This is a genomic window from bacterium (assembly GCA_013360215.1).
Taxonomy (GTDB): Bacteria; CLD3; CLD3; order SB21; family SB21; genus JABWCP01.
The window spans coordinates 115,344-168,710 of record JABWCP010000006.1 but is presented as its reverse complement, the minus strand read 5'-3'; the positions used below and the strand labels follow the sequence as shown (position 1 = coordinate 168,710).

The 53,367-nt window shown below is 44.7% G+C and carries 50 protein-coding genes and 1 tRNA gene (1 of these 51 cut by a window edge); 12 read left to right on the top strand and 39 right to left on the bottom strand.

Annotated elements, in window-relative coordinates; genetic code table 11:
• Positions 1-102 precede the first annotated feature (102 nt).
• The 10 genes from HUU58_06290 to HUU58_06245 form a co-directional block, all read right to left on the bottom strand.
• Positions 103-177 (bottom strand) — tRNA-Pro (locus HUU58_06290).
• A gap of 72 nt (positions 178-249) precedes the next feature.
• A complete protein-coding gene (locus HUU58_06285; protein ID NUN45274.1) occupies positions 250-1,602 on the bottom strand; it encodes an L-lysine 6-transaminase in 1,353 nt (450 codons plus the stop codon).
• A gap of 176 nt (positions 1,603-1,778) precedes the next feature.
• On the bottom strand, positions 1,779-3,266 hold the full coding sequence (locus tag HUU58_06280) for an aldehyde dehydrogenase family protein (GenBank protein ID NUN45273.1): 1,488 nt from the start codon (positions 3,264-3,266) through the stop codon (positions 1,779-1,781).
• A 24-nt stretch (positions 3,267-3,290) separates the two neighbouring features.
• On the bottom strand, positions 3,291-3,494 hold the full coding sequence (locus HUU58_06275; GenBank protein ID NUN45272.1) for a hypothetical protein: 204 nt from the start codon (positions 3,492-3,494) through the stop codon (positions 3,291-3,293).
• A 9-nt stretch (positions 3,495-3,503) separates the two neighbouring features.
• Positions 3,504-4,178, bottom strand: coding sequence for a hypothetical protein (locus tag HUU58_06270; GenBank protein NUN45271.1), 675 nt, complete (start codon positions 4,176-4,178; stop codon positions 3,504-3,506).
• Positions 4,179-4,187: 9 nt separating this feature from the next.
• Positions 4,188-5,162, bottom strand: coding sequence for an alpha-ketoacid dehydrogenase subunit beta (locus tag HUU58_06265; GenBank protein NUN45270.1), 975 nt, complete (start codon positions 5,160-5,162; stop codon positions 4,188-4,190).
• A gap of 58 nt (positions 5,163-5,220) precedes the next feature.
• Positions 5,221-5,586 carry a VOC family protein gene (locus HUU58_06260; GenBank protein NUN45269.1) on the bottom strand — a complete coding sequence of 122 codons (366 nt, stop codon included), beginning with the start codon at positions 5,584-5,586 and terminating at the stop codon, positions 5,221-5,223.
• 29 nt (positions 5,587-5,615) lie between these two features.
• Positions 5,616-7,319: an alkaline phosphatase family protein gene (locus HUU58_06255; protein ID NUN45268.1), complete on the bottom strand. Its 1,704-nt coding sequence runs from the start codon at positions 7,317-7,319 to the stop codon at positions 5,616-5,618.
• Between the two features lie 149 nt (positions 7,320-7,468).
• A complete protein-coding gene (locus tag HUU58_06250; protein NUN45267.1) occupies positions 7,469-8,461 on the bottom strand; it encodes an inorganic phosphate transporter in 993 nt (330 codons plus the stop codon).
• An 18-nt stretch (positions 8,462-8,479) separates the two neighbouring features.
• The gene (locus tag HUU58_06245; protein NUN45266.1) at positions 8,480-9,124 is read right to left on the bottom strand and encodes a DUF47 family protein; all 645 of its coding nucleotides are present in this window, start codon (positions 9,122-9,124) and stop codon (positions 8,480-8,482) included.
• A gap of 162 nt (positions 9,125-9,286) precedes the next feature.
• Between HUU58_06245 and HUU58_06240 the strand changes: the two genes are divergently transcribed.
• The 5 genes from HUU58_06240 (at position 9,287) to HUU58_06220 (ending at position 14,256) form a co-directional block, all read left to right on the top strand.
• A complete protein-coding gene (locus HUU58_06240) occupies positions 9,287-10,453 on the top strand; it encodes a DNA/RNA non-specific endonuclease (protein ID NUN45265.1) in 1,167 nt (388 codons plus the stop codon).
• A 99-nt stretch (positions 10,454-10,552) separates the two neighbouring features.
• On the top strand, positions 10,553-10,885 hold the full coding sequence (locus tag HUU58_06235; protein NUN45264.1) for a carboxymuconolactone decarboxylase family protein: 333 nt from the start codon (positions 10,553-10,555) through the stop codon (positions 10,883-10,885).
• Positions 10,886-10,890: 5 nt separating this feature from the next.
• A complete protein-coding gene (gene arsS, locus HUU58_06230; GenBank protein NUN45263.1) occupies positions 10,891-11,907 on the top strand; it encodes an arsenosugar biosynthesis radical SAM protein ArsS in 1,017 nt (338 codons plus the stop codon).
• 38 nt (positions 11,908-11,945) lie between these two features.
• Entirely contained in the window at positions 11,946-13,061 is a 1,116-nt protein-coding gene (locus tag HUU58_06225; protein ID NUN45262.1) for an inorganic phosphate transporter, read from the top strand.
• 19 nt (positions 13,062-13,080) lie between these two features.
• Positions 13,081-14,256, top strand: coding sequence for a methyltransferase domain-containing protein (locus HUU58_06220; GenBank protein NUN45261.1), 1,176 nt, complete (start codon positions 13,081-13,083; stop codon positions 14,254-14,256).
• 21 nt (positions 14,257-14,277) lie between these two features.
• On the opposite strand, the gene HUU58_06215 is transcribed toward HUU58_06220, so the two are convergent.
• Genes HUU58_06215 through HUU58_06190 form a run of 6 tightly spaced genes read right to left on the bottom strand, consistent with a single transcriptional unit; the run spans position 14,278 to position 21,252 of the window.
• Positions 14,278-15,603: a hypothetical protein gene (locus HUU58_06215; protein NUN45260.1), complete on the bottom strand. Its 1,326-nt coding sequence runs from the start codon at positions 15,601-15,603 to the stop codon at positions 14,278-14,280.
• Positions 15,604-15,615: 12 nt separating this feature from the next.
• Positions 15,616-16,644: a thiamine pyrophosphate-dependent dehydrogenase E1 component subunit alpha gene (locus tag HUU58_06210; GenBank protein ID NUN45259.1), complete on the bottom strand. Its 1,029-nt coding sequence runs from the start codon at positions 16,642-16,644 to the stop codon at positions 15,616-15,618.
• A gap of 39 nt (positions 16,645-16,683) precedes the next feature.
• Positions 16,684-17,751, bottom strand: a complete 1,068-nt coding sequence (locus HUU58_06205; protein NUN45258.1) for a thiamine pyrophosphate-dependent dehydrogenase E1 component subunit alpha — start codon at positions 17,749-17,751, stop codon at positions 16,684-16,686.
• A gap of 57 nt (positions 17,752-17,808) precedes the next feature.
• Entirely contained in the window at positions 17,809-19,344 is a 1,536-nt protein-coding gene (locus HUU58_06200; GenBank protein ID NUN45257.1) for a GNAT family N-acetyltransferase, read from the bottom strand.
• A 6-nt stretch (positions 19,345-19,350) separates the two neighbouring features.
• Complete coding sequence (locus HUU58_06195) at positions 19,351-19,875, bottom strand: 6-carboxytetrahydropterin synthase (protein ID NUN45256.1); 525 nt, start codon at positions 19,873-19,875, stop codon at positions 19,351-19,353.
• Positions 19,876-19,902: 27 nt separating this feature from the next.
• Entirely contained in the window at positions 19,903-21,252 is a 1,350-nt protein-coding gene (locus tag HUU58_06190) for a cation:proton antiporter (protein NUN45255.1), read from the bottom strand.
• 132 nt (positions 21,253-21,384) lie between these two features.
• On the opposite strand from HUU58_06190, the gene HUU58_06185 reads away from it, so the two are divergent.
• The 4 genes from HUU58_06185 to HUU58_06170 are packed head-to-tail and all read left to right on the top strand — an operon-like array spanning position 21,385 to position 23,980.
• Positions 21,385-22,029, top strand: coding sequence for a hypothetical protein (locus tag HUU58_06185; GenBank protein NUN45254.1), 645 nt, complete (start codon positions 21,385-21,387; stop codon positions 22,027-22,029).
• A gap of 7 nt (positions 22,030-22,036) precedes the next feature.
• Positions 22,037-22,870: an AAA family ATPase gene (locus HUU58_06180; GenBank protein ID NUN45253.1), complete on the top strand. Its 834-nt coding sequence runs from the start codon at positions 22,037-22,039 to the stop codon at positions 22,868-22,870.
• A gap of 22 nt (positions 22,871-22,892) precedes the next feature.
• On the top strand, positions 22,893-23,546 hold the full coding sequence (locus HUU58_06175) for a hypothetical protein (GenBank protein NUN45252.1): 654 nt from the start codon (positions 22,893-22,895) through the stop codon (positions 23,544-23,546).
• A gap of 5 nt (positions 23,547-23,551) precedes the next feature.
• Complete coding sequence (locus HUU58_06170; protein ID NUN45251.1) at positions 23,552-23,980, top strand: hypothetical protein; 429 nt, start codon at positions 23,552-23,554, stop codon at positions 23,978-23,980.
• Between the two features lie 74 nt (positions 23,981-24,054).
• Here HUU58_06170 and tpx read toward each other — a convergent pair whose 3' ends face one another.
• From tpx to HUU58_06150, 4 genes are all read right to left on the bottom strand, one after another.
• Entirely contained in the window at positions 24,055-24,579 is a 525-nt protein-coding gene (gene tpx / locus HUU58_06165) for a thiol peroxidase (GenBank protein NUN45250.1), read from the bottom strand.
• Positions 24,580-24,618: 39 nt separating this feature from the next.
• Positions 24,619-25,281, bottom strand: coding sequence for a bifunctional (p)ppGpp synthetase/guanosine-3',5'-bis(diphosphate) 3'-pyrophosphohydrolase (locus HUU58_06160; GenBank protein NUN45249.1), 663 nt, complete (start codon positions 25,279-25,281; stop codon positions 24,619-24,621).
• A gap of 69 nt (positions 25,282-25,350) precedes the next feature.
• A complete protein-coding gene (locus HUU58_06155; GenBank protein ID NUN45248.1) occupies positions 25,351-25,749 on the bottom strand; it encodes a DUF2203 domain-containing protein in 399 nt (132 codons plus the stop codon).
• Position 25,750: 1 nt separating this feature from the next.
• On the bottom strand, positions 25,751-25,981 hold the full coding sequence (locus HUU58_06150; GenBank protein ID NUN45247.1) for a hypothetical protein: 231 nt from the start codon (positions 25,979-25,981) through the stop codon (positions 25,751-25,753).
• Between the two features lie 92 nt (positions 25,982-26,073).
• On the opposite strand from HUU58_06150, the gene HUU58_06145 reads away from it, so the two are divergent.
• From HUU58_06145 to ruvC, 3 genes are read left to right on the top strand one after another with little or no spacing between them, the layout of a single operon-like run.
• Entirely contained in the window at positions 26,074-26,940 is an 867-nt protein-coding gene (locus HUU58_06145) for a DUF2520 domain-containing protein (protein NUN45246.1), read from the top strand.
• Entirely contained in the window at positions 26,933-27,340 is a 408-nt protein-coding gene (locus HUU58_06140; protein ID NUN45245.1) for a hypothetical protein, read from the top strand. Before HUU58_06145 ends, HUU58_06140 begins: the two co-directional genes overlap by 8 nt.
• Positions 27,337-27,873, top strand: a complete 537-nt coding sequence (gene ruvC / locus HUU58_06135) for a crossover junction endodeoxyribonuclease RuvC (GenBank protein NUN45244.1) — start codon at positions 27,337-27,339, stop codon at positions 27,871-27,873. The genes HUU58_06140 and ruvC overlap by 4 nt, the downstream gene beginning before the upstream one ends.
• A 42-nt stretch (positions 27,874-27,915) precedes the next feature.
• Here ruvC and HUU58_06130 read toward each other — a convergent pair whose 3' ends face one another.
• The 19 genes from HUU58_06130 to HUU58_06040 all read right to left on the bottom strand — a co-directional run.
• The gene (locus HUU58_06130) at positions 27,916-32,697 is read right to left on the bottom strand and encodes a T9SS type A sorting domain-containing protein (protein NUN45243.1); all 4,782 of its coding nucleotides are present in this window, start codon (positions 32,695-32,697) and stop codon (positions 27,916-27,918) included.
• 121 nt (positions 32,698-32,818) lie between these two features.
• The gene (locus HUU58_06125; GenBank protein ID NUN45242.1) at positions 32,819-33,490 is read right to left on the bottom strand and encodes a response regulator transcription factor; all 672 of its coding nucleotides are present in this window, start codon (positions 33,488-33,490) and stop codon (positions 32,819-32,821) included.
• A 9-nt stretch (positions 33,491-33,499) separates the two neighbouring features.
• Positions 33,500-35,911, bottom strand: coding sequence for a PAS domain S-box protein (locus HUU58_06120; GenBank protein NUN45241.1), 2,412 nt, complete (start codon positions 35,909-35,911; stop codon positions 33,500-33,502).
• A 10-nt stretch (positions 35,912-35,921) separates the two neighbouring features.
• Positions 35,922-37,214, bottom strand: coding sequence for a T9SS type A sorting domain-containing protein (locus HUU58_06115; GenBank protein NUN45240.1), 1,293 nt, complete (start codon positions 37,212-37,214; stop codon positions 35,922-35,924).
• 69 nt (positions 37,215-37,283) lie between these two features.
• Positions 37,284-37,694 (bottom strand): cytochrome c maturation protein CcmE, encoded by a 411-nt coding sequence (locus tag HUU58_06110; protein ID NUN45239.1) that lies wholly within the window; start codon positions 37,692-37,694, stop codon positions 37,284-37,286.
• Between the two features lie 66 nt (positions 37,695-37,760).
• Positions 37,761-39,047, bottom strand: coding sequence for a dicarboxylate/amino acid:cation symporter (locus tag HUU58_06105; protein ID NUN45238.1), 1,287 nt, complete (start codon positions 39,045-39,047; stop codon positions 37,761-37,763).
• A 15-nt stretch (positions 39,048-39,062) separates the two neighbouring features.
• Positions 39,063-39,530: a DUF2752 domain-containing protein gene (locus HUU58_06100; GenBank protein ID NUN45237.1), complete on the bottom strand. Its 468-nt coding sequence runs from the start codon at positions 39,528-39,530 to the stop codon at positions 39,063-39,065.
• Positions 39,527-40,285, bottom strand: a complete 759-nt coding sequence (locus tag HUU58_06095; GenBank protein NUN45236.1) for a hypothetical protein — start codon at positions 40,283-40,285, stop codon at positions 39,527-39,529. The genes HUU58_06100 and HUU58_06095 overlap by 4 nt, the downstream gene beginning before the upstream one ends.
• Before the next feature lie 3 nt (positions 40,286-40,288).
• Positions 40,289-41,977, bottom strand: a complete 1,689-nt coding sequence (locus HUU58_06090) for a response regulator (GenBank protein NUN45235.1) — start codon at positions 41,975-41,977, stop codon at positions 40,289-40,291.
• 9 nt (positions 41,978-41,986) lie between these two features.
• The gene (gene cheB, locus HUU58_06085; GenBank protein NUN45234.1) at positions 41,987-43,159 is read right to left on the bottom strand and encodes a chemotaxis-specific protein-glutamate methyltransferase CheB; all 1,173 of its coding nucleotides are present in this window, start codon (positions 43,157-43,159) and stop codon (positions 41,987-41,989) included.
• 6 nt (positions 43,160-43,165) lie between these two features.
• Positions 43,166-45,622, bottom strand: coding sequence for a hybrid sensor histidine kinase/response regulator (locus HUU58_06080; GenBank protein ID NUN45233.1), 2,457 nt, complete (start codon positions 45,620-45,622; stop codon positions 43,166-43,168).
• 39 nt (positions 45,623-45,661) lie between these two features.
• Positions 45,662-46,888: a hypothetical protein gene (locus HUU58_06075; GenBank protein ID NUN45232.1), complete on the bottom strand. Its 1,227-nt coding sequence runs from the start codon at positions 46,886-46,888 to the stop codon at positions 45,662-45,664.
• 18 nt (positions 46,889-46,906) lie between these two features.
• Complete coding sequence (locus tag HUU58_06070; GenBank protein NUN45231.1) at positions 46,907-47,509, bottom strand: chemotaxis protein CheW; 603 nt, start codon at positions 47,507-47,509, stop codon at positions 46,907-46,909.
• Positions 47,510-47,519: 10 nt separating this feature from the next.
• Positions 47,520-49,223 carry a hypothetical protein gene (locus HUU58_06065; GenBank protein NUN45230.1) on the bottom strand — a complete coding sequence of 568 codons (1,704 nt, stop codon included), beginning with the start codon at positions 49,221-49,223 and terminating at the stop codon, positions 47,520-47,522.
• Positions 49,216-49,689: a chemotaxis protein CheW gene (locus HUU58_06060; GenBank protein NUN45229.1), complete on the bottom strand. Its 474-nt coding sequence runs from the start codon at positions 49,687-49,689 to the stop codon at positions 49,216-49,218. The genes HUU58_06065 and HUU58_06060 overlap by 8 nt, the downstream gene beginning before the upstream one ends.
• Positions 49,679-50,404 (bottom strand): TIGR04282 family arsenosugar biosynthesis glycosyltransferase, encoded by a 726-nt coding sequence (locus HUU58_06055; GenBank protein NUN45228.1) that lies wholly within the window; start codon positions 50,402-50,404, stop codon positions 49,679-49,681. The genes HUU58_06060 and HUU58_06055 overlap by 11 nt, the downstream gene beginning before the upstream one ends.
• Entirely contained in the window at positions 50,401-51,210 is an 810-nt protein-coding gene (locus tag HUU58_06050; protein NUN45227.1) for a geranylgeranylglyceryl/heptaprenylglyceryl phosphate synthase, read from the bottom strand. Before HUU58_06050 ends, HUU58_06055 begins: the two co-directional genes overlap by 4 nt.
• Entirely contained in the window at positions 51,179-52,783 is a 1,605-nt protein-coding gene (locus HUU58_06045) for a methyl-accepting chemotaxis protein (GenBank protein NUN45226.1), read from the bottom strand. Before HUU58_06045 ends, HUU58_06050 begins: the two co-directional genes overlap by 32 nt.
• 38 nt (positions 52,784-52,821) lie before the next feature.
• Positions 52,822-53,367: the 3' portion of a helix-turn-helix domain-containing protein gene (locus HUU58_06040; protein ID NUN45225.1), read on the bottom strand. Its footprint extends 237 nt past the window's final position; the window shows 546 of its 783 coding nt (coding positions 238-783); its start codon lies off the right edge, out of view; its stop codon occupies positions 52,822-52,824.

Below are 53,367 nucleotides of genomic sequence, written 5' to 3'. Positions count from 1 at the left end.
CATAATAGCGCTGGCGACTTTTACTGTACAATATATAAACTGTAAATTTCATCCTAACAAAAACAGCCACGTTCTAACGTGGCTGTTACTCATTTCTCTTTGTCGGGGTGAGGGGATTCGAACTCCTGACATCCTGCTCCCAAAGCAGGCGCGCTAACCGGGCTGCGCTACACCCCGAACCTATGTATCAAACAACCCGTGCTTAAGATCACTCTTAGCACGGGCGCCTGATATACGGTAAATTATTTATTATTTCAAGATTTCTTTTAAAGATTTCGCAATTCGTTCGACACCCATATCGGCTTCCGCCATCGTCAGGTTCAGTGCCGGTCGAAGCCGAATTGTTTTTTCGCCGCATTTCAAAACCAACAAACCGAATTCCGGCGTTTTTTTATGGACGGCATCACGAAGTTGTTCGGTCGGTAAATCAAATGCGATCATCAGACCGGCTCCGCGTACATTGGTCACTTGTTTAAAATCTTTGGTCAGATCTTGCAGTTTGCCAAGCAAATGAGCTCCGACTTTATCTGCATTTTCAACCAATTTTTCTGATTCTATAATACGAAGATACCACGTCGCACGGTACATATCCGCCAAATTCCCGCCCCAGGTCGAATTGATTCGTCCCGATTTTTGAAATACGTTATCTTTTACTTCATCAATACGTTTACCGGCAAGAATACCGCATACCTGCATTTTTTTTCCGAACGCAAGAATATCGGGCTTAACGCCGATTTTTTCATGCGCCCAAAAGCTACCGGTTAGACCGACGCCGGTCTGCACTTCATCGTAGATCATGATGATTTCGTTTTCATCACAGATTTTTCGCAGCTCTTTGTGAAATTCAACGCGGAAATGATTATCCCCGCCTTCGGCCTGAATCGGCTCTAAAATCAACGCGGCGATTTGATTTTTATAACGCTTAACTTGTTCGCGAATAAATGTTAAAGATTCTTCTTCCCGTTTTTTGATGTCGGCAAGATTGGTATCATTTAAAGGAAATACCATCTTGGGGTTTGGTGCTTTGATCCAGTTGAATTTCGGGAAATACTGCACTTTATACCGATAATGCGTATTGGTCATCGTCATCGTATAGCCGCTACGACCGTGAAATGCTTCCTTGAAATAAATCACTTTCATGGAATTGACGTAGTCTTCTTCTTGCTCGATCGAACTGAACCCGTTGGGGTGTTGTTTACGAACCTTCCAGTCAAACGCCGTTTTAAGCGCATTTTCGATGGCCAAAGCGCCGCCGGAAATCATAAACATGTGAGGAAGATATTCGGGAATACCGGTTTTTTCGAATGTCGCAACGAATTCGGCCATCGCTACCGTATATACATCGGCATTCGCAGGGTTATTGGTCGCGGCATCAATGAGCCCTTCACGAAATTCTGGCGTCATCATGGCCGGGTGATTCATACCGATCGGAGACGATCCAAAAAACGAATAAAAATCCAGATATTCTTTACCGGTTTTAGAATCTACTACCCATGAACCGTGGCTCTTTTTTGTATCGAGTACAAAATCGTAACCATCGGCGAGAATGTGTTTTTTGAGTGTTTCGTGAACTTCTTGCGGTTTGATTTGAATTTTTTCCATGTCGGTATCCTTTTTTAATAATTAAAAATTATTTACAAAAAGAACCGATCTCACACGCGCCATTCCGGTTTGAGCAAGCAATGACGCACTTCACCGACAGCTTCTTGTTGCAGAAGCCATCCCCGACGTTGCGCTGTGCCGTTGGATGTATTTTGGAAAAATTCACTCATGGTTTTTTAGTAATTATCAATCTGTGCACGTTGCAGTTTATCGCTATAGTCCACGTATACTGTTTTGGTTTCACTGTAAAAATCAAATACCGGCCAACCGCCTTCACGGTGTCCGTTACCCGTAGCTTTGACACCGCCAAAAGGCAAATGCGCTTCGGCACCGATCGTCGGTGCATTGATATACGTGATACCGGTTTTGATGTCGCGCATGGCTTTGAAGCTGTTATTGACATCTTTGGTATAGACCGATGAAGATAAGCCGTATTTGGTACCGTTAAGCACCGTGATCGCTTCATCAATATTTTTTACTTTGATCACTGAAAGCACGGGACCGAAAATTTCTTCTTGTTCGATACGCATGCCTGCTTTGACATCGGTAAAAATCGTGGGTTTAAAGAACCATCCTTTGGCACAATCGCCGTCGGTATGGCGTTCACCGCCGAGCACCAGTTTTGCGCCCTCGCTCTTACCGATCTCGACATAACGCTGAACTTTTTTGAGTGATTCTTCGTGAATCAACGGCCCGACTTGATTTCCGGGCTTAAGACCGTCACCGATGACAAGTTTCTGAGCCGCCTTGATCAGCATATCTACAAATTTATCATGAATCGCTTCGTGCAAAATCAATCGGCTCGTTGCAGTACAACGTTGTCCTGTCGTACCGAATGCACCCCATAAAACGCCGTCAAGAGCCAATTCGAGATTGGCATCGTCCATAACGACTTGCGCATTTTTTCCGCCCATCTCAAGGGAAACATGCTTAAGGTCTTTACCGCATTGTGATGCGATCATACTGCCGGTTTGGGACGAACCGGTAAAGCTGATCAGATCAATTTTCGGATGACTTACGATCGTCGCGCCGACATCTTCACCGAAACCGTGCACAAGGTTAACTACGCCTGCCGGAATTCCCGCTTCGATCAAAACTTCGAGCAACATACTTCCGGTTTTCGGCGTGTCTTCAGCCGGTTTGAAAACGACAGTATTCCCGCAAAGCAGCGCCGGGAACATCTTCCACGTCGGTATGGCTAACGGAAAATTAAACGGACAAATCAACCCCGCAACACCGATCGGCATACGAACCGACATGGCAAATTTATTGGCCAATTCCGAAGGAACAGTATGACCGAAAAGACGGCGCCCTTCGGTCGCTGCGTAATAGGCTGTATCAATACCTTCTTGTACATCGCCTTTTGTTTCCGCTACGACTTTGCCCATTTCCCGTGTCATTTCACGGGCAAACTCGTCTTTACGCGCAACGAGAATATCGCCTACTTTGCGCAATATGTCGCCGCGTTTGGGAGCCGGCATCAAACGCCATTTATCCCATGCGGCCGCGGCCGCTTCCACGGCTTCCTGCACATCTTCTTTTCCTGATTTGGGAAATAAACCGATCACTTCATCCCAATTGGCGGGATTACGATTTTCAAAGGTGGCACCGGACTTGGCATCTTGCCATTTTCCGTTGATATAATTCTGAAATTTCTGAGCCATGAATAAATTCCTATAAATAAAATGTTACGAATTCAAATTGCGATCAATGCGCTGGCGAAGCGTATCGCTTTGCATCGCACGTCGAAAAACCAATCCGACAACTACTACCGCAAAGCCAAAGAATGCATTGAACATGTCCAGTCCCGGAGGGATAACAGCCGGAATTAAAATAATCAGGCCGAGAACTATCCATATCCAATATAACTTTACAAGCCACAACATTTTCATATTACACCTCTATTGTCCCCGTACAAATTTTCCGTTTTCATATACATAATAATACGTTTGTTGCTGGATATCTCCGTCTTCCGATTCCGGATACCGGATTTCGTCCACCCGCACACAGCGCATCCCGCTTTTTTCGATGAGCAGAATGTTTTGTGAAATGCTCATTCCATCTTCTGCATTCCAACAAAACATCGGTGACAATTCGCTGCTCAGGTCTTTACAAAATCCGTCGATACGGCAGTGTTGTTTTTGTTTTTCGTCTTTGATGACCGAATATATTTCCTCTGTGCCGTCCTGATTCACATCCAACAACTGTAAGTCGGCAATGCCTCCGCCGAGACCGCTATTGAGCACAGTACAGAGCCATTTTTCGTTCTTCCACAGATACACCATGACGTAATTGATATCCAGGCCCGTAATCGTGCCGGCCACGATATATTCGGATTCGCCGTCTTTATTGATATCCGCAAGAAAACCGCGATATACTTCAAACTTCACGACAGCCGATGCGGGAATGGTGCGACCTGCATAATTATGACGGGCGTCCTCCAAAGCATCCGCAAGAAAACGGTTTGCATGAAGTTCCTGTCCCTCGCCTTTATCCGAGGCCTTCAAAATAAAATCACCGGCACCAAAGAGTACCAGTGAAATTATTGAAAGTATATTAAACCAACGTTTCTGCATGATGTTCGATCAGTAAGCCGCGAGCTCGCGCATCATCGCCAGCATTTTGTCCTTGTTGGGAAGGAAATATGCTTCGAGTGGCGGGCTGTACGGCACGGGTGTATCAATCGCCGCAAGTCGTTTCACCGGCGCATCGAGCGATTCAAAAGCGTGTTCGGTGATGAACGCTGCAATATCGCCACCGACCCCGCCGGTTAGCGTAGCTTCGTGAGCGACGATGACTCGATTGGTTTTGCGAACCGATTGGAGAATCAGTTCCTTATCGTACGGTAAAATGCTGCGCAGATCGAGCACTTCGACGCTGACGCCCTCTTTTTCGATGATCTCTGCCGCTTCGAGCGCCCAATGCACAGCCGAACTGTACGCCACGACCGTCATGTCTTTACCTTCGCGCTTGATGTCCCCTTTGCCGATCGGCACGATGTAGTCGTCTTCCGGAACTTCCCCTTTGATACGACGATACAAAAACTTGTGCTCAAAATATAATACAGGATTATTGTCACGAATCGCCGCTTTGATCAACCCTTTGGCATCGTAGGGCGTTGACGGGGAAACCACTTTTAATCCCGGTACGTGAAAAAACCATGCTTCGGGATTTTGTGAGTGAAAAGGACCGCCGTGCACGCCACCGCCCGAGGGACAACGAACGACCATCGGTACCGCCTCGCCCCATCGGTAGTGAATTTTAGCGGCCTGATTGACAAGCTGATTGAATCCGCAGGAAATAAAATCGGCAAACTGCATTTCCGCCACGGGACGCATCCCCATAAGCGCGGAGCCTACACACACACCGATAATACCGGCTTCGGAAATCGGCGTATCCATAACACGCTCGGCGCCAAACTCGTCGATAAATCCTTTGGTTACTTTGAACGCGCCGCCATAGACACCGATGTCTTCACCGATCAGAAATACATTGCCGTCGCGCTGCATCTCTTCGCGCAAACCCATCGAAATGGCTTCGAGATATGTAATATTAGCCATGAGAACCTCTGTGAAATTTTACATTCGCACCCAAAAAAAATGAATCCGAGCAATTCGTTTACTGCTCCAGCAACATGATCTGATTGCCGTCCGGATCAACAATGATCGCCGTACGACCGAATTCTTTATCTGTAATCGTTTGGGTGAATTTCACATTTTTGGCTTTAAGTGCGGTAACCGCTTTTTCGATATCTTCCACTTCAAATTGGATTAAGAAACCCACTTTGCGGTAGTCTTTGGGCTCATCGGAACGAAACCCGTCTTTTTCGAGCGTGAGTATCGTACCTTCGGTATTAAACTGTGCAAAACCGTCTTCTTTGTATGTTACCTGGAGGCCGAGGCCGTCACGATAAAATGCCAATGAACGGTCAAAATCCGATGCGTATATGCACACATATTTGATTGTTGTGAGAAAACCCGGCATTGAACTGAACTCCTGTTTAGATGTATGAACTATTTTGAAAATTTCAATAACTGATCGGGCACTTGTCCATCTCTACCGCCCGGATCTTCGCAACCGGTGATCACCGACAAAACGGGAACTATGTCGGTCGGTGCGACTTCGTCTTTGTACAATCCGCTTTTGATCCAACGTTTTCCTTTGAATATCAAAGGCACCTGCGCATCATACGCATACGGAAGACTATGTTCGGTTCCTAGGCCATTGGAATCCCATACGTGAAAAGGTTTTAGCACTATCACGGCATCCCCGCTCAGGCGAGAATGGAAGCTTTTACGTACAGCTTCGGATATAGGATCGGACGGCACTAGACCGCGCTTTAACCGCGTGCCCGAATACGCTCTATAGATGATCGGCAGCGATTGTTCAAAAACCGCGCTAATATAATCGGACGCTTCTTCTTTATCAATCTTTTTTTCCGCCAAAACACGGCCGTCAAAATACAAATCCGGGTACGCTATCCGATCAACGTATTGTTTTCCCTGAGGCAATTTTCCGTACTTCAAAGCCATGATCGAATCGGCCACAGCGGCCAATTTTCGGGGATGAACCCGTGCGGCTGTCACACCCCGGTCGGTCATTTCTTCCGGGAAAAAAGGAACACCATGATCGGACGTCAACACATACAGGACATCTTCTTCTCTGACGGCATTATTGATATACTTAAAAAACTGCGCCAGCAAACGGTCGGTCCGTACAGTGATATCCATCACCTCCGGACTCGATGGTCCGAAACTGTGCCCTATTTCGTCATTGGCCGATAAACTGATGCAAAGAAGATCCGTAACCTCGTCCGAACCTAAAGCTTCATTTTGAATAATCGCCTTTGCAAAATCCAAAATCATTTCACTGGCAAACGGCGTATGGATCAGTTCTTTGTAGTACATCGTATCAGGTCTGTCCGACGTCAATCCTTTGAGTGGATGCGGGAAACTATGCCCAAAACCCGAACTCGGCAAATCCAGTAAGCGAAGTATCTCCGGTTTCATGACCGGATATTTTTCTTTATCCAGCAGCATGTCCCACGACATGCCAAAATATTTGTCCGCCGGTTTTTGAGCATTGTAATCCTTTACCCACACCGGATAGTCCTTCATATAATACGTGCTGGTATAAAACCCTCCGCGGTTTTTTACCATCCAATATGCGCCATTGGGATTTTTCCCGCCCATCAATACGGCGGAGCGGTCTTTATTGGACACGGAAAATACTTTAGCCCGGCCGTTCGTTTTTTCACGTAAGGCATCGGCAAAATTGATTCCGCTAAAATTGCGCGGCGAACGCCCGTCTGTTGCTTTTTGCTTTTCAATTCCCAGTATCGGCGCCAAAGTGTCTTCCGGTGCGTAAATATAGCGATGCAATTCGCGGCTCCACCAATAGTTGGCAATGATACCATGCCGATACGGCAACGTACCGCTCATCATCGTCGCGTGCCCCACCGATGTGTGCGTCGTGGCTTGTTCATATAAGCAGTTGGCAAAACTTGCTCCGCCATTGAGGAGGTAATTAAATCCGTCCGGTCCAAAATGCGTACTAAACCGCGTCAGATAGTCATAGCGAAACTGATCTAGTGCGATAAAAACAATAAGACGCGGCGGCTTGGGCGGAGTTGTTCGTGGAGATTTGGATGAACAACCGTAAAAGGAAATGATGATACCTATCAAAGCCAGATATGAAATATTTCTTCTATTTTTCATACATACCTCAAATTCATGTAATCCCCAATCCATTCATTACCCATGATACACATCGCGTTTAAAAAAGAAAAGCACAAAGAAATCCAAAAAAAAAGGCTGCTCATTTCCGAGCAGCCTTTTATCGAATATAAAAATTGTAATCCGAAGTTTTATGAAACAAAAAACGAAGCAATCCAATAACAAATCGCGCCAAACAATCCTGAAATCGGAATGGTTAAAACCCATGCCCACAGCAGATTGCGAGTTACGCCCCAGCGAACGGCGGATACGCGTTTGATCACGCCTACGCCGATGATCGAGCCGGTAATCGTGTGCGTCGTACTGACAGGAATACCTGTCATGCCTGTTCCAAAAAGTGTCATTGCTCCGGCCGTTTCAGCTGCAAAGCCCTCAAACGGAGAGAGTTTAGTAACTTTTTGTCCCATCGTTTTCACAATACGCCATCCGCCTGCCATGGTCCCAAACGCAATTGCTGCATGACATGATAAAGGAACCCAATCCGGTATGTGATCAAGGCTAGGAATGACTTTTTGTGAATACATTGCCACGGCTATAATACCCATAACCTTTTGGGCATCGTTGGCACCATGACCGAGGCTAAATGCGGCAGAAGAAAACAACTGCAATTGACGAAATACTTTGTCCACTTTATGGGGACTCATACGCTTGCAGATATGAATCGTAATCACTGAAATCGTATATGAAACCAACATACCGAGAATCGGCGCCAGCAAGATAAAATATACGACCGGAGTTACTTTATCCAAGCGTACTACAGAAAAATCACCGCCGGCATATGCCACAGCCGCACCGGCGAAACCGCCCATCAACGTGTGTGAGGAGCTCGACGGAATTCCCCACCACCATGTTAACAAATTCCATATGATCGCACCGATCAATCCGGCTGTAACAACGACCAAAGTAAAACCCTCCGGCTTTACTGTTTTGGCGACCGTATCAGCGACATGCAATTCAAAAAACCAGTACGCAATAAAGTTAAATGCCGCCGCCCAAATCACCGCTTTGAACGGCGACAATACGCGCGTGGAAACGACGGTTGCGATCGAATTGGCCGCATCGTGAAAGCCATTGATAAAATCAAAGATTAATGCCAAGGCTATCGTAATTATAAGTAGCTCCATCATGAGCAATATCTCCCTTTACGCGTGCTTGATGAGGATCGCTTCGAGCACGTTGGCGACATCTTCGCACTTATCCGTGGAGCGTTCGAGACTGGTATAGATATCTTTGAGCTTGACCAAATTAATCGGGTCTTTTTCATTATCAAAAAGGTCCGCTATTCCCATTTCAAAAACCATATCCGCTTTGTTTTCACAGGCATGGATACGTTCCAGTGTTTTACGAATACCATCCGTCTTATGGATATTCCGAATATGGCTCACGCCGTGATGTGTCTCGGTGATAGATTCTTTGAGCACGTCGGCCAATTGTTTCATATTTGCCGGAATAGAAGTGATTTTATATAGTATAATGCGTCGCGCGCTTTCGTCCAAAAAATCCATGACGTCGTCCAGTGCCGATGCCAGCATCATAATATCTTCGCGATCAAACGGCGTTACAAATGTGGCGTTCAGCTCGGAAAAAAGCCGATGCGCTGTGTCGTCGCACAAGTGCTCCAATTTATGAATTTCCTGACTCACGGCTAAACGCTCCTCCGCCGGACAATTCATCAGTTTGACCATCAGATCCGATGCCGTGATCAGGTGCTGGGCTGTTTCTTCAAAAAGTTTAAAAAATTTGTCTTCACGTGGTAAAAACGCCTCGATGATACGATCTACCCTCATAGTATTTCCTCGTTATTAAATTTGAATTATCGAAGTGTAAATTTTGTTATGTAAATATTAGCGGATTATTAAGGCGGGCTATCATAATAATTTTGAAACTAAGAAACAAGAAAAGCTTTGAAAAATTCTTTGGACGAATCATAAGTTTTTTTATCTTTTTATATGAAATCCTTCCAAATCTTGTTACCGGTTGTATTGATTGCTGCATTTTTAGCGGGGTGTGCGGATTTAATCGAGCCGTTGGATTCCATTGATGGCAATGATACACCTGAAACGGCGATTTTATTTCCGAGACTTCCCCAAGTTCATCAAGGCACCGTATCCGTTAGCGACGATGTAGATTATTTTCGTTTTGTATTAAGTTCGCCGCGTCATGTCGCAGTTACTTTAGCCGTTCCGGATGATAAAGACTATAATCTTTATCTCATGGATAGCCACGATTCCATTGTAGGTTTATCCCGCGGCGCCAATGGCGTCACAGAATCCATTGATATTCCCCACTTAAACGTAGGCACCTATTTCATAAAAATCCTGAGTGAAAACGGCGCCTACAGCGAAACACAACTATACCGACTATCCGCAGCTGATGCCGATACCGGCCAAACGCCGAATTTGCATCTTTCCCTCGGCAATCCGAGTCAAAGCGAAACAAATATCGCTTCGCCGCGTAACTATCTGATCGCCCGCTCCCAATACGCTGTGTCTTATGACAATGTTCGCCGTATCCCCAACTGGTGCGCATGGCACTTGAATAAAAATTGGCTCGGTACGATAGCACGTCAAGATAACTTTAAAACAGATATTTTGCCGGCGGGTTGGTATGCTGTGAAAGATGGTGACTATACCGGCAGCGGTTATGATCGAGGACACATGTGCCCCTCCGGCGATCGCAATGCAGTTCCTTCCGATAATGTTTCTACATTTTACATGACCAATATACTTCCTCAGGCTTCGGATAATAACCAAGGACCTTGGGTCGAACTCGAAAGTTATTGCCGTGATTTGGCCGGTGAAGGTAACGAACTTTTTATCATGTCAGGGCATTATGATTCGCTCAAAACCATAGCTTCCGGTAAAGTCACCGTCCCCGTACGCGTATGGAAAATCATTGTTGTACTTCCTCATGAGGAAACCACACCCGATCAGGTCACCACGCTGACACGCGTGATCGCCGTGGATATGCCCAATACCGATGGTATTCGCAGCACATCATGGAAATCGTACAGAACATCCGTGGACCAAATCGAAACCTCCACCGGATATGATTTCCTCAATCGCGTACCTGCAGAAATCCAATCCGTCATCGAATCGCAGGTGGATAACAAATAAACATGGGAATATTTGTTTTACCTCCGAGTTACATCATTCAGTCTTCAGAAAATTAATCCTTTTTCCTCATCAGTATTCTTACAACATGGGAGCCCCAAGATGAATTACTACGAAAGTGAAGACCTTAAAAAATTTGGCGACGTAGGGAGATTTCGCAAAGAACTGATGGATAAATTTTTTGCGTATTACAATGAGGTTACCGGCAAAGACGGCGCATTGACCAAACGGGAAAAAGCCCTGATCGCTTTGGCTGTAGCCCATGCTAAAAACTGTCCTTATTGTATTGACGCCTATACGACGCAGAGCCTCGAATGCGGTGCAAGCCCCGACCAAATGACCGAAGCGGTACACGTCGCCTCCGCCATGATGGCCGGCATCACGCTCGTACACGGTGTACAAATGCTGAATAATTTAGACAACCTCAACGTATAAAAATTATGCAACTGCCACAAATATTGCCGATATCTCCGGCCGATATGAAATATTCTTTTCATGAAAAACTGCGTGAGCATGAGTTGACATTACCGCCGCTCGGCATTCATACGTTGCAAGTCAATATAACCAAACTGTGCAATCAGGCCTGCCGTCATTGCCACGTGGATGCTTCACCCAAGCGCACCGAGCAAATGGATCGCCCTACCGTAGATCGCTGTTTGGCGATACTTGCGGCGCATGACGAAATAAAAAACCTCGATATTACCGGCGGCGCCCCGGAACTTAATCCGCATTTTGAGTTTTTGGTTACCGAAGCGCGACGAATGGGAAAACACGTCATGGTTCGGCATAACCTCACCGTATCGCAGGACCCTCATCCTCTGACCAAACAACCGATGACGCACCTGCCGCAGTTTTTCGCCGATCACGGGATTGAAGTGATTTCATCGCTACCTTTTTATGAGGAATATTTTACGGATAAGCAACGCGGGCGGGGCGTTTTTAATAAAAGCATCGCGGCGTTAAAAAATCTCAATGCGCTGGGTTTTGGAAAAGACGGTTCAGGCCTTGTGCTCAACTTAGTGTACAACCCCGTCGGTACATACCTTCCCGCTGCTCAAGGAGCGTTGGAGGCGGACTATAAACGCAGTTTGCATGACAAATTCGGAATTCACTTCAATAATCTATTTACGATCACCAATATGCCGATCCATCGCTTTCGGGAAGATCTTGAGCGTACGGGCAAATACGACGAATACATGATGAAGTTAATAAATGCATTTAATCCCGGCGCGGCGCAAGGTATCATGTGCCGAACTCTGATCAGTGTGAGTTATGACGGAAAAATCTACGATTGCGATTTCAACCAAATGCTCGGCATGCAATCCCATGATCACGAACCGCTTAGCGTTTTCAATTTTGATGCGACGAGAATACGAAATCGCACTATCCTTTTTGCATCGCATTGTTTCGGATGTACGGCGGGGGCGGGCAGCAGTTGCGGCGGGACAACGGCATAATTCAAAATAAATAACTTGAAATTAATTAGGGCATAAAAATGGCGATGATCGTACTGCTTTTTGCCGGAGCGCTTTTTGTCGCGTACAGCAACGGTGCAAATGATAATTTTAAAGGTGTTGCAACGCTCTACGGCAGTAAAGCACTAGGATATAAAGCCTCGATTGGGCTCGCGACCGTCACTACCTTTGCGGGTTCGGTATGTTCGATTTTTATTGCTCAATCACTCGTGAGTAATTTTTCAGGTAAAGGGCTTGTGCCGGATACATTGACAGTTACTCCCGAATTTTTAACCGCAGTAGCTCTTGGCGCCGGTTTAACGGTTCTCATCGCTTCATTTTTCGGATTTCCCATTTCGACGACACACGGCCTAACCGGTGCGCTTACCGGCGCAGGTTTCCTCGCTGTAGGTTCCCAATTAAATACAGAAAAATTAGGTTCAACCTTTTTTATACCTCTGTTAATTAGTCCGTTGGTTTCCGTAGTCGTTGCCGCGATTGTCTATGTAATATTTCGTCAAATTCGGATTTGGGCTGGTATTCGAGAAGAACACTGCATTTGCGTTGGAACCTGCCAAACCGTCATACCTACCCCTCGACCCGCGCATGCTCTTTCGTTTCAGACCGTGACCCTGCCTGAAATTACTGTTGGCGATGAAGTTTCCTGCCAAAGACGATACGGCGGCGCCGTGATGGGCATTTCAGCGCAGCGCCTGGTGGACGTACTTCATTATCTAAGCGCGGCTATGGTTAGCTTTGCACGCGGTCTCAACGATACACCTAAAATCGTCGGGCTTGTTTTTGCTGCGCAGATTATGCGCATCGAGTGGTCCATGGTAGCCATCGCAATAGCTATGGCCATCGGCGGTTTACTCAATGCCCGCAAAGTAGCGCGTACTATGAGTAAAAAAATCACATCTATGAACCACGGCCAGGGACTGACGGCCAATCTTGTCACGGGATTTCTTGTTATTTTTGCAAGTCGGTGGGGTTTGCCTGTATCCACTACCCATGTGTCCGTAGGCGCTATTTCCGGAATAGGCATTATTACCGGTCAAGCCGATTTCAAAGTGATAGGGCAAGTCGTTCTTTCATGGGCGTTAACACTACCCATAGCTGCTGTTATCGCAGCTTGCATTTATTATTTGATTCAATAATTTTTTGGGAGAGCTAAGCATGTCTGCTAACGACGAACTCGCACTCAATGTGGAAAAAGCGGTAACCGAACGATATACCGAAGGCGCACGCACGACCGTTGCCTCTTTATGTTGTCCTGTTTCATACGATTCAAAATATCTTCAAATTTTACCTCAGGAAATCCTTGATCGTGACTACGGTTGCGGCGACCCCTCGCGTTATGTGCGCCCCGGAGAAACGGTATTGGACTTGGGCAGCGGCGGTGGAAAAATCTGTTATATCGCCGCGCAAATCGTAGGTTCCGAAGGGCGTGTACTCGGCGTCGATATGAACTCCGAAATGTTAGCTTTAGCCCGCAAGTACAAAGATCCTATCGGACAAAAACTGGGTTATACCAATGTTACATTTCATCGAGGAAAAATACAGGATTTGAAATTGGATTGGGATGCGCTCGATGCTTATGTGCGTCAAAACCCTATCCAACACGGTGATGATTTGCAACGTTTGGAATTATTTACAGAAGAACTTCGCAACCAACGGCCGATGATTCACGACAATTCCGTGGATGTCGTTTTGTCCAATTGTGTACTCAATCTTGTCCGGGAAGAAGACCGTCAAAATCTCATCGCCGAAATATATCGCGTTTTGAAACCAGGCGGCCGCTTTGCTATATCGGATATAGTCTCTGATGAAGACATACCGCTTCATCAGAAAAATAACCCAGAACTCTGGAGCGGCTGTATCTCCGGTGCATTTCGTGAGGATGAATTTTTGAAAGCTTTTGAAAAAGCGGGGTTCTACGGTATTAGTTTAGACAAATGGGAAACCTCACCATGGCAAGTGGTGGAAGGTATCGAATACCGTTCGGTCACCGTGATCGGTTACAAAGGAAAAGAAGGTCCTTGCCTTGAACGCCAACAAGCCGTGATCTATAAAGGTCCTTGGAAAGCCGTTATAGATGATGACGGACATACACTTTTTCGTGGGGAGCGTATGGCCGTGTGTGATAAAACATTTGGCATTTATACGCGGGAAAAAGGGCCGTACGCCAATGATATTTTTGCGGTAAGTCCTAAAGAGATTATTTCTTTAGAATCGGCAAAATTCTTTAATTGCAATAAGAATGCTCGCCGTCACGCGCGCGAAACTAAAGGTATGGATTACAATGAAACTATTCTGAGCGAAGCCTGTTGTGGGCCGGATGGCTGCTGCTGATCTTGTATTAAATAAGGAGTTTTATTTAATATTCCAGATTTTGATATTGTCCACGGATACGTGACTTCCCTGCCCGGACCAAATTCCAAAACCGCCTTTTTCTATTGCCTCATGCTCAAATGCAGCTAAAAACTGATCATTGAAATAAAGATCAAATTTTGAGCCTTTGGCTACGACGCGCAATATATTTTTTGACGTGCCACGTTTCAATGTAGGGGTTGAAGTAAATTTGATAATCGGGAACAAAAACCCGTTACGCATATAATCCATTTGGTAAGAACCGTCATTAGTAAAGTATAACGAATAACCGTTTCCTTCGCCGTACGCACCGACATTTCTAAATATAAAAGTTACCCTATTATACTTTTCAGTGTTTTTTTCAAACGTAATTTCTGCTTCGCATACAAAATCTCCCACGGCGTCAAAAGGTGCCGGATAATAGCAGTACCCATGACCGGAATTCAAATGTGTCGTATTGATAAAAAGCCGTCCATCTTTGTAGGTTTCGCCCATAGCGCTCGTTACAGATAGATACTGCTTTTTACTCATATCATCATCTAAAAGCAGCTCGCCTTTTGAATAACCAGTCCAAAAAGGCTTATCCGAAACAAGTGCCGGTCGCTCCGGTATCGGATCCGGAGAAATCATATCGTCTTTTTGAATGATAACATTGCTTTCAACCAAACTGCGTAGCTTGCATTGCGAACGCGCTTTGTCGGCTAATGTCACCTCTAAAATACCGACGCGCTTATACTCTTCCATCAAAATTTCACCGTCATCACCTTTGAGGACATTATTTCTAGCCACAAAAATGCGCGTTCCGTTTTTGATATTCTGATTGAGTCCGATGTTGATGATATAGACATCTCCGGATTTACCAAGCACTTTACCGACCAGCGGATACTTATCAATTAACTGCGATACCAAAAAACTGCTTAGGTTAGAAAACGTATAATTGTTATATGTGATTTCTTTGGAAAACTCAACCTGACTGGTTGAAACATCAATCACGGAAAATGTAATTGCCGGTTGTGTCGACGAATATCTGAACATTTTACCGGTTATAATTTTTTCAGCCCCGGCAATTTTTCCGAATTCGATAACTTTTTTCTGTTCCGTTAAGTCACTCAGTTGAAAATTTTGTTCTTTCAATACTTGTTCGATCAGGTTGCGATCGACGATACGGTAACGCCCGCTATTCGTCATCCCTTGATAAAGCCCGCTAACAAAAGCTTCGCGATCATTAACACCTACATCGGCGGTTCCCGTGAAAGGGATAATGGCAAATGATGTTTGAGCAAATGTCGAATGAACGAACAAAACAAATAATAGAATTAATTTTTTCATCGTCTCTCCTCCTTAATCAGCGTATACTCCGGTCACCGCTTCTTCCATGGCTGGAAACGGCGCATTAAGTGCAAATTCTTCCGCTTCTTCCATATCTTTCGCCACACGTTGTTTTAAGGCCTCATTTTCAGTTGCGGTCATGTATTTTTTATCCAAAAGATACGTTTCTGCACGCGCGATCGGGTCTTTTTTCTGCCATTCTGTAAATTGTTCTTTGGGAACATAAAACGCATCATCGTGCTCCGCATGACCTTTCATGCGCATGGTTTTCGCTTCGATCAAAATAGGCCCCATACCTTTTCGACAGCGTTCGGCCGCGTACCGTGTCGTACGAAACACCTCGAAAACATCATTGCCGTCCACGACGATGGCCTCCATGCCGTAAGCTTTGCCTTTGATAGCAAAATCTTTGATCATCGCTTGAGTTCGCGTCGGTGTCGAATACGCCCAATTATTATTTTCGATAATACAAATAAAAGGTAATTTCATCACGGCGGCCATATTCATACCTTCGTGAAACTCGGCTGTGGACGTACCTCCGTCCCCGATATAGGTCAGCGCCACACGCGGTTCGTTTTTCATTTTGAATGCCAGTGCACAACCGGCGATATTGCTGATCAGACTCCCCAAATGTGAAATCGGAGCGAAGACGCCCATATTCAAATCACCTAAGTGCGAATTGCCATCGCGACCGCGCGTCGGAGTGGTCGAACGACCGACAAAATTAGATAAGAAATTTTTAACCGGTAGCCCGCGCACGATGATGGAGCCCGCATTTCGAATAATCGGCCCGACGATATCATCCGGACCCAACGCATACGTCGAACCCACGCTGGTGGCTTCCTGCCCGCGGCTGCCGTAAGCGGCTCCGATGATTTTACCTTGGCGGTAAAGTTTGGCGATGCGATCATCGAACGCGCGATTGAGCATGATAAAATAGTACATTTCTTTCATCTGCTCTTTGGTCGGCTCGTATTTTTTCAGATCCAGTTCCGTCGAATGAGCGTATGGTTTTGTCGTTGTTTTACTTTGACCGGTCATGCGTAAGTATTTTTTACCAATGTTAATATTAGGATTTAATTATTCCGCGTACACCCACGTCGCCGCCTGCGAAGGTTCTGGCCACGGCGCTTTGTCGGCATATTCGATCGCTTCATCAATTTCTTGTTTGGTTGACGTATCAATGTCTTCGATCATTTTATCGGTGAGTAATTTCTCCGATTTAAGAAATTTCTCAAACTGCATGATCGGGTCTTTCTTCTCCCATTTTTCCAAGATCCCCGGAGGATAATATTCATGGCCGTCGTGTTCGGCATGTCCGCGCATACGCATCGTAACCGATTCGATCAACGTCGGCCCTTCACCGCGACGCGCCCGTTCAAACGCTTCTTTACAAACACGGTACACTTCCAAAATATCCGTACCATCCACTTTGACGCCGGGTATGCCATACCCTAATGCACGATCCACTGGACTTTCGCAAGCAAACTGTAACGTATTGGGTGTGGAATACGCGTACTGATTGTTTTCGATGATCAGGATAAAGGGTAATTTCCATACCGCGGCCATATTGAGGCCTTCGTGAAATTCACCGACGTTCATACCGCCGTCACCGACATAATTGATCACGACCGCATTTTCTTTTTTCTTTACGGACGCCAATGCCGTACCCACGGCTTGAGGTATCATTGCTGCCAAATGGCTGATATTACCGACGATTCGAAGATTTTTATCATAATAATGTCCCGTACCGTCCACACCGCGTGTCGGGCCTTCCGCACGGGCAAGATGGTTGAGCATCAAAACTTTGGCTGACTGACCTTTGGTAAAATGCGCACCGATATCGCGATGCATCGGATACAAATAATCGTGCGGCAAAAGCGGATACGCACTACCTACGGCCGTCGCTTCATTACCCCATCCGCTATAAGCACCGCCGATCATTTTATTCTGACGGTACAGACGTATGATGCCCTGATCAAACTGGCGTGTCAGTTTCATCAACCGGTACATGCGCAGCAAATCGTCGGGCGTCAAGCCCAGCGCGCGATAGGATAGAGAGCTCTTTGATTCGTTCATCTTTGGCTGTGATTTTACACTATTCCTTTTTACCGTGGGTTTGTTTTTCTTGACCGACTTGGATTTCATGAATTCCTCTATGTTACTGCATAGTTAATTTAAATATAAGTATAATTTTTTAAAATTCTAAGCCCCTTGATAACTCACATTGAACAAGTCCGTGCGACGATCATTCCAATTCAAAACGCTTCCCGATTGTCTGTTTTTCTGCAACGTGGCTAAATTTATCTCATCAATTATGACTGTCTCAATATTTGGGGTAGCTTCGGCTTGTATCGCGTCGCGCGTAAATGGAATGTCCGACGGAGTAAAAATAGCCGACTGGGCATAGTGGATATCCAGATTTTCTACATGCGGCAGATTACCCACGCTACCTGCAATAACGGCATATATCTGATTTTCGACACATCTTGCTTGGGCGCAATAACGCACACGTAAATATGCATATCTTTCATCGGTACAAAACGGTACTAAAACAATCTGAGCTCCTTTTTCAACAGCTATTCGTGTTAATTCAGGAAACTCAATATCATAACATATTTGTATAGAAATTTTGCCGCAATCGGTATCGAAAACTTCAAGTACATTCCCTGGTTTGACACCCCACCATTTTCGCTCATTAGGCGTAATATGGAGCTTATATTGCTTACCGATGGTACCGTCACGTCGGAATAAATAAGCGATATTAAACAAATCTTCATTTTCGACGGTGAAGTGAGAACCTGCAATAATATTTATGTTATATTTGACGGATAGATGATTAAATAACTCAAGGTACTTAGGAGTATACTCAGCCAACTTTCTAACGGCTAGCCCAGGACGAAGATTGGGCAAAAATGTAAGTAATTGCATTGTGAACATTTCAGGAAACAAAATGAAGTCGGACCGGTAATCCGATGCAACATCAACAAAATATTCGCATTGTTTGGCAAAATCATCAAAATCGTTAATATTTCGCATTTGATATTGCACTGCCGATATACGAACAATTTCCTTTTTCGCATCAAATGTAAAATCGGGTTTATAGTCAAGATTGACCCATTCTAGAAACGTAGCATAACCTCTGGATTCGGTGTCCGCCATTAAGTAGTTAGGAATGATGCGTTTTATAACAAATCCGTTTGCAATTTGGGTGGTCAAAACCGGATCTACAAGTACCTTATTCGTGACTTTTTCTACATACGTCTTGGCATCCATCTGGTCAGCATATTTATCATAACCGGGAATTCTACCTCCGAGAATAATGCTTCTTAAGTTGTACTTTCGTGCGATCGCTTTTCGCGCCTCATACAACCGACGCGCAAGGCGAAGTCCGCGATATTCCGGATCGACCATAATCTCGATGCCATACAGAGTGTTGCCGGTCATCATATGATTTCGAATATAACCGTTGTCTGAAATTTCTTTCCAGCTGTGCCAGTTCTTGTATGGATCAAAATCAAGTATGAGGCTCGATGAAGAGGCCACCAATACGCCACGATATTCTACGCATATCTGACCATCTGAAAAAATACGAATTTGACTTTCAAATTGATCCAAGGACCAAGGTTTCATTCCCGGAAAACAGCGCAACTGTAATTCGGTAACTTTATCGAAATCCTCAAGCGTAAGCGTTCGAACGGATATGGTCTTTTCAAATTCTCTAAGATCCAATTTTCCCATTAACAATCAATACTCCCAAATGTATTTGACGGCTTGGCCTCGTGTTTCTTCGACACCGACATGTATTGCGATTAATGTCTCAGGGATTTCACGACCGGGTTTAAGTTGATGCCATGTTTGCATTAGTTTTTCACAAAACGATTCACACAATTGTTTTGCAAGCATTTCAGAGCTGATATTATTCACCGGCAGAATTTCTACATCTTCGCACGGAAATTGATACTCTTTTCTAAATCCTTCACCGTGAAAAACAACATAAAAATTGTCAGTTCTTTTTTCAATCTTTAGATACGGCGATTCCGATGGCAATAGAACCTTTTCATCTAATTCGTCACATAAGGCTTCCATGATTTTCTTAAGATGTTTAAAATCTATTGTGATTCCGTTAGCGCTGTCCCGAAATTCAACATCCAGGCTTACATAGTAATTATGCCCGTGAAGCATCTCCAACGCATGGTCACTGAAAATAGTAAAATGTGCAGCGCTGAATTTCAAATATTCTTTAGCGATATGAACGACAAATTTAGCCATAATAATTTATAACGATCTTTACTTCTATTAATTTAAAATAGAGCTTTGAGGAATTGGTTTACTTATTTCTCCGGCTTTATCAAGCGCTCTTTGTAGTAAGATCGGGCCTACCAGTTGATTTATTCCAATAACCGACAACAGAATTGTCTGCAAATAACCTCCCCACTCCGGAAATTTGTTATTAACTATTGTCGCTAATCCTAAGGCCACACCTGCCTGTGAAACAAAACCCATCCATGCGTATTTTTGAACCGATTCGGGAGCTGATGCCAGGCGTGCACCTTTTCGTACGCCAACATAAATTCCCAAAACTCGGATCACGGTCAAAAACAATGCAAGATACCACAATTCAAGCATTAACGGCAAATTAATCTTCGCTCCTGCGATGGCAAAAAAAATCGGATAAACGATTGGGAGGCTTTCCTCCACATGCTCGACTAATGCTTCCCCTTGTTTGGTAAAATTTTGAACCGCAAAACCTGCACTCACACCGACCAAAAGTACTTCTAAATGAAATTGGCGCGCTATTTCGTAAGACATAAATGCCGCGCCGATTACAAATAAAACGGGTTGTTCTCCGATAAATCGTATGTACAAATACACAAGAAATCCAACACCCAATCCGGCCACGATTGACATCCCGATTTCATAACCTATCGTCTTTATGAAAACCATCATGCTCCACTCCGCGGTCGAATCGAGCGAAATCATTACAAAGGTTGTAACGGTTGCAAACAAGACAATAACAATAATATCTTTAAAAATAACCGAACCTAATATGGTCTCCGTCAAAACTCCATTGCTTTTATATTCGCCGATGATTCCTATCGTTACAGCCGGGGAATTGGCCACAAGTAATGCGGCCATGATCAATGCAATGAGGCTATTCAAAAAAAAAGTCTGAGATTGGGTAAAAGGCAATAATGGGGTAATTGTGATAAAACCAACTGCACAAAATATAAAGACCACCAACGTTTCCATTAACGAAATACTGACAAGCACTTTTTTTAATCTCAATAACTCTTTAACACGGAGTTCTCCCCCAGCGATAAAAGCAATCAATCCAAGCGCTAGTGTATCTATAAACTTCAGGTTATCAATAGTAGCAGAACTCAAGAATCCAAGCACAAACGGACCGCACAAGATCCCGGTTATCAGGTAAATGGTTAATGTCGGAAGGTTAAGTCTGGAAAGTAATTTGCCGATATTAAATGAAAGTACGAGCATTAGACCCAACAATGTCACCGAAAAAACGGCCGGATCCGATTCTGTTATCAATGTAGAATAGCGCAAAGCTATCATGATAACGACGGTTACCACAACACTGGCCACACGCTTCACCATTTGAACAGTTTTTTCGTTTGACAGGTCTTGCATGTATTGATTTCTTTTTTCTAAAATATTAATTTTACTCAAAAATACAAAAGATTTTCGCGTTGCTTTCCATCGAAAAATCAATTAGTTTGCCGCATTAACGCGTTTTACATTATCGGGTAATAAATCGAACTCATGCCTACGAATCCCATTGAAGCGGCCATACGAAATCACATGCAGATAGATCATGCTACCGGCTCCATTGCTCTTTCGGACTTTTTTACGCCGACGGCACGACGGATCGGTATCGCCGATCATGATTTTTTTGAAGCTCTATTTTCCGTTTTTTCTGAAAATTCAACGCCTGATCAAACACGTGAACGCTTTTATCAGTTTGGCGCTGATTGGGGCAATTCTTTTTTGGAACGGTTGAAAACTCAATTGGCACAGGCCGGCGGTGAGCATGCATCAGAGCCTCAAGCGCTGCTAAAAGACGAATTTGTCGAGCATCTCAATTCTAATTTCAGTTATTTGGGCGTTGGCCAGTTTCGTATACTGGAAGGGAATAAATTTTACATCATTGATCTGAAAAACCCATGGCGCCCGTCGGACGAACACAAACAAATATATGCCTCGACGAGTTTTGCCGGTTTTTTTTCAACCCTTTTTTCAGGTATCGCCGGTCGCGCGCTCAGCAGCACATTTTTATCCAATACACCTGAACACTGGCGGTTTGCCCTCAGTACAACCGAAGTGATCGAAGATATTCGCACGCAGATCAATGCCGGTCTTACTGAAGCCGATATATTAACGCAGTATCACAATCAACATCTCCTCTGATCTATACATGGGCCAGATTTTCAGCATAGCCAGTCAAAAAGGTGGTGTCGGCAAAACCACGACAGCCTTGAGCCTCGGCATAGCTTTTTCACGGTTAAACAAAAAAACACTGATCATTGATGCGGATCCGCAAGGCGGTATCTCGTTTTGTCTGGATCGCTACTACGATATGCGTCGCGATCAGGATCAGGGGCGAAACGGATTGTATCAGGTCTTCTGCGGCGCTATGGATATCGCCGAAGCAGCTCAACCTTCTATGATCGAAAATCTTTCTGTCATTGATTGCGGCATTTCTGCACGCAGCTCCGACATCGAACTTTACGAGGATGCTACGCGGGCTACCGGTTTATTCCGCGAAGCGGTCATACAAGCCGCTCAGCACTACGATACGGTGCTTATTGATTGCCCTCCGGGTATCGGCCTTGTCTCCGCAGGCGCACTCGCCGCTTCGGACTATGTCATCATACCGGTCCAGAGCGAACCCCTCAGCCTGCGTACCTTACCCCAGCTACTGCGTCAGCTCATCGCGATCAAAAAGGAACATAATCCCGATCTTGCTATGGCGGGTATCCTGCTGACTATGTATGATCATCAAAGTCCGGCTTCCGAAATGGTCGCACAACAAATACGAGATTTTTTTGAAGAGGATATCGTTTTTAAACAGGCCATACCGCGCGACCCTGTCATCAATTTGCTTTTTGCAGGTCACGAAAATATTACTTCGGTATTGACGGAAATCGAAGCGCAATCCGCCGCTTTTCAGGCCTATCAAGGCTTAGCATCGGAAATCGCCATTCAATTTTCTGAAACCCCATTGCGGTTAAACTCGGTATCCAATTAACTGCTGTAACCAAACGGAAATTATGGAAACTACATCGTACGAATTTGCATTACCGGAAAATTATACGGCTTTTTCCCCCGTGAGCGCTGAAATTTTCGTTCAAAACACAAATCGGAGTTTTGCCGTTGATACCGTTTTCCTCAAGGCATTACAACAGTCTTTCGCGCGCCTGTATGCAGCGCACGATCAGGATGCCCTCTACCGTACCGGCGTACAATGGGGCAACTCGGTTTACGCCAAAATTGAAACGCTGGCGTTGACCATGCACCCTGATGCGAAATCCATTCGTGAAATCCCCATGCCGGATTTTCATCGCCTTTTTACCAATCACCTTGCAGCGTTGGGCTGGGGCAATTTTGAACTTAAACGTCGCGATGATTTTCTATTTGTTGATTTATACCATTCGTTATGGGTGGAAATGTTGCAATCGCAAACACATGATTCAAAGCCTCACACGTCGTGCGCATTATACGCCGGTTTTTTTGCCGGTATTTTTTCCCGCATATCCAATATGCCCCTGGCTTGCATTGAGATTACCTGTAAAAACGAAGGTTACGAACATTGCTCCTTTTTGCTCGATAATGAGGAAACCATCGCGATGGTCAAAGCGCGCATTTCAGGTAAAACGACACCGTTGGACGCGTTTGAAAAAGTCAAAAAAGAATTCGAAGGTTGAACGGAATGAATACTAAACCAAAACCGTTTGAAGAGACCGGCATAGCAGCCCATCTCCTCAGTCAATTTACATCCATGCGACGTACGACTAAAAAGTCAGTACAAACCGCACCGGCTTTGGCGAATGACTTTTTCAGTAAAGATATTCTTACTATGCTGGATTTTTTGCAGCCTTTAGGTACGGATATCGTCGCTACGACGGCAACACCACCGAGCCATACCATCGAATCGTTTTTCAATTCATCGCTCAGTACACGTCGTGCATTTCGCAGTACTCCTGTGAAAACAGAACCGGAGTGGATTCCCGACGAGGTTATTTCTATTGATATGGTAGAAACAAAAGCAAACCCCACATCTTCCCCTTTGATCCAAGAAGAAGCGCCCGCCCGTCCACGGACTATCGAAGAGTTTATTAACGGTTTATTTAAAAATTAATTATTTGAAGCGTGATTAGGGCTATAAAAAAACCTCCGTTGTAGCGGAGGTTTTTTTATGATGTTAACAGATGATTACAATCCTTTTAACGCTGATAACGCCGCATCAAAGTTGGGCAACTCTTCGATTTTTGGACAATACTCCACATACGCGACGGTATCGTTTTTATCTATGATGACGATACCACGCCCTAACGTTTGCCATTCTTTGATCAAAAAACCATACGCCTGACCGAACGAACGTTCCGCATAGTCCGAAAAAGTTTTGATCTTCACGTTGCCGTTTAATTTGGTATTACAAAAGCGAGTCATGGCCGGCGGCAAATCAACCGTGATCTGATGCACTTCGATATCGGCGCCTAATTTTTCCACTTCTTGGTTAAACCGAATGGCTTGCATTTCACATACACCGGTATCCAGTGAAGGCGCGACCGAGATAATTCGGATTTTACCTTTGGAATCAGCTAACGTAACGGTTGCTTCGGGGCCAAACCCCGTACGCACTCTATAATCGGGTGCCTTTTGCCCGGCTTTGATTTCTTCGCCTAACCATGTAAGAGGTTTTCCTTTGATGCTGAGATGTCCTGCGCGTTCTTTCATTGCAACTCCATATTTAGTGAAATTCGTTTATATGAGTATTTATCGGTAACGTGTTCGTTGATATTGTATTTCAAATCGTAATTCACGAAAAAGATACGGGCTGATCTCCGCCGCTATGGGCAGATATTGCCCTTCGGTTTCTTTAATGTAGCGGGTTGTTTTGGCTTTATTGCGTATTAACCGTAGTGAACGAAGGTTATCTAAGCGGTCACAAAGCTTTACGAGGCGTATGTGATCTTCAGCCTGCATGATCGCTTCAAAATATACGCGCTTAGCATTACTGAGATTCGGATTTTTGGTAAGTGTGCGTACCATCGAGGCTACCGACTCATTAAAATTATTTTTTATCTCATTTTCTGTGATGCCACAATCTTCGATCACATCGTGCAAAAGCGCAGAGCAAATCATGTCCGCCGAAGTAACTGACAATTCATGCAAAAGGATGGACGCCACACGAATCGGATGGATGATATAGGGCGCCCCGTCGTTGCGCAATTGTCCTTTGTGAGCCAGTGATGAAAAGTCGTAGGCTTTGCGAATAAGATATTTTTCACGCTTGGGATATTTGAACCGCGTGAGATAGGTGTTAAACTTATTTTCTACCGATTCGAGTTGCCCAAAAAATTCGAAAAAATCTTTATCTCGCCGCGTAAAAATATCTTTTCCGGAGGACGAGCGTATTATCGAACCGGCACGCGCCATACCAAACCTTTGATTAGACCCGAAGGCAAAAGGAACGGGTAAATTTGTAGATGCGATAAACTTGTTAAATTAAAAAGCAGATAACGGGCGTCGCCCTTGAAAACCATCGCGGATCGTATGCCAATAAAAAATATCTTCTTCACCTAATTTCCAGCACAAATACACTTCTTCCCCACTGGCTCGGATTGCAGGAAAATCAATAAGCCCTTCATCGATACTCTTAATGATGATACCCTGCTTTTCAAGCGATCGTAGTATGTCAACCAACGTCATGAGTTCTTCCGGATGAAACTTGGACCCATTAGGACCCAATCCCCCAAAATATTCATGTTTGTAGATATTATAATTGATCCCATCCAGATGCTTTTTGAGCGCAACGAGTGTATTAATTTTGACGCGTATATCGTGTAAGAGGATTCGCGCTTCCTCCGGGGAATAGTGTTTATTATGTATAACGCTTCCGGACATATTAATTTTTCAATTCGGTCCTATCGGCATGTTGCTCTATGGTGGATTGCATTAACGCATCAAAAAAGAAATTAGAATAATCCGACAGTACGGTTACCATAGCCTTGCGTGATGCGTCGTCTATTTTATTATGATCACACCATGACGATAAATAGTTCTGAAAATACTGTTCTGCAATTTCATTAAAATCACTTTGAGCCAATTCAACTTTCGAAGAATAGGTATCGAACATAAATAAACGCCTCCGATGAATGATGCGAATGTAAACCATGCCTGTTCGTAAATCAAGATTGTTTTTTTATATAATGCTCACTAATTTCCTCAATGAACCTATCGCAAAAAAACAACTGGCGCGTCGGCATTTTAGGAGCCGGGCGTGTGGGTTCATCTATTGCATTGGCTTTGTCGGGGAATAAAATCCCGGTATCAAGCGTTGTATCGGCTACATCTCATAGTGCTTCTGTTTTGGCCAAAAAAATAAATTGTAAAATATTCAGTAATAAAATCGAAGATTTACGTACTTGTAATATCATTATAGTTTCCGTACCCGACCGGCAGCTTAAAGCGACAGCAAAGCGTGTTATGCAGATTCGATTTACCCATAATTCCGTGTTACTTATCCACACGTCCGGCATGTATGGCGCAACTATTTGGAATCAGCGAACTTCTGAAAATAAAGAAGTAAAGTTTTGGACAGCCGCAATGCATCCATTACAAACGTTTGTAGCACGAATAGATGCATCGCCTGAAATATTTAAAACATATTTTGCACTCGACGGAAAAAACAAACCGGTGAATATCGTCAAACATATAGTACAAATACTGGGTGGAAAGTCCATTATGATATCCGATAAAGATCGCGCAACGTATCACGCCTCGGCCGTCATCGCATCCAACTTTTTAGTTGCTTTATCACATGCATCCACCGAACTTCTCCGGCAAATCTATCCTCAATCAAATGGTTTAGAAAAAATTATTTTACCTATTCAACAACAGACGTTAGCCAATATAAGCAAATATGGAGCAGCGGCTGCGTTAACTGGCCCGGCCATGCGCGGTGACAAACAAACCATTCGTCTTCACAAAAAAGCGATTCAAAAACATTCCAAAGATATTCTTAAAATATATACTGCGCTTACTTCATACTGTGTCGCTTTATCCGAAAAACGCCAAAGGGGAAAACATGGCTAATCGTTTTATTTTATATTTATGCTTTATTGTTTTATTTGCTACAGCATGTCGCGAGAATTTAGTCGACTCTCAGGATGCTAAATTGGAACGTGAATTAATTGGTCATTGGAACTTAACATTTCAGAATCCTGCTGCACCGGGATCAACCAAATTTGTTTTTAATGACGATTTAACCGTTCGAGTAATGTTTGAAGACCCGACCGATACAACGGCAAATTTTGATTCGATGTTTCGTTTTGTTGTAGAGGACAACACAATCATTTATTTCGAAATTACTAACGATGGTATTGGCAATCAGATAGGCTCAAATTTTATCGTTGAACTAACGCACTCCAAGCTTGTAATAGATATTAACAGATCATTCGGCAAAATTCGGCAAGTTTATTTAAAAACATCATGACCATACTTGGCATTGATCCCGGTACCAACACCACCGGGTTTGGAATCATCACCTGGGAGCGTAACAAAGTCAATTGGGTTGCAAGCGGTACGATTGAACTTCCCGAGAAAGAGACATTAGCTCGTAAGCTTGAATTGATATACGACCATGTCGTTGATTTGGCGCATACTTATAAGCCAAACGAATGCGCCATAGAAAACGTGTTTTACAGTAAAAATGTAAAATCCGCATTAAAACTAGGCCATGCGCGGGCTGCCGCCATGCTTGGCGCGTTGCATAAAGCAGTTCATATCAGCGAGTACTCCCCCAAAGATATGAAAATGGCCGTCGTCGGAAACGGCAACGCTTCTAAAGAACAAGTCCAATACATGGTTAAAATGGTACTGGGCATTACTAAAGAAATGAGTTTTGATGAATCCGATGCCCTAGGTTTGGCTATTTGCCGTGCTCAACGAATCAAAGCTCCACGCGCTTCCGTTTCAAGCTGGAAAGCTTATATAAAAGCTCATCCGGATCGCGTAAAAGTAAAATAACTTTAAATAAAAAAACCGATGTAGTACATCGGTTTTTACGTTTTATTTTAATAGTGTCATGCGATGCGTTCGCGAATACTTGGATTTATTCTGCAAACTTGTTGCCGTTACGCGGTATAAGTATATGCCCGATGCCACCAGACTATTTCGACTGTTGGTACCATTCCACTGCATTGTATGCATTCCTGCCGGAAGATCCTTGTTAACCAGTTCTTTCACCTCTTGTCCAAGTAAATTATAAATAGTCACCACGACATGCGACTCTGATGGGATTTGAAAGCGAATCAATGTACTCGGGTTAAACGGATTCGGATAGTTGGGGAACACATCGAACACTTGGGGTGTTTCGATTATGATTTTTTTCTCCTGATGGATAGATAAAACTCCATCGTAAGACACATCCATCAAACGATACACATATGTTTTACCAGTTTCAACCTTGTCATCGTTTAATATATAATCCGTACTGGTATTTTTAGTACCCTGCCCCGTTATTTCCGCCACTCTCGTATATTGTAAATGAGACGTCTTGCCCGGTAGATCGCCGTCGTTTTCAATAAAATTCCATTCGGCGCGTTCAACAAGCCAATAAGCGTTATTGATTTCACTTTCAGTACGCCATTTCAATACAGCCTTGTTACCATTTTGTACCACATCAAAAAAGGCCAACTCAACCGGCAATGTTGCATCTCCGCCGACAACTCCCGTTTCGACACTCGTAAACACTTTGTATGTAAGTGCGCTCGCTGTTGATGCATTACGTAAGCCGGATGTCGAATCAATAATCACCGTTACTGACGTTTGGTTCCCAATCGTGACTGACGCCGGTACCGTTACCTCCAGAGTATCTTCATTGAGTGTTGATAGACCCAAACGCAGAGCCGCTGCCGCGGTACCATTGACCGTAACCGTACTTACAGTAGGTGTACCCGTAGTAAACGTCGCATCGTAAGGCAAAAGCAGCGATATCGTACTCGTCCCGGATAATAGTTTACCCCGTAAACCGGTTTTAAAAGTATAATTATAACGACCAAACTCATTGGGTCCATCGGATGTTCCGGATTGGGACAATGTCATCGTAAAATTGGTTACGGTCGTTGTCGCCGCTTTAACCGTATAATTGGAACTTGTCGTCAAATTGGGTTGCGGCGTCGTGGACACTTGCACGGCATACGTACCTGCTACTGAGGGATTGATAATGCCGCAAGCCGTTGCAAAAAACAAGGTAACATTGGTGCTCGCATTAACATTGGTCGGCGATGTCACTGTTACCGTACGCGTACCACTATTCGTCGTAACGATCGAAGCTGCAACGCCGTTGACCGTCACATTAGAAGCCGTGATCGAAGCCGGTATGACTGTATTGTTTGGAAATACAACGGTTATTGTGCTCGACCCGCTCGTAAGCGCACCTCCCGTCCCTGTAGTAAAATAAATCGAGTCCCCTCCGGCCATATTGACCGTATCCGTATTGGGTGTAAAAGCTAACGAAACACCGGTCAATAGCGGAGCATTATTGATCGTGTATGACGGACTGGTGATAGAGCCGCTTTCTACTGTAGTATAAGCTGACAACGTGTAGTTTCCCGCCGTAGGATTTGTAATCCCGTTGATCACAACGCTAGCCGAACCGGAGTTTCCGATCGAAACGGAAGCCGGTATAGCTGCAGTCACTTTTAAACCCACGCCATAAGCCGAGGCACTTACTGTATTGATAGTTACTGTCGGAGATGCAGGGACGGTACTTCCCGAGGGAAAAACTATCGAAACAGAGTCCGTCGTAGAACGAAGGCGTCCGTTAGTACCTGTATTGAATGCGATTGTATAATTTGATGATGCCGATGGTGTACTTGAACTCAACGTAACCGATGGCGTGGTGATCGTAGTGGAAGTGGCCGTCGTGGTATATTGTGGTGAAGTTGTGGGGCCTTCAACCACCGTACCACCGGAGGTTTTTGTTGTAACCGTCAACGAATATGATGTCGAAACCCCGGTCGGATTGAGAATGCCGGCACTTGAACTTATAGCAATAGTGACATTAGCTACATTATTGATCGTTACAGGGTTGCGAATTCTTAACACGTTATTGGAACCTACCGCCGAGACGGCTAATTGATTACCATTAACTGTAATAAGCGAAGATGAAATAGTACCCGGCAGATATGTATTGGACGGAAATGTAATCAGAATCGAATCGTTGACGGCCAATGCACCGGATGAACCCGTCGTAAACTTGATCGTATAAGCCGCCGTGGCGTTGATCGTGGAAGGTGAAGGTGTCACCTGTGTAACGGCCAATGCCGAACTAGCAGCAAAAACCATATTGGATGTTTTAGTCGAAAGCGTATTTTCTGCATCGGTTGCAACCTGAACCTGATATGACCCTGCCGAACCACCATTGGTAAGTCCTGCGGAAGCGCTAAACGTAACTTTCGATTGAGTGCTTGCAGGAACCGATGCGCCGCTAGGCATCTCGATTTTTACTTCCCCATTGGCTCCTGAAGTAACAACACGTACACCGGTTGAACTGACGCCGTTAATGGTAACATTAGCGGCTGTAATAGACGAAGGAACTACAACGCCTCCGGAAGTAAATCGAATTCGAATCGAGTCGGATCCGGCGCTTGTTCCACCCGCTAATTTTCCGAAAGCTCCCGTCGTAAAATAAACTTCATAGATCGCATTGGCCTGACTGACCACATTCGACGTTACGATCACAGTATCGGCCGTGACGCTGGTAGTATTGGACGAAACGGTATATGCCGGCGAGGTGGCCGGTTGCGTATTAGTGGTCGTTACGACATTGACTTTATAAAAGGTAGCTGACGGCACAGAAGGATTGACTAAACCGGCGCCGGATGCAAATACTATCGCCGCGAACGATTTATTATTAGATCCTACTGTAATATCCACAAATCGTGATGCGGTATTGGTCGCAACCGACGTAACGGTCTGACCTGTGCCGCCGGTAAAAGTAACATTAGCTGCAGCTATGGACGAAGGAACGGTTGTGCCTTCCGGAAAAGTCACGCGAACAATGTCACCGGTGTTAAGATTACTTACACCGGTACAGTTAATCGTATAAGCCGATGTTTGATTCACACCACTGTTTCCTAATGTCACGGATGATATCGTGACGGCCGTACCGCCGATCGTAAAAGATTGTGAAACGACGTACGATGCTTCTACGGCCGTAGCAAGCGAAACCGTATATGAACCATTAGCCGGATTGGTTATACCCCCGATAACCAATGTAACGGAAGCACTATTGCTAAGAGAAACAGTTGAAGGCAAAATAACACTCACCGTATCACCGCTTCGCGTGGGAGTAAATGCGGATGTACCATTCACTGTCCCCGTTAACGTGCCGTATCCGGTTCCTGATGGAAATTTTACATTAAATACACTTGAGCCCGATAACATGCGGCCATAACTACCAAGAGTAAATCCAAGCGTGTATGACACATTCGTCTGTGCCGCCGTCGTATTACTTAACGAAACCGATGATGAAGATACCGATGTCGTTGCGGCAGCAATGTTATACGAATTCGAAGCCTGCGCATTATCAATCGTAGCGCCACCACTATTGAGCGTTTTAACGGATAGTTGATAATTGCCGGATACGGCCGGATTTTGAATATTCGTTGATAAAGCGATCTGAACACTAACTGAGGCTGAATTAGCTGCGGAAACCGGCATACGCATAGCCAAGCGCGTTTGACCGGATGCCGTTTGTTTACTGACCGTACTTCCCGTTACAAAATCGCTGAACCCTCCTGCGGAAATCGTGATTGCATTATTGGCTATAGAGCTTGGAAAAACTGTTGATGAATCGAAAACCATTACCACGCTATCTGAAGTCGAAAGCGCACCCGTTGCGCTCAATACAAAATCTATGGTGTAGGCGGATGTTGCGTTAGCGATATTATTTCCCAATGTCACCGCTGAGATGGACAAACCCGCCGAAGATGTTGTACCATACGATGCCGTTGCGACGTAGGTGTTTTCTGAGGATGTTTTTATCGAATCTTCATACGTACCTGCATTGGGGTTTACAAGACCCGATCCGCTTGAGAAATAAACGCTTACCGCGCCGCTATTGGAAACTTCCAGAGGTACATTGATCGTTACGACTTGGCCTGAACCGCTGGCGGTGGCTGAGGTATTGTTTAATGTAACGCCTGAAATCGAACCGGCAGGAACTATCGTTCCGACGGGAAATTTAATACTTACGGTCGAACTTGTAGTTAATCGCCCTCCTGAACCTACGCTAAAAGCAATTGTATAAGCTGCAGCGACATTTTCAACAGAAGGGTTAGGTGTAACAGAACCGGAAGTAACCGTAGAAGATGAGGCCGTGATCGAATAAGACGGTGAGGTTACCGGTGTGGTTTCAGCGGATGTGTGTACCGTAACCGTATAGGAACCCGCCGTAGCAGGATTAAGTATACCAGCAGAAGAGGAAATAACAACCGTACCCGTACCGCCATTTTTGGCAATAGCTACCGGTGTCGTAATCGTAACGACTTGGCCGGAAACGGTGACATTCGTCGCTTGTGTGCTATTGACCGTAACTAACGAGGCCGATATGGAGGCCGGTACATAGGTTGATGCGTTAAAAGTAATGATGATCTGACTTGTACCCGCGATCAAGTTTGTCGTGCCATTGCCTGTAGCAAAGGCTATCGTATATTGCCCGTTTTGATTGGAACCTGTAGGGGTAACACTTGCAGAATTTACTGTAACATTTGCAAAACCGGTTTTCGTCTGAAACAGCAAAAAGAATAAAATGACAAAAATCAGATTTTTATAATTGCGATCCAACTTACACTCCATCCAAATAGTTTACAACTTGTAATATATCAGGCGCTATATACTATAGAATGGGTGGCTTTAACAATACGTAGAGAGAAGTAATTTATGTAGAGTTTTGACTTAGGTGATTTTACTTAGTTTTATCGCTTGCAAAAAGTCTGTTTTCTAATGCAAACCGAACTAATCCTGTAGCTTGATGAATATTTAGTTTGTGCATTATATTGGCACGATGTGTATCCACAGTTCGCGGGCTGAGGTATAATTTTTTGGCAATCTCCGGCGTACTCATACCCTCAGCAATAAAGCTCAGAATTTGCAACTCACGCTTTGTTAAGCGTTCTGCGGCTTCTTTATCAGCCAAAACATTAGGGTCATTCTTTTTTGAAATATGACGGCCTATCGCTTCCATAGCACTTTGACTAAAATACTTTTCCCCTTCCGCGATCCGCTTGAGAGCCCGTAGTATTTCATCGCCGGCTGCATCTTTGAGCAAATACCCTTGAACACCTATTTCCATCACCTTTACAAGAAACGCTTCGTCATGATGCATGGTCAACATTACCACGCGGGTTTTCGGCCATCGTTTTAATATCTGACGGGCCGTATCAATACCATTTAATTTGGGCATTGAAATATCCAAAATGGCCATCATCGGCTTATGGCGCTCCATATACTTCAGCGCCTCTTCTCCGTCTCCGGCTTCGGCCACAACATTAAAACCTTTTTCAGTTTCAAGCAATGAACGCAACCCTTCGCGCACCATCGGATGATCATCGGCAATCAATACGTCCGTTTTTTCCATATGACACTATTACACTTCATTTTTTTTAAATGGCACCTCAATAACGACGGATGTACCGTTACCCGGTGACGAATCAATATCTATTTTTCCGCTCAAAAATTCAATACGCTCGCGCATTCCCGGTAAACCCATGCCAAACGGCGCTTTTTTTATTTCATTCATTGAAGCAAGGTCGAACCCTATTCCGTTATCCTCGATCGTAACAACAACATGATCATCGTATCCGATCAATTGGAGGGTGACCTGTGTGGCCTTAGCATGTTTTGTAATATTTTGAAACGCCTCCTGCACGACACGATATATCGGTAGCTCTATGTCCTGCGGAAGACGCTGATCTACATCGAATGTTTGAAAATAGACATGAATACCCTGCGCACCAAACTGAGTGCGACACAATGTATCTAATGCAGAAATCAAACCTAATTCGTCCAGTACGCGCGGTAACAGATTATAGGAAATCAGTTTGATTTCCCGTAAGCTTGTATCCACCATTGACAGCAAGTGATCGCAGGACAAGGCATTCTCCGTGGATGCCGTAAACCGTTGCTTAATTATTTCTATATTACGTTTGATCGCCGAAAGTTGCTGACCCACACTGTCATGCAGTTCTCGCGAAATGCGTTTGCGTTCTTCCTCCTGTGTCTCGACCACGGTGGCCATGCGTACCCGTTGCATTTCGACCTGATTTTGTGCATGGTCAGCTCGAACTCTGTCTGTAACATCATAGGCTATACGAATAAACATTTGACCCGGATCCCAGGTATCGTGCCATTCGATCCACACCATAGAACCGTTTTTTTTGTAATACGTTTCCAAATACGGCGTTTCATTGACCAGAATATCCCCGCTCGCCTTGCGTGCTTTGAGCGCTTTAGCTTGTATTCTTTCTTCCGCATCTTTTCGGGTTATCTGCCACCATCCGTCACCAAGTAATTCTACCGGTTCATATTCTAATACATGCTTGGTCGCTGCATTCGCATAAATACATTCCCCTTTATTATTGAACACGATGATCATATTACCGATGCGGTTGAGGATCTGGTGCGACATGCTCACTTCTTCAAAAAGTTTTTTTACGGTTACGTCGCGACTAATCGCTACAACCACTTTTTGATTACGGTATTGAGCAATGCCCGCATTGATCTCTACAACCAGTTCGGATTGATCACGTCGAAGATGTTTTGTCTCATAATACGACGGGAACCGCCCTTGCATGATATCTTCCACAAGCTCCGGAGAACATGACGGCCATAGTTTTATCAAAGGCAAACTCATAAATTCGTCTTGCGCGTAACCGTATAACCGCGCCGCTTCACGATTGGCCTGTAATACATCAAACTGAACCGGATCAATAATGAGTATGGCATCATGCGCATTTTCAAAGAGCTCACGATAATCGCGTTCCGATCTACGCAGCGCCTGCTCCGCTTCCGTACGAGTCTGCACTTCTTTTACCAACAATATTTTTTGTTCATTCGCCCGCAAAATAAGCCGCGTGATAGTGCCAAACTCTGATGATTCGTCTTTCAAAGCGTGCAGCTTATCCGCATTTTCATCCGTCAGACCGTCAGAAATTATTTTTAAAGGACGGCCTACCCATACGGTTAACAGCAAAAAAAGAGGCAGAAATAAAACCGTACTGAATACGACAAGCAGTATAAACTGCAAATTGGCCTGGCGGTCCAGCTCGGTAAATTCCTCCGCTTTTTGTATGGAACTCACCCATCCGATAGTTTTTTCCGATAAATTCTTAAATGCGCGCGTTACGACGATCGTATCTCTCGGGAGCACACGATCATTTAAAAGAGAGGATTCGGATATACTTATATACATATCACTTTGTGTCGCATCGGCCAATTCTTTCACATAGCGATCGTTCCATACCCGTCCTACAAATAAGTACCCCGCTGGTTCCGTGGTGCGATGTACATCCATGCTCGGTTGTACCGGCGCCGTACGGATTTCCAATATCGTATCATCTATCAAAACATAAAAATGTTTGAACAAACCGGAGTTGGCTGATTTTTGAAAATCACGTGTCACCGTACGTATCAGCTCATTATTTTCGGTATAATTTATGTGCGTCGTGTAAACGACGTTAAACGAACGATCGCACAACCAGGAGAGTTGAACATTAAATTTACTTAAAACCGCATCAATATTACTTTCGGCCCACACGGAATCCGGTTTATGAATAAACGTGATCATATCATCCCAATTGGAATAATCCGACACGAAAAGTTCCAGTGATTTATTATTGAGCGAAACGATTTGATCAAAAACGATGCTTCGCTCTGTTATTTCGCGACGATAGAGTTGTTCGATGCGCTGACCATCCACGTACTGAAAAACAGCCACTGCACTGACTAAAAAAATCAATACGGCGGCAAGCAAAACCGATAATTTGGTTTGGATTTTCATGCTAGGAAATTTATTTCAGCAGCAGCATGCGACGGGTAATAATTCCTTGCGGCGTTTCCATTCTATACAGATATACACCGGCGGCGACAGTTTGCCCAACATCATTACGGGCGTCCCATACAACTTGGCCTATACCGGATTCGACTGCACGGGCTATGAGCGTGCGCACTTTTTGACCTAATAAATTATAAACCGTGAGCCTTACAAACATCGGTTCAGGAATATAAAATCGTATCGTTGTCGAGGGATTAAAGGGATTCGGCGAATTATTGAACAATACAAAAGTAGTCGGTAAGGGTGATGACGGCTCGCCCGGAGGCAATACATCCGGCACATGAATTCCTTTGGAAGCTTCTATGACGGTGTTTTTAGATAACCCGTTGACCAACGTAAAACGTATCGTATCTGTATATGGCACGAAGTCATCCGGCACGATCGTTCCTCGGTTCAATGTCCAGTACACCATCGCATCGGTATTTTGAACGGTCGAATTCCACGACGGATGCATCATCATTTCATGCATCAATGTATCGAGCTTGACTGTAGAAAATTCATTTGCATTAACCGTCTGGTGCCATAAACCAAAATTGCCTGCGCTATCGGATACACTTTTTTCGTGCAGAGCAACCCCGCTGTACAAAGAAAGCACGGCATCGTAGATATACGCCAAACCGGTTTGATTACCGCCATAATAACCTGTGCTATCATTATTCATACCGCCGGTGGTCGTACCGATATCGCCATCATATCCCATTAGAAAACGAAAATTAGAATATTGACGCGGATCGGTTAGTGAATCTTTGGGTGCAAATTCAAAAATAAAATCGAGATAAACGATGCGTTCGTTATTTTTGGGCGCGGTGAGGATTTGCGTAAGTTTTATTTTAGAAAAATTGGTAATGGGTTGTGTTGACACCGTATAACGTTCTTCCGAAAGGCCCGTTTGCAAAGATGCCGTATAACCTGTTTTGCTAAAGGTAGATTTATCCCCTGAAAATATACCGGCATTGGTCCGGCCTGCAGGACTGTGGACGGTCAGCATCGTGTCCATTTCGTCAAAGTGAAACGCGATAAACCCCTGATACAATGCATTCGCATTCGTACTACCTTCCAAACGGTGTTCAACCCATGCGCCGATATTGGCTGAATCCGCACCAACCGTGGCCAAACCTGTACTTACACGTTTAATACTGAGCGCCGCCGATTTGGACAACGGCGCCATCTTTTCGCGACGCCCGTCCCATGACACGGCCATCACAAACAGAATCAAAATCAATAACCCCGTGTACACTGATTTGGTCATCCCATATCCTTGAAATAAAAAAAGATCATTCGCGATGAATGATCTTTTGTTGAAAAACGCTTTGAGGAATTAACTTCCCTTTTTGAGATCGTTGTAATCCGTTTCGTATTTTGAAGCGCATTTAGCTTGTATCTGTGTTCCTTCGAACGTGCCGTCTTTTTTGTAGCGTCCGTCAATCACGGCTTCGCATCCGTCCTTGAAAGTATCCGGAACAGGATCTTTTCCGATATATTTGACCGGCATCGTTGCGCCATTGCGAGTAATGACAAATTCGAGTTGCGAACCATTTTTGCGAATACTGCCATCCACGACATTGCCGTGAACTTTCAGCTTTTTAGTATAGGCATCTTCGCCCATTGCTTGAACTTCATCCACAAACTTATAATACGATTTTCCTTCATCGAAGCCCGAGACCGCCAGAAAAACCAGCGTCCCGCCGACCAGTAAAACACCGGCGATGATTTTGATATTTTTATTCATATAAAACCTTTCTGTGTACGGATTCGTTACATCAGTATAATACTTCATCTTCTTCAAAAAAGCAACTTAAGCTTCGTTAAATTGCGCGGGTTCGCCTTGTGTTTTGGCAATATATGCTGCCGCCGTAATGTCGCCGGTTACATTGAGCACTGTCCGTCCCATATCCAATATACGATCAACTCCGAGAATAATACCGATACCTTCCGCAGGGACATTGACCGATTGTAAAACTAAAACAATCATCGGCAGTGAGCCGCCGGGAATACCCGCGGTACCTATCGCGGTAAGAACCGTCATCACAACAACGAAGGCTTGTTGTCCGAGCGTCAGATCCACGCCGAAAATTTCCGCTAAAAACAAAACCGTCAGCCCTTCATACAACGCGGTACCGTTCATATTAGTGGTTGCGCCCAATGGTAATACAAAACCGCAAATATTGGGCGAAATTTTAAGTTCTTCTTCCGTTACGCGAATGGTGGTAGGTAATGTCGCATTGCTTGAGCTGGTCGAAAATGCCGTGACCATCACGGGTTTTACTGCTTGAAAAAAACGTAAAGGATTGATCCCTGCCATCAGGCGAAGCACCAACGAATAGACTCCAAATAAATGCAGGATATATCCGGCAAATACGAGTATAACATAAAAACCCAACGGTTTGAGGACGCTCACACCGAATCGTGCTGAAACGCTAAACACAAGGCATGGCACGGCAATCGGAGCAAACCGCATGGCTAAATCAACCACACCGACGGCAAATTCGTTGACAGCCTCGAGAATATTTTTTACAGAATCCATGTGATTGTTTTTCATTCGCGTCATCATCACACCAAAAAGCAGCGCCAATACGATAATCGGCAACATTTGCATCGTCACCACGGCTTGCATCATATTACGCGGCAATAGCATATCCACAAACGTCATCACCGAAAAACTAATGTCTTTGCTTTTGCCGATAACCTCACTGGTCGATGAACCGTATTGCGCCATCAACGTTTTTTGCATCTCTGGATCAAAACTTTTACCCGGATGAAAAATCTGAACAAGCAAAAGACCAACCACGGCAGCGGCGGCTGTCAATAACATAAAATACAAAATTGTCCGAACACCGATTCGCCCCAATGTTTCCAAATTACCGAGGTTGGCTACTCCCAAAGCCAGTGATGCAAATACCAACGGCACCACCACCATAAAAAGAAGACGTAAAAATATTTGCCCGACCGGATCGGTGATATTGGTGATAAACCATTGCAAGTCGGGATGATTGGCGGCTTCAGGTCCGATGATCTGATTGGTAATAATTCCTGCAAGTAACCCGATACCAAGTCCGGTCATGATTTTGGTGTGAAGTTTCATCTTCAAGTCTTTCTATTAGTTCATAATCAAAATTTTATAAACCCAGCTTATCAAAAAAACAAAAGCCGTGATTATTTGCAGTTTTTCCCCGGTATGGGATTGAATGTATTTTGAAAAAGGAATCTTTTTCAAAATACCTACGAGAGACAGAATGGCCACCAAAGACATCAAAACGAATAAATAAACGCCAAATGGTTGTACACGAAGCGCATCCAACCAATGCCCGTGCATGCCCAAACTTACAGACGTAGTCAACCCGCACGAAGGGCAAGGATAACCGGTAATAGTTAGAAATCCGCATGGCGGTAACCCCAATTGGCGGTGCGTGCCGACACCCTCACGACTGGGCTCCAAAGCAATACCTAAAAAAGCCACCATAAAATAAATCAGAAGATATGTCGCATGCGGCCAAACGGAAAAAACGGATGACTCTTCAACAAAAGATAGTGACGGTTGCCCCTCGGATGATACGACCGATTTCATTCCTTGATCGTGTGTTTAAGATTTTCAAAAGCCAAATCCACATCAAACTTGAGATCCATGACAAAATTGGGAAGATTTTTGAATTCGTCCAGAGATTGCTGAACTTCGGCGTAATATTTTTCGACCATGTGAAATTTGATACGTTTTCTTTTTTCAAGATCTTCGATACGATGATTCCAGTCAATGATCTGTGCGCTGTTTTCTTCGATCATTTTTCGTATACGACCGATTTTAGCAATCACTTTATCTTTGATGTCCTGAGGCGTTCCGGGATTTTTGAGCATACGAAGCATGATGCGCAATCCGGCTTCTTCATCCGCAATCACATCCGAAAAAATTTCATTTTTCAGATTGGGTGACAGATTGCGTTCATTGATGACTTCGGAAAACTTTTCAGGATTGATTTTCAATAAAAGATGAATGGCCCGCCGGCGAATGGACGGCACCGGGCAAACGACAAGCCGCGCCAGCATTTCCGTAGCCACTTCTTCGCGCGTATCGGGATTTTTGGCTTCCTCCAGAATGCCGCGCAAATTGAGTTCTGATAAAACATAGCTGGCATTACTATTACCGTCTTTAGCCAGTTTAAACAAAATAGGTTTAGATATTTTGTGATTTTTCAACGCCACGATACTCACGCCTTGCTGCGCGCTTTCCGTCACCAGTTTGGATAATATCCCCTCAATGCGGACGCGTTCCTCATCGGTCAACGTGACGTCTTGTTCGTCGGACGGTGTAAAAATATCGTCGAGCATACGTTATGATTGTTCCGGTGTTAATACGGTGAAATAAAATGTGGTACCTTCACCGACCGCACTTTCGGCCCAAATGCGGCCCTTATGCGCTTCGATGATGGATTTACAAATGGCAAGTCCCAACCCGATACCGCCGCCGCCGGCATGATCATCGCTGGAAAACACACCGCCGGTTCGTTTGTATTTTTCAAAGATATGCGGCAAGTCTTCTTCAGGGATGCCGATTCCTGTATCTTTAACCATAAACTGTACGCCATCAGGCACCGGTTGTGCTCCGATCATTACTGCTCCGCCGGTGGAGGTAAATTTGATAGCATTGGAAATCAGGTTATTGAATACCTGTAATATTTTTTCGCCGTCAAAATACGCCTTGTAATCCGTATTTTCAAATTCATTGATAAGTAAAATTTCTTTTTGGGAAGCCAAAACAGACATGTTTTTTATGGCGTCTTCGATGATCGTATGCACATTATTGTGTTCCGGGAAAATTTCCAGTTTGCCGGATTCAATTTTCGAAATGTCAATGATGTCGTTGATGAACGTCAGTAATTTTTTATTATTCGCAATGACGTTGGACAGGATTTCTCTCTGATCTTCGGTGATCGGATCGACGTATTCGTTAAACAGCGCTTCGGCAAAGCTCTGATTGGCGATGATCGGGCTTCGCAGATCATTGACGATCGTCGATGTAAAATTACGTTTGATATTTTCGAGTTCTTCCAATTTCCAAATATATTTGATCGTCAATGTCAGTTCACGCGCGATCAGCTGAATGAGTCGGTAAATATCTTTGTTGTACGCAAAAGTATCCGATGTAAAAACAGCCAAGGAACCGACTACATCCGTTTCATCCCGTAAAGGCACAACCAGCACGGATTGGACGTCTTGTGCGCCTTCCGGCTTAAGGTGGGTTTCACCAAAAATGTCTTTCTGGGTATTTTTGATAAGCCCCATACGCACTTCGTTGGGATTAAAATCTTGCTGCAATACCGATGCGATGGCTTTATCCAAAAAATTATCGGCGATGTCTTTTTGAATATCAATCGTCAAATGCAGCGTGTCTTTCTCAAAAAGCGTGAGTGCAGATGCATGATATTCGACGATCTGTCGAAAGAGATCAAAACAGCGCGTAATCATTTCCTGACGATTGTAAGCATACCGCGACAAGTCGCGCATTCGGTTAGATACCGTCGTCTCATAAAGAAGTTTCTCTAAGATGCGATTCAGTTTGGATTTGATACTCTCTTCCGGGTTCTCCGGCGATTGAATCGAATATTTTTCATCTTCTTTGTCCGCATAATCTATGGTTGAAGGCTTTGCGATCGTTTTGATTAATTCCTCTACCGCTTGCAGCAGCGCTGTCGTATCCGTTGCTTTGGTAACAAACGCGTTGGCGCCGGCTTCAATACCCCAGAAGCGATCCTGCTGCTGACCGAGACTTGTGAGCAAAATAATCGGAATGTGCGCACGGGAAGGATCGTCTTTGACCAATCGGCAGAATTGATATCCGTTGAGTTCCGGCATGATGATGTCACTCACGATCAGATCGGGATTTTCCGTCTCCACCATGTGCATGCCTTCGACGCCGTTTTTGGCGGAGATGACGAGATATCCCGCTTTGCTCAGCGCCATTTTATACATGATGAGCTGCGTCGCGCTGTCATCTACAACCAATATTTTTTCTTTAGCCACAACTACCTCTTACGCGTTAGCCGTTTGATATAATTTGAAAAAAGCCATCAGCTCGGCTGTCATTTTTTCAGGGGGTAAAATTTTATCTACAACACCCAACTCAATCGTTTCTTTGGGCATACCAAATACAACACAAGATTCGGCATTTTGTGCCATGGTAAAACCTCCGGCTTCTTTGATGGCTTTGGCTCCATCGGCGCCATCACGTCCCATGCCAGTCAGAACGATACCGATCGAAGCTGCACCAAAAACTTTAGCAACCGATTCCATCATCAGGGTTGCATTGGGGCGGAGACCGTTCACTGGCATGGATTTGCTGAGACGAACGATTTTGCCTGAATCAATAAAAAGGTGGTATCCGTCCGGGGCAACATAAATCGTTCCCGGTTGTAATTCTTCACCGCGATCCGCCGTTTTTACATTCATACCGCACTCTTTATTGAGCCATTCGACAAATCCTTGCCCGAATCCTTCACAGATATGCTGGACAATAACTACAGGAACCGGAAACCCTGCCGGGAGGGTTTTGAGCAATTTGAGTAACGCCGATGGCCCGCCCGTCGATGAAGCGATAGCTATCACCTCGGGTGTTTTTACGGGACTCAATAGTTTCGGATATACGCTCTTGGGCGTTAAAGGTTCGCGCCAGAGTGTTTCTTTGACTGACGGCACTTCCGCAGCCGGGGCAGGCACGCGCGGCTGGCGAACAGATGATGTGTCGGTTTTATCACTAGATTTCGCGTCCGACGATTTGTTTTTTGCGCCGCCGATATGATGAAATACTTTGACTCCGGAAAGGATCTTAACTTTTTTGATCAAATCGCGCCCGATGTATTCGTAATCCATCGCCAGATTACCTTTGGGTTTTTCGACGATGTCCAGTGCTCCGGCACGAATAGCATTAAACGCAATATTGAGATCATCTTTACCCACAGATGCACTAATCACCAAAATTGGGGTTGGCGCGGTCTGCATGATCTGTTTCGTCGCTTCAAATCCGTCCATAACCGGCATACGAATATCCATCGTCACTATATCCGGCCTGAGAATCTGGACTTTTTCAACCGCTTCCCGGCCGTTTTTAGCCACACCGATCACTTGGCAATCATCATCCGTCGCAAAAATTTTCTGAAGAATCATCGTGACGGTCGGCGAATCTTCAGCGATGAGTATCTTGGGCATTGATTCCTATAACAACTTTTCAATGGTTTCAAGCAGATTGGTCTGATCAAATCCACCTTTGACAATGTAGGCATTAGCGCCGACCTCGATCCCGCGGCGTTTATCCTTATCCGACTCCAGTGACGTACACAATACAAACGGAATATCCGGAAATTTGGACTCGGTTCGCACTTTGTGAGCAAATTCAAATCCCGTCATAAACGGCATTTCCACATCGCTCACGACAATATCAAAATTACCGATTTCATGCAGTTTCTGATAACCTTCCAAGCCGTTAGTCGCAATAGTCACGTGATAACCGGCGGACTCAAGAATATTTTTTTCTAATGTACGTGTCGTGATCGAATCGTCCACTACCAATACGCGCTTTTTGACCAAATCGCGCTGACGGCGATCCCGGAAAGCGAATTTCGTACCGGAACCTTGAACGGATTTGATCAAGTCATTGGGATCTAAAATAATCGAAATCCGTCCGTCACCAAGCACGGTTGAACCCGCAACATTTTTTACGCGTTTGAGTTGATGACCGAGGCTTTTAACGACAACTTCCTGCTCGTCTAAAAGTTTATCCACTAAAAACGCTACCCGCCGGCCTCCGGAAACAAAAATAACCGCGGGAAATTTATTCGTCTCTATTTTTGTAAGATGCTGCCCGATTTTGGGCGCAGCGGATGACTTGAGCAAGCCTTTATTTTTGAGGCGTTGTTTGGCATTGCCCAACACCTCTTCCATTTTATACAATGGCACCGGCGTATTATCCACCAGGACAAAAGGATTTTGCCCGCCCGTCCACAGTTCTTCTTCCGTTAATCGCACCGTACGATCTATGAAATCAATCGGGAGCGAATAGTGATCGCCGCCGACATCCACGATAAGCACGTGCGTAGTCGCGAGCGTGAGCGGAATTTTGATCGTAAAGCGTGTACCTTTTCCTTTTTCAGAAACCGTTTCGATCGTGCCTTTGATTTTTTCGATATTAGATTTGACGATGTCAAGCCCCACACCGCGCCCGGAAAGATCGGTGATAATTTTTGCCGTAGAAAATCCGGAATGGAAAATAAGCCCGACCAAATCATTTTTACTGACTTCGGAGGCTTGATGTTCCTTGATATAACCTTTTTTGATCGCGATCTGCAAAATCCTGTCGGTATCAATTCCACGGCCATCATCCTGGACTTCGATCTGCACCATATTGCCGACGTATCCGGCACGAACTTGTATCGTGCCTTCTTGTGCTTTCCCAGTGGCTTCGCGATCGGCCGGCGCTTCTATACCATGATCAATAGAATTACGCAATAAGTGAATCAGAGGATCTTTCAACTCCTCTAAAACTTTTTTATCAACGCGCGTATCTCCACCGAAGACTTCAAATTTCACTTTTTTGCTTTGTAATTTGGCAATATCACGAATCATGCGCGGATACAAATCGAAAATAGTCGAAATCGGCAAAAGGCGAATAATGCGCAAATTGTCTTGAATATCCCCTGTGATGACAGACATCCGCAGATTTTCTTCACTCTGTTTGTCATACAAAATGCTAATAGATTCGGCAATCGAACCTATTTTCTCAATGGATGAAAGATACGAAGTAACGACGGAACGCAGATCGTATGAAGTAATCAGTTCGCTTTTTACGTCACTTGGTCTCTCGACGTCTTCGTTGACGATACGTGATAAAGTACGATCTAACAGTAATCGAATGCGTTCCGTTTGTTGTGCCCACTCCTCGGTAAAATCCAGCATTTTGCGGATGTCCGCCAATCGTTGCTGGGATTTGATGCGCGTTGTGACAAGTTCACTCACCTGATTCATCAGATCGTCCAAACGCCGCGTCGGCACACGTATAAACGCATCTTCGGAAACATTACCTTTGGAAGCGTCGGTTTTATCAACGATCATCTCCGACTTGGATAGATCGGTCGTCGGTTTAAATTCGGTCTCCTCCGGCTCAGGAGTTTTCGCTTCCGTCACGGGTACCGGTTCGGCTTTAGACACAACGTCCAACACCGGTTCCACATCAGGTTTAGATTCTTCCTTTGGCTCGGCTACGGAAGCCGGCGCTTCTTGCGGGTTATAAATAGCTTCTAATTTTTTTACAATAACTGAAATATCGATTGAATCGTCCGATCCTTCGTTGGATATCAATTCGATAATTTGAGAAATAATATCAACCCCTTCATAAATGACATCAAAATTTTCGGGTGATACTTTGATTTCCGCGCGGCGTACTAAACCGAAAATATCTTCGATTTTGTGCGATACACCTTCGATCTTCTGAAAACCCATCATACGCGCCGAACCCTTGATGCTGTGCGCCGTACGAAAAAGCTCATCTATCAGCTCTCGGGAATTGGGGGTTTCTTCAAGTTTGAGCAAACCTTTATTAAGGTTTTTCAGATGCTCTTCGCTCTCCACCTTGAAGATGGACATCATTTCTTTGAGTTCGTCTTTAGACAAATCCATAGGCAAATCCGTAAAATATGTGGCCCGGATGATGAATGATTATTTTTTGACTAAACTATCCATTTCTTTGGTCAAACCTAACACGGAATCCACAGCGCCTTGTGTTTGCGCGGTTCCTTTGGCAACTTGTTTGACGACTTCGTTGATATTGGCCATGGCCAGCGTGATCTGTTCGATACCGATCGTCTGTTGTTTGCTGCCAACCAAAATCTGTTGGGCATAACCTACGCTTTCTTCCAAACTTTGGATGGATTCATCCATATATTTTCCGGCTTCTCGTATTTTTTCAACACCGATATCAACGCGTTTTGAGCCTTCTTCCGTAGCCATAACCGTCGAATTCGTTGCATTTTGTATCTGGGTGATCAGATCACGTATGCGCAGAGAAGCCTCTTTGCTTTTTTCGGCTAGCTTCCGGACTTCAAAAGCCACCACACCGAAACCTTTGCCGAATTCGCCGGCCTTACTCGCTTCGATAGCCGCGTTCAACGCAAGCATATTGGTTTGTTCGGCAATATCATTGACGGTGGTGGTGATAACGCCGATCTGTTGCGTTTTTTCGCTGAGATCAAGGATTTGCTCCGCGATACGTTCAACACGCTTTTTGATTTCATTCATTTCATCCACGGTATTGTCTACCGCATCTTTGCCTTTGGACGTAATATCCATACTGCGCTCGGTACTCTCTACGACAAACTGAGCTTTTTCCGTTGTCTGATGCGAAGTGGCGGCCAATTCTTGTGTCGTGGTTGTCGTCTGATTGAGCGATGTAGATTGCTCATTCATCCCCACAACCTGTTGATCCATCGTCGAGTTAAGCTCACTGACAACCGATGACAAACGCGATACGGCATCGCCCAAAGTTTTTTCCGTATTCTCCAAATTATCGATGACCGAGTTGAGACTTTCACGCATGGTATTCAATTCCCCATCGGCCTTGAATGTCAAACGTTTGGAATAATCTTTATCCGCGATACGCGTTACGACATCCACGATATCCATTGTAACTGTAAAAGTACTGCGGAATAGCACCAGATAATAAATAACGCCAAAAATTACAGCCGCGCCCAGACCAATAACCCAGCCCCACCAGTGCATCGAATATATACCGATGAAAAAGGACGCACATACGATGAGCACCAACCAAGGTACGGTGCGTATCAAAACGCTAAGGATAAATTTTTTTCTTCCGTAAACCATATAAACAACGAAAGTGCCTATGGCTGCAGCAGGTATCGCCATGAGTAAAAAAAACAAAAAAATCATATATGGATTCTCCGGAGTTTAGACTTCTTCGTTGACAATTATATTCGAATGTGAAACATAGTTATCCCAACTGATCAACGTAATTTTATTATCATTGCGAATAAAAAAACCGCTCACAAATGACGACATGTGTTCTCTATTGCCGCCGGTCATCGTCTTGACTTCCGAACGGGGTAAATTGATTTTTTCAATCACGGCGTCGGCTAATAGGCACAGCTCAATTCCTTTCCACTGAATCATCAAAAACATAGATCGATCCGTGACAGGCCGGTCTTCCAAATTGAATGAACCGCGAATATCAATCACCGAAAATACGGCACCGCGAATATTAGTTATTCCGAGCACAAAATCCGGCGTACAGGGAACCGGCGTCACTTCGCTGAGTACCCTTACTTCAGATACATACTGCGTTTCTAAAGCAAAAAATTCAGACGATAACTGGAAAATAAGCACACTAATCTGTTCGCCCGTTTCTTCGATGGTATGTGCACGTTTTAGTTTTTCGGCACGGCCGGCCAAAATTTTAGCTTCAGCCTCCGGCGTCAAGCGTGACGACAAAAGTTCCGCCATCAGCTTGTGTACTTCGTCAAATACATCTTGTTGCTTCATTGGTTCCGCCATACGTTTATCTCTAATTATCCCACATATTAACCATCATGCGCAGTTCTTTGACTTTCAAGTCATCCAAAATCCCTACGCGCTCGTCGTCCGATTTATTTTTTAAAATACGCTCGGTTTGTTTTAAATATTTTCGCGCTTGCACGCCGTCACCGAGTTTAAAATAATTGACCGCCAACTCGTAATACCCGATCGCAAAATCAGAATCAATATAGATCGTCTTCTTAAGCATGCGCACCGATTCGTCAAAAAGATTTTCTTCTTTGTAAATCAATCCCAACAGGTAATACGCTTCCAGCATCAGGGAATCTTCGGCGATCGCCATGTGGCAAAAATCTTTGGCTTTACTGACATTATCGAGATTGGCATTGATGTGCGCGATCATATACAGCGCTCTACCGTTCGCGGGATTTTTTTCGATCAGTGCGGTAAAGTGCTTTTCGGCTTCACGAAAATCTTTTTTATAAAATTCTTCCAGTGCCATTGTAAACAGTTCCGCTTCGTTGAGCTCGGCACGCCGTTTTTCTTCGATCACCGCATCACGATCATTCGGTTTCGCGCCGGGTTGCGGTTTCAGCGGTGCACGCATGGTCGTAATTGTGAGATTATCCGCTTTGAAGAGTGGTTCTTTTGGTTTGGGCTCTGATTTGAGAACAGGGTTTTCCTTTTTAACAGTATCGGTAATATCGAGTTTGGTAATTCTCTGTTGCAGTGTATCTAGATTATTTATGATACCCTGATTTTTTACGACCGAGGTTTGATCTTTGAATTCCTTAAAAATATCGCGACGCGTACGAATACCTGTTTTGTATTGCTGCTCCTTTTTTGAGGCCGTGTCTTTTCTGTAAATCACTGCATCGGGATATATTTCGGAAATATACTTATCATAGACTAACGAACTGGGCTCCGCATGACCGACGGCCAAAAACGATTTCTCCTTCAAACAATCATAAAAACGGTTAACCACTTTGATGGTGGTCTCGGCTTCAAAATAAATGGTCACATTACGACAAAAAATCAAATCTAAATCTTTGGTACCGTTTTCATCCCGCGGATAACCGTCGTCCACCAGATTGAGATAGTCGAAGCGAACCATGTTTCGGATAAAATCTTTGATGTAGTACAATCCGTCTTTTTTATCGAAATAAAAATTTTTATAAAAATCGTTGATCGAACGCAACGACCACGGTCTGTAAACACCCTCTTTGGCGTATTCAACGGAATTCACATTGATATCCGTACCTACGATGGAAATTTTCCAGTCCCGAATATCCGGTAGCAGATTATGCAATACCATCGCAACGGTATACGGCTCTTCCCCGGTAGAACATCCGGCACTCCATATACGAATTGTTTTATCGTGATGATGTGCTTTGATAAGGCTCGGTAAAACGACTTTTTCAATTACATCAAAATGTCTGAAAAAATACGTTTCTCCGACGGTAAGAAAAGAAACAAGCGTCTTAAATTGCGCGGACTGTGTCGGATCCGACGCCAGCAAGTCAAAATACTTATCCAAACCGGAAACGCCGGAATAGTGAAACGCTTTCAATACTCCGCTTTTGAGATCGGCACGTTTGCGGTCGTTGAAATAAATACCGCTGCGGGCGCGAATCAGATTACGAAACCGGATAAAATCCTGATCTGTAAAATCGGCTTCTTTGGCAATAACGCCATGCCCGGTGCCCATCGGATGTACTTCGTGGTAATTAAGCATGTTTGACTTCGTGACGTAAAACAGCGTATTCTTTGTCCGTCATCAATTTATTCAAATCCACACAAACGATCGTCGTACCGCCAGACAAAAATGTACCCTGAATATATTTGACGTCAATGAGGACATCGGCGTGCAAATTACGTGTAATATCCGATGGTTCGACTTCAAGGGTTTCCAAAACGTCATCGACAAGCAGCCCGGCCGTAATATCATGAATCCGCATAATGATGATGCGCGATTTCAGACGCAACGTCGTCGCACCGGCACCCGAACGCAAAAGGAAATCAATAATTGGTATGATTTCTCCTCGAAGATTGATGACGCCCGGCGCAAACGGGGGCAGCTCGCTCATCGGAGAAACGGCAACGCTGCGTATAATTTCTTTCACGTATTCCAGTTCAACGGCATAGTCGCTGTTGCCGGATCGAAAGTGAAGGAATTTCAGATTTTTTTGTTTATCGGCCATATGTCATCCCATGTTGTTCAAACCATTGCTTCGTATAATTACATCGCATCCCGGCCTTGTCTAAATCACGTTTGAGGTGATACATATCCGCCGGCTCATCCACATCATACCACGGCTTGATCGGATAATAATTCACCCCATTGTTCTGCATCCGTAGTTGAGTAGTGGACAAAACTTCTTCCGTGCTCCAAGGTATATCTTCAAATAAAAAATCCATTCTTCGCTGCAATCCCAAACCATAATAACCGCCATCGTCGGCAGGGCCGATGACGGCATCATATTGATCCAAGTAACGAAACGCATCCACCACATAAGCGTCCGGCAGCGTCGGGTGATCGGTGCCGATAATCCAGCATGCATCATAGTTTTGAGCAAAAAGCCCGGCGAACGCTTCTTTCATACGGGCGCCCAAATCCCCTTGTGATTGCAATCGCACTTGCCATGCGTTGTTCGTCCCAATTTCCGAAGTTAGCGTATCACAAAATTTTTCAAAAAACGGAACCGCTTCCGACGGTGTAACAAATAAATACGGTGTATAACCCACTTCTAAAGAAAGCCTGGTATATTGAATAATGCTGTCTTTCAAAAAAGCCTGATATAAACTGCAGGCCCCGTCTTTTCCAAGCGCTGGTATCAATCGGGTTTTTACTTGACCCGGTTCGGGTAACTTGGCAAACACCAACAATGCACGCCGTCGTATGCCCACACTACTCACGCATGTTTTTGAGCCGCCGGAGTTTTCCAGTGTATTGCATTCGCAAATTCACGAATCAATGACAAGCTTCCGGAGTGTTCCAGCACATTACCGGTCACAACAAACGAAGCGCCGGCCTCTACTTTTTGAAGGGCGTCTTCGGGCGTACGAATACCCCCGCCAACGATCACCGGTATATTCACATACTCACTGACCGCAGAAACCATTTCTGCCGGCACAGAATGCAACGCTCCGCTTCCGGCTTCGAGATAAATTGTTTTCATGCCGAGGTATTCGCCGGCTAAAGCATGAGCAACAGCAATGTCATTTTTGTCTCGTGGTATGGGTTTGGAATTACTCATGAATTCAGCGGACGTTACTTTACCGGATTCGATAAGCATGTATCCCGTCGAAATGGCTTCCAATCCCATCTTGCGAACAATCGGCGCCCCAAGCACCTGAGTGGTTATCAAAAACTCCGGATTGCGGCTGCTGATAAGGGATAAAAATAATAACGCATCCGCGTATTCGGAAAGCTGAATCGTGCTACCCGGAAAAATAATAACGGGCAAAGAAAATTCTTTTTTTATTGCCTGGATCGTACTGCCAAATCGGCTGCTAAGCATAAGGCTGCTCCCGATCAAAATCGCGTCCACACCCGCTTCGGCGCAATGGGACACGGTCTGCAACGTCTCCGCTTCCGTTTTTTTGTCGGGATCAATGAGTACAAAATAGCCCGAACCGCGCTGTTCGCAAACCTGCATGAGGTCTGCATAAACCGTTTTCCGCGGAGTATTAGTTGTAATTTTGTGCACGATCTTGCTCATTCAGTTTAAATCGTCCGACAAGGGTCTTTAGTGCGGACGTATGGTTGACCAAAGCATCCGTGGTACCATCTATTTGACGCACGCCTTGGGCCGTGTTGCGTGTAATACCGGCAATGGTTTCAATGTTTCTGGAAATTTCTTCTGCCGAATGGCTCTGCTGCTGGGATGAAACGGAAATATTCGTTATCATTTCGCGAACATGTTCGCTGGCTTTCAAAATTTCGTCAAAAGCCTCGGCCGTTTTATGCCCCAAGGCACGTCCTTTTTCTACTTCCATCGTTCCGCGCTCCATCGCACGAATCGCGTTAGCCATAGCGTGTTGGATTTTTTCGATCATCTGAGATATTTCCGTCGTAGAACGGGTCGTATCCTCCGCCAGGTTTTTCACTTCATTGGCGACAACGGCAAAACCTTTTCCTGCATCACCGGCTGTCGCGGCTTCGATCGAAGCATTGAGTGACAATAGGTTGATTTGGTCGGCAATGTCGTTGATAACTTCGATCACGGTACCGATCTGAGCGACGGTTTTACCCAATTCCAGTAATGTCTGAGCCGACTCACTGACCACCGAAGAAATATTTTGTAACCCGTTGACCGTATCCTCAACAACCATTTTTCCGCGGTCGGTAGCTTCTTCAGCCTGCTGGGATAGTCGCACCGCATCACCGGTATTGGCCGTTGTCTGTACGATCGTAGCAGACATCTCTTCGGCAGCAACCGCCACCAACGTGGCTTGATTGGATTGTTGTTCCGCACCGCCGGCGACGTCGGAACTGGCCTTGCTGATCGACTCCACCGAGGCCGAAATCTGCTCGGATGTGCGCGCTACTTGACGCATGATTTCTTCTAACTTATTCAAAAATTGGTTAAACGCGGCAGCCAACTCACCGACTTCATCTTTGGCATCAATATGTATCCGGCGCGTTAAATCGCCTTCTCCTTCGGCGATGTCCTTAAACCGATCTACAATATTCATCAACGGCCTTACCAAAAGTCCGCTAATCCAATACACGACACCTATTCCCACACCGACAGTCACTATAAGAAGTATAAAACTGAAAATAATATTGGATTGCAATTCATCATTAATGGACTTCGTTGACATACCCAATGAGAGATTCCCGATTTCATTACCGGCGCTGTTAAATACCGGCACGACGATACAATTCATATCCAATGCATCAAACGTCCAATCGCTTTTTTTAGCTTCACGCCAGCGACCGATTTGTTCGTTGACCACGGGATCAATCCGATCTTCTATCTTAGGATCGCGATAAAAGGTAGCAAAGTTTTCGCCGCTTACGTCGTGCACCATGATAAATTCGGCATGAGTTCTGAGCGCATCAAACGCACTGACCACGGAACCCTTATCGCCAAAATCCAATCCCGCGCTGATGTTTTTGGCAGTCAATTCGGCAAAACTGCGCAGTATCAGCGACTGATGATTTACCGCCGTGGTATGCAGTTTGACGGTAAAAACGATCGTTACGGTAGTTATAAAAATGGCTGAAAAAACGCCGAACCCCGCCATGAGTTTGGCTCGTAGTTTCATGTCATTGAGTTTCTTTAGCATAATTTCATCTCCCGAAAACGCTATCTTCGTCTTAAAATTTATTTCATTGATTGAGCATAATCCAAGGCGGCTTCTTGTACTGTGATGGCACGCACTTTTTGGCCGCTCGGCCATTTTTGATTTTTTTGATATATCGCTAAACGCATACTGTCCTGTTGTTCTCGTTCGCGGACTTCCAATTTCCTGTTGATTTCTTCGTCCGTTAGAATCGGTTCGGAAAAGTAAAAAGACAACCTTTTACGCGGTTCGATTTTAGCTTGTTTAAATGTTTCCGCTTTCCGTTCGTATTTGGCCAAATTGGCCGCTGTCTCTTCGTCCTGCGAATGATCATCAGAGACGACCCAGTACAAACTAAGAATCACCATACAAGCCGCAGAGCTCATCATGATGATATTCGTCCATTTTTCAGTTGAAATTTTTTTTCGAACGGCCTGATCCAACTCCGAGTGCGGCGCAAATGCATGGGAGTCGGGATCAAACGGTATGATTTCAGACGAAAGATCATCCGGATTTCCGCTGTGTTGCGCCGTAGCACGTGCCACTACTTGCCCGCGGTCCGACGTCACATACGCTATTTTAGTACG

Coding starts and splice junctions, on each gene's coding strand:
- HUU58_06285 (NUN45274.1), bottom strand. CDS start 1,602: ATGGAAAAAATTCAAATCAAACCGCAAGAAGTTCACGAAACACTCAAA.
- HUU58_06280 (NUN45273.1), bottom strand. CDS start 3,266: ATGGCTCAGAAATTTCAGAATTATATCAACGGAAAATGGCAAGATGCC.
- HUU58_06275 (NUN45272.1), bottom strand. CDS start 3,494: ATGAAAATGTTGTGGCTTGTAAAGTTATATTGGATATGGATAGTTCTC.
- HUU58_06270 (NUN45271.1), bottom strand. CDS start 4,178: ATGCAGAAACGTTGGTTTAATATACTTTCAATAATTTCACTGGTACTC.
- HUU58_06265 (NUN45270.1), bottom strand. CDS start 5,162: ATGGCTAATATTACATATCTCGAAGCCATTTCGATGGGTTTGCGCGAA.
- HUU58_06260 (NUN45269.1), bottom strand. CDS start 5,586: ATGCCGGGTTTTCTCACAACAATCAAATATGTGTGCATATACGCATCG.
- HUU58_06255 (NUN45268.1), bottom strand. CDS start 7,319: ATGAAAAATAGAAGAAATATTTCATATCTGGCTTTGATAGGTATCATC.
- HUU58_06250 (NUN45267.1), bottom strand. CDS start 8,461: ATGGAGCTACTTATAATTACGATAGCCTTGGCATTAATCTTTGATTTT.
- HUU58_06245 (NUN45266.1), bottom strand. CDS start 9,124: ATGAGGGTAGATCGTATCATCGAGGCGTTTTTACCACGTGAAGACAAA.
- HUU58_06240 (NUN45265.1), top strand. CDS start 9,287: ATGAAATCCTTCCAAATCTTGTTACCGGTTGTATTGATTGCTGCATTT.
- HUU58_06235 (NUN45264.1), top strand. CDS start 10,553: ATGAATTACTACGAAAGTGAAGACCTTAAAAAATTTGGCGACGTAGGG.
- arsS (NUN45263.1), top strand. CDS start 10,891: ATGCAACTGCCACAAATATTGCCGATATCTCCGGCCGATATGAAATAT.
- HUU58_06225 (NUN45262.1), top strand. CDS start 11,946: ATGGCGATGATCGTACTGCTTTTTGCCGGAGCGCTTTTTGTCGCGTAC.
- HUU58_06220 (NUN45261.1), top strand. CDS start 13,081: ATGTCTGCTAACGACGAACTCGCACTCAATGTGGAAAAAGCGGTAACC.
- HUU58_06215 (NUN45260.1), bottom strand. CDS start 15,603: ATGAAAAAATTAATTCTATTATTTGTTTTGTTCGTTCATTCGACATTT.
- HUU58_06210 (NUN45259.1), bottom strand. CDS start 16,644: ATGACCGGTCAAAGTAAAACAACGACAAAACCATACGCTCATTCGACG.
- HUU58_06205 (NUN45258.1), bottom strand. CDS start 17,751: ATGAAATCCAAGTCGGTCAAGAAAAACAAACCCACGGTAAAAAGGAAT.
- HUU58_06200 (NUN45257.1), bottom strand. CDS start 19,344: ATGGGAAAATTGGATCTTAGAGAATTTGAAAAGACCATATCCGTTCGA.
- HUU58_06195 (NUN45256.1), bottom strand. CDS start 19,875: ATGGCTAAATTTGTCGTTCATATCGCTAAAGAATATTTGAAATTCAGC.
- HUU58_06190 (NUN45255.1), bottom strand. CDS start 21,252: ATGCAAGACCTGTCAAACGAAAAAACTGTTCAAATGGTGAAGCGTGTG.
- HUU58_06185 (NUN45254.1), top strand. CDS start 21,385: ATGCCTACGAATCCCATTGAAGCGGCCATACGAAATCACATGCAGATA.
- HUU58_06180 (NUN45253.1), top strand. CDS start 22,037: ATGGGCCAGATTTTCAGCATAGCCAGTCAAAAAGGTGGTGTCGGCAAA.
- HUU58_06175 (NUN45252.1), top strand. CDS start 22,893: ATGGAAACTACATCGTACGAATTTGCATTACCGGAAAATTATACGGCT.
- HUU58_06170 (NUN45251.1), top strand. CDS start 23,552: ATGAATACTAAACCAAAACCGTTTGAAGAGACCGGCATAGCAGCCCAT.
- tpx (NUN45250.1), bottom strand. CDS start 24,579: ATGAAAGAACGCGCAGGACATCTCAGCATCAAAGGAAAACCTCTTACA.
- HUU58_06160 (NUN45249.1), bottom strand. CDS start 25,281: ATGGCGCGTGCCGGTTCGATAATACGCTCGTCCTCCGGAAAAGATATT.
- HUU58_06155 (NUN45248.1), bottom strand. CDS start 25,749: ATGTCCGGAAGCGTTATACATAATAAACACTATTCCCCGGAGGAAGCG.
- HUU58_06150 (NUN45247.1), bottom strand. CDS start 25,981: ATGTTCGATACCTATTCTTCGAAAGTTGAATTGGCTCAAAGTGATTTT.
- HUU58_06145 (NUN45246.1), top strand. CDS start 26,074: ATGAACCTATCGCAAAAAAACAACTGGCGCGTCGGCATTTTAGGAGCC.
- HUU58_06140 (NUN45245.1), top strand. CDS start 26,933: ATGGCTAATCGTTTTATTTTATATTTATGCTTTATTGTTTTATTTGCT.
- ruvC (NUN45244.1), top strand. CDS start 27,337: ATGACCATACTTGGCATTGATCCCGGTACCAACACCACCGGGTTTGGA.
- HUU58_06125 (NUN45242.1), bottom strand. CDS start 33,490: ATGGAAAAAACGGACGTATTGATTGCCGATGATCATCCGATGGTGCGC.
- HUU58_06120 (NUN45241.1), bottom strand. CDS start 35,911: ATGAAAATCCAAACCAAATTATCGGTTTTGCTTGCCGCCGTATTGATT.
- HUU58_06115 (NUN45240.1), bottom strand. CDS start 37,214: ATGACCAAATCAGTGTACACGGGGTTATTGATTTTGATTCTGTTTGTG.
- HUU58_06110 (NUN45239.1), bottom strand. CDS start 37,694: ATGAATAAAAATATCAAAATCATCGCCGGTGTTTTACTGGTCGGCGGG.
- HUU58_06105 (NUN45238.1), bottom strand. CDS start 39,047: ATGAAACTTCACACCAAAATCATGACCGGACTTGGTATCGGGTTACTT.
- HUU58_06100 (NUN45237.1), bottom strand. CDS start 39,530: ATGAAATCGGTCGTATCATCCGAGGGGCAACCGTCACTATCTTTTGTT.
- HUU58_06095 (NUN45236.1), bottom strand. CDS start 40,285: ATGCTCGACGATATTTTTACACCGTCCGACGAACAAGACGTCACGTTG.
- cheB (NUN45234.1), bottom strand. CDS start 43,159: ATGCCCAAGATACTCATCGCTGAAGATTCGCCGACCGTCACGATGATT.
- HUU58_06080 (NUN45233.1), bottom strand. CDS start 45,622: ATGGATTTGTCTAAAGACGAACTCAAAGAAATGATGTCCATCTTCAAG.
- HUU58_06075 (NUN45232.1), bottom strand. CDS start 46,888: ATGATTTTTTTGTTTTTTTTACTCATGGCGATACCTGCTGCAGCCATA.
- HUU58_06070 (NUN45231.1), bottom strand. CDS start 47,509: ATGGCGGAACCAATGAAGCAACAAGATGTATTTGACGAAGTACACAAG.
- HUU58_06065 (NUN45230.1), bottom strand. CDS start 49,223: ATGCTTAATTACCACGAAGTACATCCGATGGGCACCGGGCATGGCGTT.
- HUU58_06060 (NUN45229.1), bottom strand. CDS start 49,689: ATGGCCGATAAACAAAAAAATCTGAAATTCCTTCACTTTCGATCCGGC.
- HUU58_06050 (NUN45227.1), bottom strand. CDS start 51,210: ATGAGCAAGATCGTGCACAAAATTACAACTAATACTCCGCGGAAAACG.
- HUU58_06045 (NUN45226.1), bottom strand. CDS start 52,783: ATGCTAAAGAAACTCAATGACATGAAACTACGAGCCAAACTCATGGCG.